This window comes from Pseudomonas sp. TE12508 (assembly GCF_056279485.1).
In genome coordinates, this window is record NZ_JBWCCN010000007.1 from 1 (window position 1) to 57,671 (window position 57,671).

Sequence of the window (57,671 nt, forward strand, 5' to 3'; positions counted from 1 at the left end):
CGAGCGTCCGCACCTGTCTTTGAAATACAAAACGCCCGATGCGGTGCATCGGGCGTTAGGGTGAAACAGGTGTAAACCTATTTCAGGACTAGACACGCATTTACCGCATCAAGCCACATCCACCAACACAATCTCACTGTCCTCAATCGCCGTTACGCGCAGCACCTGCTCATTGGCAATTGCAACACCGTCTCGAGCTTGTGCACGCAAACCATTGACTTCAATGACCCCAGTGGCTGGAACCAGATAAGCCCGACGGCCGCTGTCCAGGTGATACTCCGCAGACTCCCCGGCCTTCAGATTCGCCGCCACCAGGCGCGCATCGGCGCGAATGTGCAGGCTTTGATCGTCGCCGGCCTTGCCGCTGGCCAGGGTCACGAAACCTTCGCGCTCGCCTTTGGGGAACGGCTTGGCACCCCACGACGGTGCCGAACCGGCTTCGTTGGGGATGATCCAGATCTGAAAGATCCGGGTTTCGGTCGCTTCCAGGTTGTACTCACTGTGAGCGATCCCGGTGCCGGCGCTCATGACCTGAACGTCGCCCGCTTCGGTGCGGCCCTTGTTACCGAGGTTGTCCTGGTGGGTAATAGCGCCTTCACGAACGTAGGTGATGATTTCCATATCCCGGTGCGGGTGTTGCGGGAACCCGGTGCCGGGGGCAATCACATCGTCGTTCCATACCCGCAGGTTGCCCCAGTTCATGCGTTTGGGGTCGTGGTACTCGGCGAACGAAAAGTGGTGATGGGCATCCAACCAGCCATGGTGCGCGCCGCCCAGCGAATTGAAGGGTCTGAGTTCAAGCATGATCGTCTCCTGAAAAGGTTCGTCATGGGGCAGAGCGCCTGAGCCACAGACGAGAACCGGTGGTTGATGGCGAGCATGATCTATCAGGCACCCATCGATAAAAAGCGTAAAAAATGCCTCAATACAATCGAATTAGTTGATATCAAATAACCTCGAAATATTCTCATCCAGCCTTCACTTCATCGCATAAGCCAATGACCTGTAAGCATTTCACTAGAACTCAGCGGCAAATGCAGACACCATAGCCCTCAACAGCCTCACACCCTGGAGTCCGTCCGCGTGCCGCAACACACCCCCGATCTTCCTCCCGAACTTCGCCCTTTGGCCGAGATGCCTTTGTTCAAGCGCCTGGCCGCCCGGTTCTTTGGCCACGGCCTTACCCGTCTGCGCGCGCAACACCGTGCATCCTGGCTGCACGGCCAAGCCGACGGTTTTCGCAGCGGCCACAGCGCCGGGGTGGATTACGGCTATAAGGAAGGCAAACTCGAGGGGCTGGAGGAAGGTCGGCAGGTTCTGTTGATTCGCGACTCACGCTCAACCGAACATCGACCGCCCAACGTCGATGACAATCTGTTTGACGATTGGCGGCTGCCATTGAGTGCAGAGCTGAAGAAGCGCATGAAGGCCGACGTGGCGCGGCTGTTGCCCGCGCATGCCCAGCCGAGCGCTGCCCAGTGGAAGATGATTTTCAGCGACACACCGTCGACCTCGGTGATCGCCGGGGCGGGCGCGGGCAAATCGACCACCCTGGTGCTGCGAATTCTGCTGCTCAGCCATTACCTGGGGTTTGAATTGAGCTCGATGACCGTGGTGACCTTCACCCGCGAATCGCGCAAGGACTTCATCAACAAACTGATCGAATTGTTTGCAGTCTGGGGCCGGGGAATTAGCCTTAAGGAAGCGCGCGATCTGGTGCGTACGTTCCACTCACGCATCCTGCCGATGGTCCGCAGCTTGCCAGGTTTCGAGCGGCTGCAAGCCTTCGAAAACCTCAGTCACCGCGTGCAAGGCGGCGATGAGGAGGTCGACAGCAACCCCTTCGACCTGCGCATCAACGATGCCCAGCGCCAGCAACTCAACGCCTGCTATCACAGCCTGCACACCCGCGATGAGCGTTTTCGCGAGTTGATCAAGCCTTTGTCTCGTCATGCCTTGCAGCTCAAGGAGCTGGAGCGTGATCACCCGGACGTGCAGAAACGCATGGCGGTGACTGAACTCGCCGCCAAGCGCGATGAAGAACTGTGCGACACAATCGAAGACCTATGGTTTCGCGCCGGCGCCTGGCCGATCAAGGGCATCGAACCGAATCGTCAGACCTTCGACATCAACGGCTCGACCTTTCATTGCCACGGCTATATTCCGACGCTGGATGCCTGGGTGGTGCTGGGGTTCGATCCTCGGGAAAACCCTCAGGTCAGCCGGCCGAATGCCAAACTTTCGGTGCGCGCAGAGTGGGCGGTAAAGCGCACCCTGTTTCAAGCTTTCTGTCGTAAGCCTTTGATATGGCTGGACAGTTATGAGTCTTCAAAGCGTGTTTTGGCATCCCTTGGCGCAGACGCCAGCGCCGGGCCGGGCTTCGATTACAAGGTCAAGGGCGAGCTCGGCTCCGCGCCGTTGCTGGACTGTTTTGTCGCGGCGGCCGGGTTTATTGAAAACCTCGGCCTGGATGTGCCGAATGCTGTGGGCCAGATGAGTTTCGCCAAGGATGACCCGGACCGATTCTTCTTCGAGGCCCTGAGCCTGTTCTGGCGGGCGCTGGAAGATCATCTGCTGGATCAATCGCCGCCGGTGATGACCTACAACCGGATGTTCGCCTTGTTCAGTGAACATTCACCGGAGAATCTCAAGCTGCTGAGCGATGAGCTGCTCAGGCCAATGTCGCATTTGATGATCGACGAATTTCAGGACGTGTCACCGCAGATCGTTTCGTGGATTCGCGCCAGCCTGGCGGAGATCCGCAGTCGCGGACCGGCCATGCATGTGAGGCGCGGCGCGCAACGTTCGTCATTGCTTTGTGTCGGTGATGACTGGCAGTCCATCTATGGCTGGCGCGGCAGTTCGCCGACTTACTTCATGGAGTTCAACAAGGAATTCCCGTCGCCGAGCACGACCAAAGTGATGCTCAGTGACAACTACCGTAGCCATCAGCACATCATCGACGCGGCGGAGCATATTGTCCGCGCGGCACCAGCGATTGCCGGCAAGAAGGCCAAGGCCAGCGGTGAGCCCAAGGCGCTGCTGCCGGTGAATGTTCTCGACCGGGATGACCAGGGCATGGCCCAGCGCCTGATCGAGCACTATAGAAAGGGTGATTCAATCTTGATGCTTTATCGAAAAAGCAGCGATAAGTCATTGATTGAAGAGCATATTCAGTCTGTAGTTAATGTAGATTCTAGCTTGCCATACGACGCTCGACGGCTCAAACAACTGACCTATCACAGCGCCAAGGGTCTGCAGGCTGATGCGGTATTTCTGCTGGGCGATTGTCAGCACCTGACCAGTTCACCCTACAAGAACCAGGTCTATCGCATGGCCGGACTCGGCAAGGCCGGCGACAGCGAAGCTTACGACAGTGCACAGAAAGACGAGATCCTGCGACTGGCCTACGTGGGCATCACCCGGGCCGTGAGCCATTGCTACTGGTATGTCGATGGCCAGGATACCTCGGCTGCGAATATGCCCAAGGCCTCCGACCGGATCGGCAAGGGCAAGGCGTTCTTTGTCGATCATCGTCAGGGGAAAGTGCCGGCCTGACTTTCAAGAGAGTCTTGAGCAGAAAACCTGTGGCGAGGGAGCTTGCTCCCGCTTGAGTGCGCAGCACTCATAAAAAATCGGCAATGGTTCTCAGATTTTTGGGGCCGCTACGCAGCCCAACGCGAGCAAGCTCGCTCGCCACAGGGATGCTACCGACTGGCTGCGAAAAGTTGCGGGGGGCGCAATCCCGGCCTATGGTCCAAAGCGAGGCTTTGCTTGCGACTGGCGCGCAATGATTCGCCGCAGGTCGCTGTCCATCCAGTGCGGATACATGCAGCGAGGTGACGACATGCCGAATGACTCCCGTCCCGCCGTGCTCGAACTGATCGGCAATACGCCGCTGGTGCGTATCAGCCGCTTCGATACCGGCCCATGCACACTGTTTCTCAAACTCGAATCACAGAACCCCGGCGGTTCGATCAAGGACCGCATCGGCCTGGCGATGATCGACACCGCCGAGCGCGATGGTCGCCTGCGCCCCGGAGGCACCATCGTCGAGGCCACCGCCGGCAACACCGGCCTGGGCCTGGCCCTGGTCGGCCGGGCCAAGGGCTATCGGGTGGTGTTGGTGGTGCCGGACAAGATGTCCACCGAGAAGGTTCTGCACCTCAAGGCCATGGGCGCCGAGGTGCACATCACCCGTTCCGATGTCGGCAAAGGTCATCCCGATTATTACCAGGACGTCGCTGCGCGGTTGGCGCGGGACATTCCCGACGCATTCTTCGCCGATCAGTTCAACAACCCGGCCAACCCGCTGGCCCACGAGTGCAGCACCGCGCCGGAGATCTGGGCGCAGACCCAGCATGATGTGGATGCCATCGTCGTCGGTGTCGGTTCGGCCGGCACGCTGACCGGACTGACCCGTTTCTTTCAGCGCGTACAACCGAACCTGGAAATGGTGCTGGCCGATCCGGTCGGCTCGGTGATGGCCGAATACAGTCGCAGCGGCACCCTTGGTACGCCCGGTTCCTGGGCGGTGGAGGGCATTGGCGAAGACTTCATTCCATCGATTGCCGACCTGTCCAGCGTGCGTAAGGCTTACTCGATCAGCGACGAAGAAAGCTTCGATCATGCCCGCCAACTGCTGCGCGCAGAAGGCATTCTCGGCGGCTCTTCGACCGGTACATTGCTCGCTGCGGCACTGCGTTACTGCCGCGAACAAACCGAGCCGAAGCGGGTGGTCAGTTTCGTCTGCGACACCGGCACCCGTTACCTGTCGAAGGTCTATAACGACCAGTGGATGAACGACCAAGGGCTGCTTGCGCGCAAACGCTATGGTGACTTGCGTGACCTGATCGCGCGGCGCTTCGAGGATGGCCGGGTGGTTAGCGTGGGGCCGGACGACACCTTGCTCACGGCGTTCCAGCGCATGCGCCTGGCGGATGTATCGCAACTGCCGGTGCTGGTGGATGGGCAGCGGCTGGTCGGGGTCATCGACGAGTCCGACATTCTGTTTGGCGTGCACGAAGACGCTACGCACTTTCGCATGACCGTGACCAGCGCGATGACCGACAAGCTCGAAACCCTGCCTCCCGGCGCCAGTCTTGCTGAGCTGGAGGCGGTGCTCGATCGTGGGTTGGTGGCGATCATCGCCGACACTTCGGGCTTCCACGGCCTGATTACTCGCGTCGACATGCTCAATCACTTGCGGAGATCCCTCGCATGAGTCAGCACGATGAAACCGCCGCGCCACGCGGATTTGCCACCCGTGTGATCCATGCCGGACAAACACCGGACCCTTCCACCGGGGCGCTGATGCCGCCGATCTACGCCAACTCCACCTATCTGCAACAGAGCCCCGGTGTGCATAAGGGTTTCGATTACGGGCGTTCGCACAACCCGACGCGCTTTGCGTTGGAGCGTTGCGTGGCGGACCTCGAGGGCGGTACTCGGGCCTTCGCCTTCGCTTCCGGGCTGGCGGCGATCGCCAACGTGCTCGAACTGCTCGACGTCGGCGCCCATATCGTCTCCGGCAATGACCTGTACGGCGGTACATTCCGGCTGTTCGACAAGGTGCGACGGCGCAGTGCCGGGCATCGTTTCAGTTTTGTTGATCTGACTGATCTGGCGGCCTTCGAAGCGGCGCTGCAGGACGACACGCGGATGGTCTGGGTCGAGACGCCGAGCAATCCTTTACTGAGCCTCACGGATCTCGACGCCGTCGCGCGTATCTGTCGTCAGCGAGGCATCATCTGTGTGGCCGACAATACCTTCGCCAGCCCGTGGATACAGCGGCCGTTGGAGTTGGGTTTCGACATCGTGCTGCACTCGACGACCAAGTACCTGAACGGTCACTCCGACGTGATCGGCGGCATCGCGGTAGTCGGGCAAAACGCAGAGCTGGCCGAGCGGCTGGGTTTTCTGCAGAACGCGGTGGGGGCTATCGCCGGGCCGTTCGACGCTTTTCTCACATTACGCGGTGTGAAGACCCTGGCGCTGCGCATGGAACGCCACTGCAGCAACGCGCTGGAGCTGGCGCAATGGCTGCAGCGTCAGCCGCAGGTGGCGCGCGTTTACTATCCAGGCCTACCATCACACCCGCAGCACGAACTGGCGCGACGGCAGATGCGTGGATTCGGCGGCATGATTTCCCTCGACCTGAACAGTGATCTGGCGGGTGCCAAGCGTTTCCTTGAGAGTGTGCGAATTTTCGCCCTGGCTGAGAGCCTGGGCGGGGTGGAAAGCCTGATCGAGCACCCGGCGATCATGACCCATGCCAGCATCCCCGTCGAAACCCGGGCACAACTCGGCATCGGCGATGCGCTGGTGCGTTTGTCAGTGGGGGTTGAGGATGTCGAAGACCTGCGTGCCGATCTGGCTCAGGCGCTGATGCGGATCGGTTAAACGCAATCCATGTGGGAGCGGGCTGGTGTGGCGAGGGGGCTTGCCCCCGTTGGGACGCGTAGCGGCCCCAAAAAAAACCACCACGTCTCTTCAGGTAAAACGCATCAACCGGTTTTGCGACTGCTTCGCAGCCGAACGGGGGCAAGCCCCCTCGCCACAGGCAAGCTCTCTAGCCACAGGCCGCTCCCACAGGTTTTGTGGAACGCCGACCATCAGGCATAACTCCTGAGGGCCTCCGGCGGAATGAACGCCTCCAGCTCATCTTCCACAGCTTCAATGATTCGTTCTACATCCGCCGCATTCATGACCGTTGCGCAAGGAATGCCGGCAATGGCGATCATGGTTTCGCCACTGGCGCGGTCGAACAGCCGCGCAACCATACTGCCCGGCGCATCCATGGTCGCTTCGAAACCCATGGGATGAAAATGCCAGCGCATCAGCTGGCAGGCATTTGGAAAAGTGACTTTGCTGAAGGAACCTTTATTCATGTGTTGCCCACCTTAATCATCGAGCGCTTCCTTTAGCTCATGTCAGGAGGGAAGAACCTTCAATGGCTCAACCGGTGACTGTCTTTAAAAGTAGCATCCGGATGTGAAAGTCATGTGGATTTTTTCAGTCCGTTTAGCGATTGGTTCATTTTTTTTTGACGCAGATCATGAGACACCGATTTTGTGGCGAAAGGCCAATATTACCGGGGCATTCCACGGGGCCATTGAAGCCTGGCGAGAACTTCGGCAAGCTCGGTTTTTTCTCATTGAGTCCTTTATGCACGCCGATGATGATGCTCCGTTGCAAACCCAGGCCACGGGCGAGACGGTCATGCGTTACCACCTGCGCTGGAAACACCGGGATCTGGACGGCGTCATGGCGCTTTATCACCCGGACGTTCAGTACAACGATTTTTTCCAGAATCGCATAATGGGGCTGGATGAATTGCGCGAGTATGTGCGCGACAGCATGCCCCGCGATCCGGATGAAGCCCTGGAGCATTCAGACCGTATTCGTCTGGACGACGACACGGCGTTCATTCAGTACCGCATCACCCTTCGCGGCGGCGAGGGGCTGGTGTCGTTTCGGACCAGCGAGGCGATTACCGTACGTGACGGGCTGATCTGGCGGGTCAATGAATACGCCACGCTCGTGCATGAGCAAGCGACCGACAAGGCCGCGCGCAACCTGCGCCCGGCGGTCAGTCGACTCGGGCTGTCACCGCGGCAGCTGAGTTTCATGGCCGAAGATTTGCAGCAGTACTTCCAGCGCCAGCAACCTTATCTGGATCCTGAACTCGACCTGCAACGGGTGGCGAAGGAGTGCGGGTACAGCCGCAATCAGATTTCTTACCTGCTGAATCAGGTGCTCGGCCAAAGCTTCTACCGTTACGTCAATCAGGCGCGGCTGCAGCATTTGCTTGCGGCACTGGACGCCGCCACACCGCCACTGCGTATCGACGAACTGGCCTTCGCGGCGGGCTTCAATTCGTTGTCGGCGTTTTACAGCTGTTTTCGCCGACACACCGGTATGTCGCCCAAGGCTTACGCCAAACAAATTTCTTTGCGTGCACGCGCGCAAGACAATCCCTGAGCCCGCGCACTAGGATCGACGCCATCGAAGTTTTCAGTGGCGGAGTTTTGCATGTCGGCGTGGCGCACGATCAGTTTATGGATGGATCAACTCGACGAGCCGTTGATGGCGCGCCCGGCGCTGGAACAAGATCTGGACGTCGACGTGGCCATCATTGGCGCCGGGTACACCGGGCTCTGGACGGCGTATTACCTCAAGCGCCTGGCACCGGAGCTGGACATTGCCATCGTCGAAGCCCAAACCGCCGGTTTTGGTGCTTCGGGCCGTAACGGCGGTTGGCTGATGGGCAACCTGCTGGGCGAAGATCGCTTACTCGCCGATTTACCGGCCGAACAGCGCCGCGCCTCTTTCGAACTGCTGCACGGTATCCCTGATGAAGTAGCGATCGTGCTCGAACGAGAAGGCATCGACTGCGATTATCGCAAAGGCGGGGTGCTTTACTGTGCTGCGCGTTATCCAGAGCAGGAAGCCAGCCTGCGCCATTATCTGGACACGCTCTACCACCAAGGACTGACCGAAAGCGACTACCGCTGGCTCAGTCCCGAGCAATTGGCGCAACAGATCAGAATTGCCAAGCCTTATGGCGGTATCTATGCACCGCACGTCGCAACCCTTCACCCGGCAAAGTTGGTCCGAGGTCTGGCACGGACGGTGGAGCGCATGGGGGTCAACATTTATGAGAACAGCCCGGTCATTCAATGGCAGTCGGGCAGTTTGCGCACGGCCAAGGCTCAGGTTCGCAGCCGCTGGATCGTGCCGGCGGTAGAAGGGTATGCGGCCACATTGCCACCGTTGGACCGTTATCAGTTGCCGGTCCAGAGTTTGCTGGTGGCGACCGAACCGCTGTCCGCCGCGACCTGGGACGAAATCGGCCTCAGCCACGGTCAGGCCTTTAGTGAAAGCAGCCGACAAGTCACCTATGGCCAGCGCACGGCGGATAACCGCTTGGTATTTGGCGCCCGAGGTGGCTATCAATTTGCAGGCAAGTTGCGCCATGACTTCGACCTGACCACCAGCGAAATAGAGTTGCGGCGCTACCTGTTCAGCGAACTTTTTCCGCAGCTCAAGAACGTCAGAATTACCCATGCCTGGGGCGGCAACCTGGGTATGGCCCGGCGCTTCAAGCCGCACATGCTCTGCGATCAGGCCAGCGGCATCGCCTTGTCCGGCGGTTATGGCGGGGAGGGCGTCGGTGCCAGCAACCTCGGCGGGCGGACGCTGGCCGACCTGATTCTTCAGCGCGACACCGATTTGGTCCGCCAGCCGTGGGTCATTCGTCAGGGTGGTCTCGACGCGCTCAAAGCCTGGGAGCCCGAGCCCTGCCGCTGGCTGGGCTACAACGCGATCATCCGCAGCTTCGTCCACGAAGACCAGACCCTGGCCAACCCGACTACCGCGCCCTGGCGTCGCAAACTGGCCAGTCGGGTCGCGGGGTTCATGGAAGGTTTCATGCACTGAACGGCATTTTTCTCAATCGACAGGTACTCCCCCCATGCCAATCACTCACTTCAAGAACACCGCAACCCTGACACTGGAAGAGTCGACTCCGGTAGCCGTGCCATTGGGCGCGCCAGTGGCGGTGGCCTCGACCACCAGCGTCGAACGCGACGATGGTGTCGAAACCGGCGTCTGGGAATGCACGCCCGGCCGCTGGCGCCGGCAGATCGTTGCCCAGGAATTCTGTCACTTCATTCAGGGCCGCTGCACCTTCACTCCGGACGACGGTGAAACCCTCTACATAGAAGCCGGCGATGCACTGATGTTGCCAGCCAACAGCCTCGGCATCTGGGACATCCAGGAAACCGTGCGCAAGACCTACGTTTTGATTTTTTGATCTTCTGATTGCCTGCCAACAACAACTCATACAGGAATCGCCCCATGATCCGAAAGACACTGACGCTTGCTCCACTGGCGCTCGTCGCGACCTTCAGCCAGGCCGCCGAGACCGTGAAAATCTACAACTGGTCGGACTACATCGCCCCGGACACCACCAAGAACTTCCAGAAAGAAACCGGCATCGCCTTCAGTTACGACGTCTTCGACAGCAACGAAACCCTTGATGGCAAGTTGATGACCGGCACATCCGGGTATGACGTGGTGTTCCCGTCCAACCACTTCATGGCCCGACAGATTGAGGGTGGGGCCCTGAAAAAACTCGACAAGAGTCAGTTGCCCAACTGGAAAAACCTCAACCCGGTGTTGCTCAAGACGTTGCAGGCCAATGACCCGGGCAACGAGCATGGCTTCCCGTATTTGTGGGGCAGCACCGGCATTGGCTACAACGTAGCCAAGGTCAAGGCAGTGTTGGGCGACAACGCACCGGTGGACTCCTGGGACCTGATCTTCAAACCCGAGAACATGGCAAAGCTGCAAAAGTGCGGCGTCGCCATTCTCGACAACGGCCCCGAACTGTTGCCGGCGGCGCTGAACTACCTGGGGCTGCCGCATCACAGCAAGAACCCCGAGGACTATAAAAAGGCAGAAGCGCTGCTGATGAAAGTCCGGCCCTATGTCAGCTATTTCCACTCATCCAAATACACCAGCGACCTGGCCAACGGTGACATCTGCGTGGCCGTCGGTTTCTCTGGCGACATTATCCAGGCGGAAAACCGCGCCAAGGAAGCCAGGAATGGTGTCGACATTGGCTATTCAATCCCCAAGGAAGGCGCCGCCATCTGGTTTGACATGGTCGCCATGCCCGCCGACGCCCCGGACGAGAAGGCCGGCTACGCCTTCATGAACTACCTGCTGCGTCCCGATGTCATGGCTGGCATCAGCAACTACGTGCACTACGCCAACGGCAACGAACAGGCCGACAGCCTGATCGACCCGGCCATCAAGAGCGACACCAAGGTTTATCCGAGCCCGGAAATGATGGGCAAATTGTTTGCGCTGGAGGCGATGCCGTTGAACATTGACCGGGTGCGGACGCGGGTGTGGAACAAGATTCGTACGGGTAGCTGAGTCGATTTCTCGCGTGGTCACGGAGCTCTGTCCCTGGCCACTGCTACAACTAACTGAGTGTTTAATTTGCTTGATAGCAATACACTGGCACTTATATTAATAAGTCCGAAAAAATGCGAACTCATCTACAGAAAAACAACTTACCCATATTTAATATTTAAATAGCAAATTGTCGGACAATCCGGCTAAAACCTTCAACTACAAACTATATTTCGACAGCGCACGCATTGTTTACTGGAGTTCGCCGGAATCACTCAATTTGACGTCAAAAAAAATGTAGACGTTTGATTTCGAATTGTGTCAGTTTTTATACGCCTTCATTGGGCGAGTGATAGGACGATCTCGCCAGAGATTGTCGTATCGGACAAAAACTGTTCCATTACTAAACAAGGAAGTGTGTTTATGTCGAAAGTAAAAGACAACGCTATTGATCTTGCCGAACAGGCCTTTGCGCCATTGCAAGCGCTGGCTGCACCCAGTTCCGCCTACAACCAGATCGATAGTTTCAGCCATCAGTATGATCGGGGTGGCAATCTCACGGTCAATGGCAAACCCTCCTTCTCCGTCGACGAGGCTGCTACCCAGCTGCTGCGTGACGGCGCTGCCTACCAGGACAAGGACGGCAGCGGCAAAATCGAACTCACCTACACGTTCCTGACCTCGGCCTCATCGAGCACCATGAACAAGCACGGCATCACCGGGTTCAGTCAGTTCAGCGCGCAACAGAAAGCACAGGCCGCACTCGCCATGCAATCCTGGGCCGACGTGGCCAATGTCACCTTCACCGAGAAGTCCTCCGGCGGTGACGGTCACATGACGTTCGGAAACTACAGTGGTGGTCAGGATGGCGCGGCAGCATTCGCCTACTTGCCAGGCACCGGTGCAGGTTATGACGGTACTTCGTGGTATCTGACGGGCAGTGGCTATAACGTCAACAAGACGCCAGATCTGAACAACTACGGCCGTCAGACCCTGACCCACGAAATCGGTCACTCTCTGGGCCTGGCTCACCCTGGCGACTACAACGCTGGTGAAGGCGCACCGACCTACAATGACGCGACCTACGGCGAAGACACCCGCGGTTACAGCGTCATGAGTTACTGGAGCGAGAGCAATACCGACCAGAACTTCAGCAAGGGCGGTGTGGAAGCCTATGCGTCCGGCCCGCTGATGGACGATATCGCCGCCATCCAGAAACTCTACGGTGCCAACACCACTACCCGTACCGGTGATACCACCTACGGCTTCAACTCCAACGCCGGTCGCGACTTCCTGAGCGCGTCTTCGTCGTCGGACAAAGTCGTGTTCTCGGTCTGGGATGCGGGCGGCAAGGACACCCTGGATTTCTCCGGTTTTACCCAAAACCAGAAGATCAACCTCAATGAAGCCTCGTTCTCCGATGTTGGCGGCATGGTGGGCAACGTGTCCATTGCCAAGGGTGTCACCGTCGAGAACGCGATTGGCGGTTCGGGTAGCGACCTGCTGATCGGTAACAGCGTGGCCAACGAGTTGAAGGGCGGTGCCGGCAACGACATCCTCTTCGGCGCGGGCGGTTCGGACAAACTGTGGGGTGGTTCGGGTTCGGACACCTTTGTGTTCGCGGCCAGCAGCGACTCCAAGCCAGGTGCCGTCGACCAGATCCTCGACTTTGTCAGTGGCCTGGACAAGATCGACCTGACCGGCATCACCAAAGGCGCGGGCCTGCATTTCGTGAACTCGTTCACCGGTGCGGCAGGCGATGCAGTGTTGACCACTTCGGGCGGTAACAGCCTGTTGTCGGTGGACTTCTCCGGGCACGGAGTGGCTGACTTCCTGGTCAGCACCGTTGGCCAGGCGGCGTTCTCGGACATCGTGGCCTGATTCAAGGCAAAAAGGAGGGCGGCGCTTGAGGCGCCGCTCTCTGTCCCTTGAACGGTAAGTGTTATGAGTAAGGCTACAACCCAGAGTAAAACGCCCTATGATCCAGAACGCTTTTACTTACAAAGCAACCGCGTGGCTGTTGGCGACGCTGATGATGTTTCTTGGAGAGGTAGCCATGGCAAGCAGTCTGAAATTAGCCGACCCGTCGGAACTCGCCGGGAAATGGCAGGCCACCTTGAATACCGCGCAAGACTCCCCCGAGTCCCAGGCACTGCAGGACAAACCGTCGAATGTTTGCACGATCGAGTTCAATTTGAACCAGACCCTGGGCGAGGGGGCCGACTGCCTCGGCGCCTGGCTGAACGATTCGGCGATTGGCTGGTTCCCGGAACCGGATGGCATTACCGTGACCGGTAAAGAAGGCTCAAGAATTGTGTTTTTCAGCCGACAGCGTGAGGGGCTTTATAAAAGCACCTTGAAGTCAGGTCTGATCATTACGCTCGAGCGCACTGCGCATTAAGTGAAAAATGTCGGACAGGCGCCAGGCGCTGAATATAAAGCTTGTTATTGCCGTTATAAGCAGCCGATCAATAACAGGAATTCTTTGAAGAACCCAAAGAGTTGTTATTAGTGTGTAAGCGATAACCGGCAAAAAGAATGTCTCGGCCATGTGCGGACAGTTAATTGGAACCTCGTCAAGTAAGGCGAGGATTAATACCTCAGGAAAAACCAATGAAGATGGCGAAGAGCCCGGCCACCGCACCGTTATTCAAGGCACTGGGCGACTATAAGAGCATCCTGATCAGCGTCGGGTGTTTTACCGCACTGATTAACGTGCTGATGTTGGTCCCATCGATTTATATGCTGCAGGTCTATGACCGGGTACTGTCTTCGCAAAACGAAACCACCTTGGCAATGTTGTCGTTGATGGTGGTCGGGTTCTTCGCTTTTATCGGTTTGCTGGAGATCGTGCGCAGCTTCATTGTTATCCGTATCGGCAGCCAACTGGAGCGCCGCTTCAACCTGCGGGTGTATCAAGCCGCTTTCGAGCGCAACCTGTTCAAGGGCGAGGGCAACGCGGGGCAATCCCTGGGCGACTTGACCCATATTCGCCAATTCGTCACCGGCCCGGCGCTGTTTGCCTTCTTCGACGCACCGTGGTTTCCGGTGTATCTGTTTGTGATCTTTCTGTTCAACGTCTGGCTCGGCGTATTGGCCACCGCGGGCGCGGTACTGCTGATCGGGCTGGCCTGCCTCAACGAGGCCATGACCAAAAAGCCTTTGGGCGAAGCCGCGGGGTTTTCCCAAAGATCCAGCCAACTGGCCACCAGTCACCTGCACAACGCCGAAACCATTCAGGCCATGGGCATGCTCGGTGTCTTGCGCAAGCGCTGGTTCCAGGTGCACTCGCGTTTTCTCGGCTTGCAGAATCAGGCCAGTGACACCGGCGCGGTTATTAGCTCCCTGAGCAAAACCCTGCGCCTGTGCCTGCAATCCCTGGTGCTGGGGCTGGGCGCCTTGCTGGTGATTCAGGGTGACATGACCGCCGGGATGATGATCGCCGGTTCCATCTTGATGGGCCGGGTACTGAGCCCCATCGATCAGTTGATCGCTGTATGGAAACAGTGGAGCGGCGCAAAACTCGCTTACCGCCGTCTCGACGCCTTGCTGCAAGCCTACCCGCCGACTGACGAGGCCATGGCGCTGCCGGCGCCGAAAGGCCAGATCACCTTCGAGCAAGTCAGCGCCGGCCCGCCAGGGCAACGGGCAGCGACCTTGCACATGGTCAATTTCAACCTGGGCGCCGGGGAAGTGCTGGGCGTGCTCGGGGCTTCCGGCTCGGGTAAATCGACCCTGGCCCGAGTGCTGGTCGGCGTCTGGCCGACGCTCGGCGGCACGGTGCGGCTCGATGGCGCGGACATTCATCGCTGGAACCGCGACGACCTCGGCCCTTACATCGGTTATCTGCCCCAGGACATCGAACTGTTCAGCGGCAGCATCGCCGAAAACATCGCCCGATTCCGTGAGGCGGATCCGCAAAAAGTCGTCGAAGCCGCGCAACAGGCTGGTGTTCATGAACTGATCCTGCGCATGCCGCAAGGCTACGACACCGTGCTTGGCGAGGACGGCAGCGGTTTGTCCGGCGGCCAGAAACAACGTGTGGCCCTGGCTCGAGCGCTGTATGGCCACCCGAGCCTGGTGGTGCTGGATGAACCGAACTCCAACCTCGACACCGTCGGCGAAGCGGCATTGGCCGGCGCTATCGCGCAAATGAAAGCCCGGGGCACCAGCGTGATTCTGGTTACCCATCGCTCTTCGGCCCTGGCCCAGGCCGACAAATTGCTGGTGCTCAACGAAGGTCGCTTGCAGGCCTTCGGCCCAAGCCAGGAAGTGCTCAAGGCGCTGTCCGGCGCTCAGGAGCAGCAACGTGAAAAACCTGCACAGGCACCGGGCGGGCTCAGCATGAGCCGGCAGTATCAGCCCACGACAAGGAATTCGGGTGTATGAGCAGCACACGCATGAACGACGACAGCGAAGCGACGATGGAACACGACTACATCGCCGAACGCCCTGAGCGCGACGCGCGTTTCTTCGCCCGCATGGGCTGGATTCTGGCGATTGTCGGTGCTGGCAGTTTCTTCACGTGGGCGAGCCTCGCGCCGCTCGATCAAGGCATTCCGGTGCAGGGGACCGTGGTGGTCTCGGGCAAGCGAAAAGCCGTGCAATCGATGAGCAGCGGCGTGGTCAGCCAGATTCTGGTGCGCGAAGGGCAGGTGGTGAAGCAGGGCCAGCCGCTGTTCCGCCTCGACCAGACTCAGGTCGCGGCCGACGTGCAATCGCTGCAAGCGCAGTACCGCATGGCGTGGGCCAGCCTGGCACGCTGGCAGAGTGAGCGGGACAACCTCAAACAGGTGAATTTCCCCGCCGAACTGAGCAACGATCCTGACCCGCGTCTGGCCCTGGTGCTCGAAGGCCAACGGCAATTGTTCAGCAGCCGTCGCGAAGCCTTTTCCCGCGAACAAGCGGCCCTGCGCGCGAACATCGAAGGCGCCAGCGCGCAACTGGCCGGCATGCGCCGCGCACGCACCGACCTGACGGCCCAGGCCAGTTCCCTGCAACAACAGTTGAGCAATCTTCAGCCCTTGGCGGACAACGGCTACATCCCGCGCAACCGCTTGATGGATTACCAGCGTCAGTTGTCGCAAGTGCAGCAACAGCTGGCAGAAAACACCGGTGAAAGCGGCCGGGTGGAGCAGGGCATCCTTGAATCCCGGCTGAAACTGCAACAGCACAGCGAGGAATACCAGAAGGAAGTCCGCAGCCAACTGGCCGACGCGCAACTCAAAAGCGTGACCCTGGAAGAGCAACTGACTTCCGCCGGCTTCGACCTGCAACACAGCGAAATCATCGCGACCGCCGACGGCATCGCCGTCAACCTTGGGGTTCACACCGAAGGCGCGGTGGTGCGTCAGGGCGACACGCTGCTGGAGATCGTCCCGCAAGGTACCCGCCTGGAAGTGGAAGGGCACCTGCCGATTAACCTGATCGACAAGGTCGGCACGCATTTGCCGGTGGACATTCTGTTCACCGCGTTCAACCAGAGCCGTACCCCGCGAGTTCCCGGCGAAGTCAGCCTGATCTCCGCCGACCAGATGGTCGATGAGAAAACCGGTGTGCCGTACTACGTGCTGCGCAGTAGCGTCAGTGATCAGGCCATGGAAAAACTCAACGGTCTGGTGATCAAGCCGGGCATGCCGGCAGAAATGTTCGTGCGTACCGGTGAACGTTCACTCCTCAACTATTTGTTCAAACCGCTGCTCGACCGGGCAGGCTCCGCGTTGACCGAGGAATAAGGATGTTCGGCTGTATGAATAAGTTTTCCCTGCTCGCAGCGACCCTGGCGTTGCTGACGTGCAACAGCGCGATGGCCCTGGGGCCGTTCGACATTTATGAGCAAGCGTTACGCAATGATCCGGTGTTTCTCGGCGCCATCAAGGAGCGCGATGCAGGCCTTGAAAACCGCGCCATCGGCCGCGCAGGCCTGCTGCCGAGGCTGGGTTACAACTACAACAAGGGGCGTAACACCTCCAAGGTCACTCAGATTAATGAGGGGAGACCAGACTTCACCGAGGACCGCAACTACAGCAGTTACGGCTCGACCTTGACCCTGCAACAGCCGCTGCTCGATTACGAGGCTTATGCGGCGTACCGCAAAGGCGTGGCGCAATCGCTGTTCGCTGACGAAAACTTCCGCGGCAAGAGCCAGGAACTGCTGGTTCGCGTGCTGGAGAATTACACCAAGGCGCTGTTCGCTCAGGACCAGATCGACATTGCGCGGGCCAAGAAAAAAGCCTTCGAGCAGCAGTTTCAGCAGAACGAGCAGATGTTCCGCCAAGGCGAGGGCACGCGCACCGATATCCTCGAAGCCGAGTCACGTTATGAACTGGCGACCGCCGAGGAAATCGAGGCGCGTGACGAACAGGATGCGGCCCTGCGCGAGCTGGGCGCACTGATTGGCGTGCCGGCCATCGACATTGCCGACCTGACGCCACTGGATCAGAACTTCCAGACCTTCACCCTGCAACCGGCCAACTACGACACCTGGCACGAGATGGCGGTGGCCAATAACCCAAACCTGGCCTCCCAGCGTCAGGCGGTGGAAGTGGCGCGCTACGAAGTGGAACGCAACCGCGCCGGCCACCTGCCAAAAGTCAGCGCCTACGCCTCGGTGCGCCAGAACGAATCGGAAAGCGGCAACACCTACAACCAGCGCTACGACACCAACACCATTGGCATTGAAGTCAATGTGCCGCTGTATGCCGGTGGCGGGGTTTCGGCCTCGACCCGGCAGGCCAGCCGCACCATGGAACAGGCCGAATACGAACTGGATGGCAAGACCCGGGAAACCTTGATCCAGCTGCGCCGCCAGTTCAGCGCCTGCCTGTCGGGGGTTAATAAATTGCGGGCTTATCAGAAGGCGTTGACGTCGGCGGAAGCGCTGGTGATCTCGACCAAACAAAGCATTTTGGGCGGCGAACGGGTCAACCTCGATGCGCTGAACGCCGAACAACAACTGTTTACCACTCGCCGGGATCTGGCCCAGGCACGCTACGACTATTTGATGGCCTGGACCAAATTGCATTACTACGCCGGAACCTTGAGCGAGCAGGACCTGGCCAAGGTGGATGAGGCCTTCGGCCAGGGCCGGCCAACGAAGACCCAATAACCCCTGTGGCGAGGGGGCTTGCCCCCGTTCGGCTGCGAAGCAGTCGCAAGTCCGGCAAATGCGACATGTCTGTTGAATCACCGATTCCGGTTTTGGGACGGCTTCGCCGTCCAACGGGGGCAAGCCCCCTCGCCACAGGGCACCGGGACACAGTATTTGAGTTAGCAATGAAACACCGCCCCTGAACCGGGGGACTACAACTCTAAAAACGCCAAGAAAGCGAGATGTCATGCACATGGACGTACAGATCAAGCCGATGTCGGTCGGCACGCTATTGCTCCTGATTTCATCAGTACCAGGCCCAGCCCAGGCGCTTTATCTGGAAACCGGCAAACCCGGCGACGCAGCCAGTTGGCGCTCGACAGAGTTCCAGCGCGATTGGGGCCTGGCGCGCATGCAGGCCGATCAAGCCTATGCCGCCGGCATCACCGGCAAGGGCGTGAAAATCGGCGCGCTGGATTCCGGTTTCGATTCCAGCCATCCCGAATTTGCCGCAGACCGTTATCACGCGGTGACGGCCAGCGGCAGCTATGTCGACGGCTCAGCGTTCAACGTCGACGGCACGCTCAACACCAACAACGACTCCCACGGCACCCACGTCACCGGCACCATGGGCGCTTCCCGGGATGGCACCGGCATGCACGGCGTGGCGTACAACGCGCAAATCTACGTTGGCAACACCAACAAGAACGACAGTTTCCTGTTCGGCCCCAACCCCGACCCGCGCTACTTCACTGCGGTCTATAACGCCTTGGCGGATGCTGGCGTACGCGCGATCAACAACAGCTGGGGCAGTCAGCCGCCGGACGTCAGCTACCGAACCCTCGACGACCTGCACGCTGCCTACGCCCAGCACTGGAACAAAGGCACCTGGCTCGACGCCGCCGCCGACGTTTCGCGGCGTGGCGTGATCAACGTGTTCAGCGCCGGCAACAGCGGCTACCCGAATGCCAGCGTGCGTTCGGCCTTGCCGTACTTTCAGCCGGACCTGGAAGGCCACTGGCTGGCGGTGTCGGGGCTGGATCAAAGCAATCGGCAGAAATACAACCAGTGCGGGATCGCCAAATATTGGTGTATCACAACGCCCGGCGCGAAGGTCGACAGCACCATTCCCGGTGGCGGTTACGCGATCAAATCCGGCACCTCCATGGCCGCGCCGCATGCCACCGGCGCATTGGCGCTGGTGATGGAACGCTATCCGTACATGAACAACCAGCAGGCGCTGGAGGTGCTGCTGACCACCGCGACCCAGCTCGACGGCTCAATCACCGACGCACCGGGCACGCGCATCGGTTGGGGCGTGGCCAACCTCGAACGGGCGATGCGCGGGCCGGGGCAATTGCTCGGGTCGTTCGACGCCAATCTGGGGGCCGGGCAAAGCGATGTCTGGAGTCATGACATCACGGACAAGGCGCTGATTCAGCGCCAGGCCGAAGACGCCGCCGAACGCAGCGCCTGGCAACAGGAATTGCTGGACAAAGGCTGGCAGAGCGGTGTGCCGGTCGGTGCCAGTCAGCAGGATCAGACCGACTACGCGGTGGGCATGGCTCGTGATTCCGCCGCCGCCAACCGAGTCTACGAAGGCAGCCTGATCAAGTCCGGTGCCGGGCGGTTGATGCTGACCGGTGACAACACTTATCGCGGCCCGACCACGGTCAACGGCGGTTTGCTGGCGGTGAACGGCTCGCTGACGTCGGCGGTGACCGTCAATGACAGCGGCACTCTCGGCGGTAACGGACGGATCGCTGCCTTGACCGCCAATGCCGGTGGCACCGTGGCACCCGGTAACTCCATCGGTACGTTGCAAGTCAGCGGCGATGTGATGTTTGCACCGGGTTCGACTTATGCCGTCGAACTGTCACCCACCAGCAGCGACCAGATTATTGCCGGCGGTACGGCCACGATCAGTGGCGCCACCGTGAACCTGTCCCTGGAAAACAGCCCGACCTTGCTCAGCACCCAACAAGTGCAAAGCCTGCTGGGCCATCAGTACAACATCTTGCAAGCGGCGGGCGGCATTCAAGGCCAGTTCGGCGCGGTGCTGCCCAACTACCTGTTCATCGGCGGCAGCCTCGATTACGCCGCGACTGGCATTCAGTTGAGCGTTGAGCGTAACGCCACACCCTTCGCCAGCGTCGGGCAAACGCCGAATCAGCGTAATGTCGCGGCCGCTGTGGAAGGGCTTGGCGCGGGTAACGCCGTCTACGAAAGCCTATTGCTGTCGCCGACCGCCAGTTCAGCGCAACAGGCCTTCCAGCAGTTGTCGGGGGAAATCTACCCGGCGCTGGGCTCGGTGTTGATCAATGACAGCCGTTATCTGCGTGATGCGGTCGGTGAGCGTCTCAACGAAGCCAACGGTTCCCGAAGCAACGGCTGGATCAAAGCACTGGGCGCCTGGGGCAAGACCGATGGCAGCCACGACACCGCCGGCTACACCACGTCGATTGGCGGTTTGCTGGCCGGTGTCGATGGCGCAGTGGATGACGAAACCCGTGTCGGCCTGGTCGCCGGTTACAGCGATAGCTCGGTCAGCATGGGCTCCGGAACTCATTCATCAGCGCAGGTCGACAGTTATCACCTGGGCGCCTATGCCGGCCACGAACTGGGCGCCTGGCGTCTGAGTGCCGGGGGGGCCTACAGCTGGCATCGGGCCGACATCAAACGTGACCTGCAATACGGCGACGTCAGTGCCAAACAGAAAACCAAGGTCGACGCCGGGACCACCCAGCTATTCGGCGAAGCGGCCTATCGCTTGAACCTGCAAGCACTGGCCTTGGAGCCATTCGCCAATCTGGCTTACGTGCACCTCGACACCGAGGGCTTCACCGAAAAAGGTGACGCCGCCGCGCTCAAAAGCAGTGGCGACCGGCGTGACGCGGTACTCAGCACCTTGGGCGTACGCGCACTGAAAACAGTAACGCTGTCCGGTCAGCAACAACTGGACCTGAGCGGCAGCCTCGGTTGGCAGCACAACCTGAGCAACACCGACTCCGAGGAACACCTGGCGTTCGCCAGCGGTGGCACTCCGTTCGTGGTGCAAAGCTCGCCACTGGTTCGCGATGCGGCGCTGGTGGGCGCCCATGCCAGCCTGGCCTTGAGCCGGGATGTTCGGTTGAACCTTGATTACACCGGCCAACTGGCCAGCCGCGAGAAGAGCCACGGCGTCGGGCTGAGTCTCAATTGGCAGTTTTAACGGCAGCGAAGGGATTGCCCTCATGCCTAGTCAAGGTGCGCAAACCTGTGGGAGCGAGCCTGCTCGCGATGACGGCGGAACATTCAGCATCAATATTGACTGACCCGACGCTATCGCGAGCAGGCTCGCTCCCACAGGTTCCGTGCCTTGACTGACAGGAATTGGGTGGGCCTTGAGGCACAAGGATTTTGGCAACATAACTAAGGATGGTCGCTGGATGAGAGCTGAAAACAACAATTCGCCCGCTCGGTCGGGCAGCACGTTTACTACTTTAAAAACCCTCAATCGCGCCTTGCTCTGCGCATTGGCCACCCTGGGCACCGCACACGCGGTGCCCTACGTGGAAAACGGCAGGACAGGCGATCCCGATAGCTGGCGCAGCACAGAGTTCAACGCCGATTGGGGGCTGGGGGCGATCAACGCTCAGGAGGCCTACGCCGCCGGTTACACCGGCAAAGGCGTGAAGCTGGGGATTTTCGATCAACCGGTTTACGCCTTGCACCCGGAGTTTTCCGGGGCCAATAAGGTGATAACCCTGGTCACCAGCGGCATCCGCGAATACACCGACCCATATATTCCGGTCAAAGCCGGGGATGCCTTTCTGTATGACGGTTCGCCCTCGTTGGGCTCCAACGGCAAACTCGGTGCCCACGGCACTCACGTTGGCGGGATCGCCGCGGGCAGTCGCGATGGCGGCCCGATGCACGGCGTTGCCTTTGGTGCGCAAATCATCAGTGCCGACAACGGTGACCCGGGCCCGGAAGACGGGATCATTCGCGGCAACGACGGCGCGGTGTACAAGGCCGGTTGGGATGCCCTGATCGCCAGCGGCGCGCGGATCATCAACAACAGCTGGGGCATCGGCATCACTGATCGCTTCGACCTGGGTGGTCGGGATCCGGCGTACCCGCACTTCACCGTGCAAGACGCACAACTGCAATTCAACGAGATCCAGACCTTGCTGGGGACCAAACCCGGCGGTGCCTACGACGGCGCCATCGCGGCGGCCCGCAGTGGCATCGTGACGATCTTCGCCGCCGGCAACGACTACAACCTCAACAACCCGGATGCCATCGCCGGTCTCGGTTATTTCGTCCCGGAGATCGCGCCGAACTGGATGACCGTCGCCGCGTTGCAGAGAAATCCGGACACCAGCAGTCCCGACCCTTACAACATCAGTACGTTTTCGTCACGCTGCGGCTATACCGCGAGCTTCTGCGTGTCGGCACCGGGCAGCCGCATCTACAGCTCGATCATCAGCGGCACCAATGCCGATGACCTGAGCACCGGCTACGCCAATTACAACGGCACCTCCATGGCGGCGCCGCACGTTGCAGGCGCGGTGGCGGTATTGATGGAACGCTTCCCGTACATGACCGGCGCGCAAGTCGCCAGCGTACTGCGCACCACTGCCACCGATCTCGGCGCACCCGGCGTCGACTCGCTGTACGGCTGGGGCATGATCAACCTGCGCAAAGGCATCGATGGCCCGGCGATGTTCGTGACCGAGCAGGACATTCCCGAGGAATTCCGCATCGACGGCGCCTACGGATCCAGCCAGTTTGTCGCGGACTTGCCGGGTATCGGCGCGATCATCGACGCCGGCAAACCCACCGAGCGTGTGTGCAATGACGTGCATTGCGGGCTCGACGTGTGGCGCAATGACATTTCCGGCCATGGCGGCCTGACCAAGCAGGGCATCGGCACACTGGTGCTGACCGGCGCCAATACCTACGCCGGCCCGACCCTGGTCAATCAGGGCCGATTGGCCATCAACGGTTCGCTGCTGTCGGCCGTCACCGTCAATGACAGCGGGATCCTCGGCGGTAACGGCAGCATCGCGGCGCTGACCGCGAAAAGCGGCGGTACCGTGGCGCCCGGCAACTCCATCGGTACCTTGCAGGTGGCGGGCGACGTGACTTTCGAGCCTGGCTCGACCTACGCCGTAGAGCTGTCGCCCACCAGCAGCGACCAGATCATTGCCGGCGGCAAGGCTGTGATCGAAGGCGCAACGGTTAGCCTGTCTCTGGAAAACAGCCCGACATTGCTGACCACCAGCGAAGCGAAATCCCTGCTCGGCAATCAGTACAACATTCTGCAAGCGGCCGGTGGGATCGAAGGGCGCTTCGGTGCAGTGGTGCCGGACTACCTGTTCCTCGGCGGCACCCTCGACTACTCGGCTGGCGGCATTCAACTGGCGGTGGTGCGCAACGCGACCTCCTTCACCAGCGTTGGCCAAACCCCGAACCAACGCGCCGTGGCCGCTGCCGCCGAGCAGTTGGGCGCAGGCAATCCGCTCTACGAAACCCTGCTGTTGTCGCCGACCGCCGCTGTCGCGCAACAAGCGTTCCAGCAACTCTCCGGGGAAATTCATCCGGCAATCGGCACGCTGCTGATTAATGACAGCCGCTACTTGCGCGATGCAGTCGGCGAGCGTCTGCGTGAGCACGATTTGTTCGACGCCGGGGCTCCCACCGATGACCGCAGCAACGCCTGGCTCAAAGTGCTCGGCGCCTGGGGCAAGAGCGATGGCGGGCATGACAACGCCAGTTCCAACAGCTCCATTGGCGGGCTGCTGGCCGGTGTCGATGGCTTGATCACTGAAGATACCCGACTGGGTTTCGTCACCGGTTATAGCGACAGCTCGTTGAGCATGGGCGATGGCACGCACTCGTCGGCCTCGGTCGACAGCTACCACTTGGGTGCGTACCTGGGCCATGAAATCGACGCGTTGCGCCTGAGCGTCGGTGGTGCTTACAGCTGGCATCGCATCGACGTCAAACGTGACCTGCAATTTAACGGTGTCAGCGGCAAGCAGAAATCCAAACGCGATGCGACCTCCGCGCAACTGTTCACCGAAGCGGCGTATCGCCTGGACCTGCAACCGATCGCTCTGGAGCCGTTCGTCAATCTGGCTTATGTGCATTTGAACACTGAAAGCTTTAGCGAAAAAGGTGACGCCGCCGCACTCAAGGGCGGTGAAAACAACCGCGACGTGGTGCTCTCGACCCTTGGCCTGCGGGCGAGCAAAGCCATTGCGTTGTCCGACCAGCAACAGCTGGAACTGTCCGGCACGCTCGGCTGGCAGCACAACCTGAGCAACACCCGTTCCGAAGACCACTTGGCCTTCGTCAATGGCAACACCGCGTTCAGCGTGCAAAGCGTGTCCATGGACCGCGATGCCGCGGTAGTCGGTGCCCGTGCCGGATTGGCGCTGGGCCGCGATACCCGTTTGAACCTGGATTACAACGGGCTGCTCGGCTCCCGGGAAAAAGACCACGGTGTGGGCCTGACCCTGGACTGGCAGTTCTGATTTGACGCTAAGGAAGCAAGAACATGGGACTGTTTGATTACAAAAATGCCGGCAGTGAGGCCGGCAAGGCGCTGTACTCCGACGCGATCACGCTGACGCTCTACGCGTACACGCCAACCGGACAGCCACTGCCGGCGACCGCTTGGGCGCCGATTGGCGCCACAGCGTTGGGCTATCAGGGCAACGTCGGGGCTCAAGGCACCTTCTATGGCGAGAAGGACGGCTTCACCAGCGCCGAAGCCGAAGTGCTCGGTAAATACGACGAGGCAGGCAAGCTGATCGGCATCGGTATCGCCTTCCGTGGCACCGGTGGCCTGGGGTACAGCGACACCTTCGGCGACATGAAAAACAATCTGCTGGCCGCGGTCGGCCCGGTGGATTACGCGACGAACTACGCGAAAAACGCCTTCGACACTTTGCTCAAAGACGTCGCCGCGTTTGCCATCGCCCACGGCCTGAGTGCCAAGGATGTCTTGGTCAGCGGGCATAGCCTTGGCGGGTTAGGGGTCAACAGCCTGGCGGAGTTGAGCGGAAACAATTGGGGCGGTTTCTTCAAGGACGCCAACTACATCGCCTTCGCCTCGCCGACCCAAAGTGCCACCGGCAACAACGTGCTGAATATCGGCTACGAAAACGACCCGGTGTTTCGAGTGCTCGACGGCACCACGTTCAGCAGTGGCTCGCTGGGCAAGCACGATGGTCATCAGGATTCGGCAACCAACAACATCGTCAACTTCAATGACCAATACGCCTCCACCGCGCAGAACCTGGTGCCGTTCAGCATTCTCAATCCGCTGAACTGGTCAGCCCACGGTTCGTTGGGCTATGCCGACGGCTTGAACCGGGTGATCGACTCGCGCTTCTACGACCTCACCGACAAGGACTCGACGCTGATCGTGTCGAACCTGTCGGAATCGTCCCGAGGCAGTACCTGGGTCGAAGACCTGGGCCGTAGCGGCGAGCCGCACACCGGCAGCACCTTCATCATTGGCACCGACAGCAATGACTGGCTCAAGGGCGGCGCGGGCAATGACTTCATCGAAGGTCGCGACGGTAACGATCGGTTCCGCGATGACGGTGGCTACAACCTGCTGCTGGGCGGCAAGGGCAGCAACACCTTCGAGCTGCAGAAGCCGTTGCAGAACTTCAGCTTTGCCAATGACGGCGACGGCACGCTGTACGTGCGCGATGCCTACGGCGGCATCAGCATGACCCGCGACATCGGCGCGCTGGTGAGCAAGGAGTCGGGTTCGTGGTGGGGTAGCAAGGAGGTGACCTACAGCGTCACCGCCAATGGCTTGCTCAATGGCACGGAACTGACCCATTACAACCACTCGCTCAACGGCGATGCCTATGGCAATACGCTGGTGGCCAGCGTCGACGGTGACTGGCTGTTCGGCAATGCTGGTGACGACCTGCTGCGCAGCGACAAGAGCCACGTGACCTTCGTCGGTGGCGCGGGCAATGACGTGATGCAGGCCTCGGGGGGCGGCAACAACACCTTCCTGTTCAGCGGGGCCTTCGGCTTCGACGCGATCAATGGGTATCAGGGCAGCGACAAACTGGTGTTCATGGGCGTCCAGGGCGCGGGGCAGGGCTATGACTACACCCAGCACGCGACCCAGGCCGGCAACGACACTGTGCTCAAGATTGGCGATTACGCCGTAACGCTGGTGGGCGTAGGTCTGGATAATCTCTCGGCTTCGGGAATTACGTTTGCGTAAAAGCTGCATGCACTAAAGGCTCCGGGGCGCCTCGTGATTGAGGCGTCCTGGCTGTGAGCTATCTCTGACAATTCCAACAAAGAGAGAGGCAATACCAATGGGTGTGTATGACTACAAGAACTTCGGCACAGCAGACTCCAAGGCGTTGTTCAGCGACGCCATGGCGATCACGCTGTATTCCTATCACAACCTCGACAACGGTTTCGCCACCGGTTACCAGCAAAACGGCTTCGGCCTGGGCTTGCCGGCAACCCTGGTCACCGCGCTGATCGGCGGCACCGATTCCCAGGGCGTCATTCCCGGCATTCCCTGGAACCCCGATTCGGAAAAGGCTGCTCTCGAAGCCGTGCAAAAAGCCGGCTGGACGCCGATCACCGCCGCGCAATTGGGCTATGACGGCAAGACCGACGCTCGCGGAACCTTCTTCGGCGAGAAGGACGGTTACACCAGCGCCCAAGTGGAGATCCTCGGCAAGTACGACGCCCAGGGTCATCTCACCGAAATCGGCATCGCTTTTCGCGGCACCAGTGGCCCGCGGGAAATCCAGATCGGCGACTCCATCGGTGATGTGATCAACGACCTGATGGCAGCGCTAGGGCCAAAGGATTATGCGAAAAACTACGTAGGTGAAGCCTTCGGCAATCTGCTCAGTGACGTTGCAGCGTTTGCCCAGGCCAATGGGCTTTCGGGCAAGGACGTACTGGTCAGCGGCCACAGCCTCGGCGGGTTGGCGGTCAATAGCCTGGCGGACTTGAGCAGCGATAAGTGGTCCGGTTTTTACCAGGATTCCAACTACATCGCCTATGCCTCGCCGACCCAAAGCAGCAGCGACAAAGTGCTGAACATCGGTTATGAAAACGACCCGGTGTTCCGCGCCCTCGATGGCTCGTCGTTCAACCTGGCCTCGGTAGGCGTGCACGATGCCGCCAAGGATTCGACGACCGATAACATCGTCAGCTTCAACGACCACTACGCCTCGACGGCGTGGAACGTGCTGCCGTATTCCATCCTCAACATCCCCACCTGGATCTCGCACTTGCCCACCGGTTACGGCGACGGCATGACCCGGGTGCTGGAGTCGCAGTTCTACGACCTGACCAGCAAGGATTCGACCATCATCGTCGCCAACCTCTCGGACCCGGCGCGCAGCAACACCTGGGTCCAGGATTTGAACCGCAACGCCGAAACCCATAAAGGCAGCACCTTCATCATCGGCAGCGACGGCAATGACCTGATCCAGGGCGGCAAGGGCAGCGACTACCTGGAAGGCCGCGACGGTAACGACACCTTCCGCGATAGCGGCGGCTACAACATCCTGTTGGGCGGCAAGGGCAGCAACGTGCTGGACCTGCAGGAGTCGGTGAAGAACTTTGTCTTCGCCAATGACGGTGCCGGCAACCTGTACGTGCGCGACGCCAATGGCGGCATCAGCATCACTCGCGACATCGGCAGCATCGTCACCAAAGAGCCGGGTTTTCTCTGGGGGGTGTTCAAGGATGACGTGACCCACAGCGTCACCGGCAATGGCCTTGTGACCGGCAGCAACCTGACCCAGTACGCCTCAAGCGTGAAGGGCACGACCGGCGCCGACACCCTCAATGCGCACGCAACCGGCGACTGGATGTTTGGCTTCGATGGCAACGACCATTTGATCGGCAGCACCGGCAACGACGTGTTTGTCGGCGGGGCGGGTAATGACCTGCTGGTATCAGGCGGCGGGGTCGACACGTTCCTGTTCAGCGGGGCGTTTGGCCAGGATCGGGTGGTGGGCTATCAAGCCAATGACAAACTGGTATTCCTAGGGGTTCAGGGCGTTGCGCCGAACGATGACTACCGGGCCCATGCCACGGCGGTAGGGCAGGATACGTTGCTGACGTTTGGCAGTGATTCGGTGACCCTGGTGGGTGTCGGGCTGGACAGTTTGTCCGGTGGGGGGATTGTAATCGCCTGAGGGTAGCGGGGCGCCTGTCAGGGCCCTATCGCGAGCAGGCTCGCTCCCACAGGGATTTTGTGAACAATGAAAATCCAATGTGGGAGCGAGCCTGCTCGCGATGAACGATAACGCGGTAGATCGGTGACTCACTGGTCACTCCCGGACTCCAATACCTGCACCAACAGGAATCTGGCACTAAACCATCAGCCCACATACTCGTTATACTATAACGCAGGTGCTGCATGCCGCCATTCGAGTACAGGAGATTTAGCAACGTGAGTAACAGCAAGAGGTACACCTTCGGGCTGGCGCTGGCCTTTATATCGGCAACAGCCGCCGCAGAACTGCCTCAAAGCTCGATTCTGACCCGTTACGGGGTCACCTCCGATCAACTGCCAGAACCGGCCGCGATCGAAACCGCCAAACCTGCCAAACCCATCGAAGAAAAAACTCGCTTTCAAATCCAGCCGGAACAGCCCTGGGTGACAGTGCGCCTGGGCGACGGTAAACAACCGCAGGAAACCGGCAATATCAGTATCGATCGTTCGATGCAGCAAGAACGGGAGCGTTGTCAGCGGATGCAGGAACAACTGATCCGGCAAGGAGGGCAGTCCCTCTCCTGCGATAACAGCATTCCAGGGATTCACTGAGCAATGACCGCAACGGGCGTTGCCGGGCTGAAGCAACAGGGCCGAGCCCACTGACCACGACATGAGTGACTGATATGACCCTATCCACAAGCCTGGCAGGGCAGGCGGGAAGTGTTTCTTCTGCGCTTGCCTGCAGCGCTGCAAAAACCAATACCCGGATGCTCGCCATCGATGCCCTGCGCGGCTTTGTCATGCTCTGCATGCTGGTCGACCATGTGCGGGAAACCTTTTTGCTGCACCGCCAGGTGACCGACCCGATCGACGCCTTGAGCGTGACCCCGGACCTGTTCTTCACCCGACTGCTGAGCACCCTCTGCGCCCCGGTGTTCATCTTCCTCACCGGTTTGTCGGCCTGGCTCTACAGCCAGAAACACACGGCCAACGAGACGTCGGTGTTCCTGCTCAAGCGCGGGCTGTTCCTGGTGTTTCTGGAGCTTACGTTCGTGTGCTTCGCCTGGAACGCCGAGTTCCCGCCCAAGACATTGTGGTTGCAAGTGATCTGGTGCATCGGCATTTGCATGATCGTGCTCGCCGGGTTGCTGCACTTCAAACGCGGTTGGCTGATCGTGCTCGGGGTGGCGATTGTCGCCGGGCACAACCTGCTCGATGGCGTGACCGTGGGGCCGGAGTCGCCGTTCTTTGTGCCGTGGTCAATCCTGCATCAGCGGGTGTTCATCGACATCACCGAGTTCACCCGGGCTCGCACCACCTATCCGGTGTTGCCGTGGATCGGGGTGATTCTGCTGGGCTGGGCCATCGGGCCATGGTTCGGCAAGGACATGGAACCGGCGGAGCGGATTTCACGGTTGCTGAAAGTCGGCTGCGGCCTGCTGGTGGCCTTCGTGTTCATCCGCTACTTGAATGTTTATGGCGAGAAGCCTTGGGTGCAAACCGGTGAGTCGCTGCGCACTTTCATGAGTTTCCTGAGCGCGAAGAAGTACCCGCCATCGCTGATGTTCCTGATGCCGACGCTTGGTCTGGGGTTGATTCTTTTGGCGTTGTTCGAGAAAGCTCAGGATCGCTGGTCCACCGCGACCTTGGCGATCTACGGCGGTGCGCCGATGTTTTTCTATTTGCTGCACCTGTACGTGCTCAAGGCGATGTACTTGATGGCCGTCGCGATTTGGGGCACCAATCAGGGCACTTATTACGGCTTCGACAACCTGCCTATGGTCTGGCTATGGAGCGTGATCCTCGGGGTGTTGCTGTTCTTCCCGACGCGCTGGTTCGCCAACCTCAAACAGCGCCGTCGCGATATCGCGATTCTCAAATATCTCTGATCAAAGACTGCGTCCGCCGGGAAATTTGAGCGACGAAGAACCTGTGGGAGCGTGGCTTGCCCGCGAAGAACGATGACGCGTGATACCTGACAAACCGCGGTGAATTTTTCGCGGGCAAGTCACGCTCCCACAGGATATTCGTCGTTTAGCCCGTCAGGGGCTCAGTCTTCCTTGCGAACCGTGGCCACGTCATCGGCCCGGACTTTCACCTTTGCCCCGGAAATATCTTCAAACTCAAAGAAGCCGTCCTCGGTCTTGGTATTCGGCATGTCCTTGGTCAAATACTGAGTGCCGTTCTGCAGGGTAACAACCGTTGGCGTCGAGCAACCGGCCAGGGCCAGAAAGGCCGCTACTGCCAAGGGCAAACCCAGAGTCTTGATATTCATACACACCTCTCATCACTGAATAAAAACAGCTCGACAGCCCCGCTTGAGGTCAATCGTCGCTGTACCTCTAACGCGGTTGGTGCGATGGAATGGCAGAAAGTTCGATGGTCACCCGAAAATTGCCGAATAGCGTCGCCACTGATCCTTTTCCGTTTGCACCGGGTGGGGCATAGCTGGTATCTGTACGCATAACCAGTACTCGTTTGCCATGGCCCTTTTTGCCCGTGATTGTAAATCCTCTCGACGACCCGTTCTATTACTTGAACAACTTCATGCAAGTGCTTGATTGGCTTGAACATCGCTATGCCGATGTATTGAGCGTCGAGGAGCAGGATTTCATCCGCGACTTCAATCGACTGCCCCGCGAGTCCCAGGCCCTGCTGGTCAGGCTGGTGATGCGCAAGGGCGTGCATTTCAGGGCCGGCAAATTGAGTTACGCCGAGATCGGCGACATCGACAGCGCTGCGGCGCCGCTACTGGCATCGGGCTGGATCGATGAGCAGTCGCCGTTGCACATCGAGGACTTGTTCGAAGTGTTGCTCAAGGCCGAGATTCTCCAATGCTTCGGCAGCGTCATCGATCAGCCCAAAGGCAAAAAGACTGATTGGCTGCCGGCCCTGAGCGAGCAGTTTCCCGAAGCACACAGTTTTGCCCAATGGTGTCCGGCACTGAATGATCGATTGTTCAGCCTGACGGTCATGGGCCTGTGCGACCGATTGCGGCTGATGTTCTTCGGCAATCTTTACCAGGACTGGTCGGAATTCGTGCTGGCCGATCTGGGCATCTTTACCTACGAAAAAGTCGAGTTCTGTGCCGAGTCCCGTGGCTTGCGCAGTCGCGAGGACGTCGATGCCTGCCTGTTTCTGCACTTCTGCCAGCAGCGTTTCGAGGCCGGTGAAGAGGTGGCGGACATTGTCGAGCAGATCAACGGGCTGGAACTCGACAATCCCTGGCTGCAAAAACGTCGGGGCAAACTGCTGTTCCAGATCGGCCAGCATTGCGAGCGCGTCGCGGATTTTTCCACTGCCCTGAACCTCTACCGCGAATGCGCCTACCCCGGCGCGCGTCTGCGGTTGATTCGCGTGCTGGAGCGCTGTGCTGAATATCAACTGGCCATGGACCTGGCCACCCACGCCGAGCAAGCCCCTGAAAGCGCCGCCGAGCATCAGTATCTATTGCGTGTGCTGCCCAGACTGCGGCGCAAGTTGGGTGGGCCGCCGATCAAGCGGCCAGCCCCTCGGGCCATGCAGCGTCTGGACCTGCAACTGCCCCGGCACGATCCGGCGTTGTCGGTGGAGTCTTACGTTCAGGCCCACCTGGCGGACGATTCAGCGCCGGTGCATTACGTCGAGAACAGCCTGATCAATTCACTGTTCGGGTTGCTGTGCTGGCCGGCGATCTTCGCGCCGTTGCCGGGGGCGTTTTTTCACCCGTTCCAGCGCGGTCCGGTGGACCTGCTCAACGAAGACTTTCATGCGCGGCGCGCGGATCTGTTTCAGGCCTGCCTCGCCGAACTCGATGACGGGCGTTATGTGCAAACTGTCCGCGAGCGTTACAGCGCCAAGTGGGGCGTGCAGTCGCCGTTCGTATTCTGGGGCGCGCTGAGTGAGGAACTGCTGGAGCAGGCACTTGCCTGTCTGCCCGCCGAACACCTCAAGCACTGGTTCAATCGCCTGCTGCTCGACATCAAGGCCAACCGCGCCGGCATGCCGGACCTGATTCAGTTTTGGCCGCAAGACAAAACCTACCGGATGATCGAAGTCAAAGGCCCCGGCGATCGGCTACAAGACAATCAATTGCGCTGGCTGGAGTTCTGTCACGAACACCAGATGCCGATTGCCGTGTGCTACGTGCAATGGGCGGAGCAGGGCGCGTGAGCTACAGCATTGCGGTGCGGGCGCTGTGTGAATTCACCGCCAAGGTTGGCGACCTCGACCTGCGTTTCACTCCGTCGCCGACCGCGCTGGAAGGCATCGTCGGGCATCGCACCGTGGCGTCACGGCGCAGCGAGGGTTACCAGAATGAAGTCGCGCTTGAGGGCCAGTATCGAACCTTGACCGTGAAAGGTCGGGCAGACGGCTACGATCCGGCGCAAAACTGCCTCGAAGAAATCAAGACCTACCGTGGTGACCTGAGCAAGCAACCGGCCAATCACCGGCAGTTGCACTGGGCGCAGGCGAAGATCTACGGCGCGTTGATGTGCCAGAAACTGCAGTTGGAGCAGATTAATCTGGCGCTGGTGTACTTCGACATCGTCAGCGAAAAGGAAACCTGTCTGGCCGAGGCCTTCAGCGCCGCCGAACTACAGCTGTTCTTCGAACACCATTGCGGGTTGTTCCTGCATTGGGCCGAACAGGAAATGGCCCATCGCGAAGGGCGCAATCTGGCGGCGCAACAGCTGGCATTTCCCCATGCCGATTTTCGTCCCGGGCAACGGCATCTGGCCGAATCGGTGTTCAAGGCGGTCAGCACCGGTCGTTGCCTGATGGCCCAGGCACCGACCGGTATCGGCAAGACCGTTGGCACGCTGTTCCCGATGCTCAAGGCCCTGGCGCCGCAACAACTGGACAAGGTGTTTTTCCTCACGGCGAAAACTCCGGGGCGCAAATTGGCGCTGGACGCCGCTCAGGTCATCCTCGACAGCGCCGATGCTCCACCCTTGCGAGTTCTCGAAATGATCGCCCGGGACAAGGCTTGTGAGCACCCGGACAAGGCCTGCCATGGCGAGTCCTGCCCGTTGGCCCAGGGTTTTTATGATCGTCTGCCGGCCGCACGTCAGGCCGCCAGCCAATTGAGCCTGCTGAACCAGAGCGCCTTGCGCGAGGTTGCCCGGCAGCATGACGTTTGTCCCTACTACCTCAGCCAGGAAATGGCCCGCTGGGCGGACGTGGTGGTCGCCGACTACAACTATTATTTCGACTTCAGTGCGTTGCTGTTCGGGCTGGCCCAGGCCAATAACTGGAAAGTCGCGGTGCTGGTGGATGAAGCCCACAATCTGGTGGAGCGTGGCCGGCAGATGTACAGCGCCAGTCTCGACCAGGCGACGTTGAACAGCGTGCGAAAAACCGCGCCTGATGCACTGAAGAGATCCTTGCAGCGGGTCAATCGCGAATGGAATGCGCTGCATGATCAGCAACTCAGCCCCTATCAGGCCTACGACAAAGCCCCGGAAAAACTGCTTCAGGCGCTGTCCTTATGCTGCGCGAGCATCGGCGACTACCTGAACGATCATCCCCAAGGCCTGGACAGCGGATTACAGAATTTTTACTTCGACATGCTGCAATTCGGCCGCGTGGCTGAACTGTTCGATGAGCATTTCCTGTTCGACATCAGCAAACGCGACCTCGAGCGCAAGCGCAACCTGTCGCAACTGTGCCTGCGCAATGTGGTGCCGGCCGCTTTCATTCGCCCGCGCCTGACTGCTGCGCGTAGCGCTGTGCTGTTTTCCGCCACCCTGAGCCCTCGGCATTACTACGCGGATTTGCTGGGAACACCGGCGAACACGGTGTGGATCGATGTGGAGTCGCCATTTCACGCCGATCAGCTGCAAGTGCACATCGTCAGCCAGATTTCGACCCGCTTTGTCCACCGTCAGGCGTCCCTTGAGCCCATCGTCGAGCTGATTGCCAAACAGTTCACCCAACGCCCCGGTAACTACCTGGCGTTCTTCAGCAGCTTCGATTATTTGCAGCAAGTGGCGCAGTTGCTGGCCGAGCGGCATCCGTACATCACGCTGTGGTTGCAGTCCCGGGGAATGGGGGAAGGGCCGCGTCAGGCGTTTCTCGATCAATTCACCCTCCATGGTCAGGGCGTCGGGTTTGCGGTGCTGGGTGGCGCATTCGGCGAAGGCATCGATTTACCCGGCGCGCGGTTGATTGGTGCATTCATTGCCACACTGGGGCTGGCGCAACTCAATCCGGTCAACGAACAGATGAAACAGCGCATGGCGGCGATTTTCGGTGCCGGGTATGACTACACCTACCTGTTTCCTGGCGTGCAGAAAGTCGTGCAAGCAGCGGGGCGGGTGATCCGCACTCAGCAGGATCAAGGGGTAGTGATGCTGATTGATGACCGATTTGGCGAGAGCAAGGTCAAGCAATTGCTGCCGCGCTGGTGGTCGATGAAATCGGCGCCTTTTTAGTCTGTTGAGTAGTGTCCTCACCACGTATTGGTTTTTTGGAATTTCCAAACGAGCGGTTTGTCGCATACTCCAGAAGAACAACAATAAGGACAGGGCTCCATGAGCGATGACCGGACCAAGATCAATGCCATCGAGGAGATGCGCTTTCGTCTGCTGATCGATGCCGTGGTGGACTACGCGATCTACATGATTGACCCCGATGGCATCATCACCAGTTGGAACGCTGGCGCCAAGCGTTTCAAAGGGTATGAGGAGGCGGAGATTCTTGGTCAGCATTTCTCGCGTTTTTATACCGAAGAGGACCGCAAGGCCGGTTTGCCTCAGCGCGCCCTTGATACCGCCATTCACGAAGGGCGTTTCGAGGGCGAAGGTTGGCGGGTTCGCAAGGACGGCACGCATTTCTGGTCCCACGTCATCATCGATCCCATTCGCGATCCGTCGGGCAAATTGCTGGGTTTTGCCAAGATCACCCGGGATTTGACCGACCGCAAAATGGCCGAAGAAACCCTCAAGCAAAGCGAGCAGCAGTTCCGGCTGCTGGTGCAAAGCGTCACCGACTACGCCATCTACATGCTCGCCCCGGATGGACGCGTGACCAACTGGAATCTGGGGGCTCAGCGAATCAAGGGCTACCGGCCCGAAGAAGTTATCGGCCAGCATTTCTCGATGTTTTACACCCCTGAGGACCGCGAAGCCGGTGAACCCCAGCGTGCGCTGGAGATCGCTACACGCGAGGGGCGATTCGAAAACAAGGCCTGGCGCGTGCGCAAGGACGGCACGCGGTTTTTCGCGCATGTCGTGGTCGACCCGATTTGGGGCGAAACCGGCACGTTGCTGGGATTTGCCAAAATCACTCGGGACATCACCGAGGTGACCCAAGCCCAGCAAGCCCTTGAGAAAACCCGCGAAGCGTTGTTTCAGGCGCAAAAGATGCAGGCCATCGGGCAGCTCAGCGGGGGGATCGCCCACGACTTCAATAATCTGCTGACTGTTATTCTCGGCAATCTGGAAATCGTTCGTAAACGTGCGGCAGACGACCCGAGAATTACCCGTTTACTCGACAACGCCACTCAAGGCGCCTTGCGTGGCGTTTCCTTGACCCAGCGCATGCTGGCGTTTGCCAGGCGTCAGGAACTCAAGACCGAATCCGTTGAGATACCAGCACTGATACAGGGGATTACCGGGCTGATGCGCAGCTCCCTGGGGCCTGCGGTGAGCATAGAAACCCGCTTTGCTCCCGAACTCGAACCGGTGATGGCCGACGTCAACCAGCTGGAGCTGGCGGTGCTGAATCTGGCGACCAACGCCCGTGATGCCATGCCCGATGGTGGGAAACTCATCATCAGCGCCCAGACACATGAGGTCCACGATCAGAAGTTATCCCTGACGGCAGGTCGTTATGTCTGCCTGAGTGTCACGGATACGGGGGAGGGCATGGATGACGCTACCCTGGCGTCGGCCATGGACCCCTTCTTCACCACCAAAGGCGTCGGTAAAGGCACTGGCCTGGGGTTGTCGATGGTTCATGGGTTTATAGAGCAATTGGGAGGACGCTTCATTCTGAAAAGCCGGAAGGACGTCGGCACCACGGCTGAACTCTGGTTACCCGTTGCACTCGCCAACTCGACCACCACACCCGCTATCGAGGAAACAGCCATGTCGCGGGTGCCTCGTCTGTGTGTGTTGGTCGTGGACGACGACAGCCTGGTGTTGACCAGTACCAGCCTGTTGCTCGAGGACCTCGGCCATCGGGTGATCAGTGCCTCGTCCGGCGCGCAGGCGCTGGAGCTATTCGACAGTGAGCCCGCGATTGACCTGGTCATTACGGACATGGCGATGCCCAAAATGAACGGCGAGCAATTGGCGAAGATTATCCGCAACATCAGGCCACAGCTGCCGATCATCCTCGCCACCGGTTACGCCGAGCGTCTGGAAGGCTTGGCGGCCAGACTCCCACGCCTGTCCAAACCCTTTACCCAACTCAATCTGGTGGAAATCATTGCCCTGGTGATGAAGTGACCGTTGCCCTCATGTAAACCTTTGTGGCGAGCGAGCTTGCTCGCGTTGGGCTGTGTAGCGGCCCCAAAAATCTGACAATCATTGCCGATTTTTGTGAGCGCTACGCACTCAAGCGCGAGCATGCCTCCCTCGCCACAGGTTTCTCACTGATTCAAGACTCTCGTAAGTGATTCGCCGGGCTTTGCTATTCCCCCCATCAAGCCGCGAGGCTGGACGCGCCCAGCTCTTTTTTGTACCGGGCTTTCAGGCTTTCCATCTCAACACCCAATTCGTCGAGCGTCGCTTTGCCCAGCAGCTTTTTGGCCTGAGGAAACATTTCCTTTTCCTCTTCTTCGATGTGATGTTCGAGCAACTCCTTGATCACTTTCACTCGACCGGCGAATTCGATGCTCGCGGGATCGGTGGTTTTCAGGTCGGGAAGCACCAGCGAATCGACGGTGCGATGTTCTTCCTTGGCTTCGTAATACATCACATCCTGTTCCTTGCCCCCGGCCTTTTTATACGCCGGGTACAAGACTTCTTCTTCCAAGCGGGTATGGATCGAAATCTCCATTTCCAGCTTGGCCAGCAACTCGGTGCGTTTTTTAACCCCACGCTCGGTGGATTCGCTCAGCCGGGTCAGGATGTCTTTTACGCGTTCATGGTCGGCTTTCAACAGGTCAATGGCGTTCATGATCGAACCTCTTGTTTAGTCACGGGTCAAGCGCAAACGGTCTTCCTGCCGTTGTCGCTCACACTGCTGGAGCATTTCCCGTGCCTGTTTTAAAGGTTAAGAAAACCCAAATAAAAACAATCAGTTGCTATGAATTTTAACTGGCCATTATCGTGCAGCCTGCATGAATCCAGTTTGCTGTTCAGTGCAGGTTGACCGACGTTCGTCAGACGTCCTGCTGATTGCGCCGCTCATAACGGGCCAGCATCGGTTGAGTGCTGATGCCATGCACCAGAATGCTGAGCGCCACCACCGACAACGTCAGGTCGGTGCACAGCGTCGCCGCCGCCGGACCGAGGTCATGGTTCAAGGCGTAGAACAGGTAATAAAAGCTCCCGATGCCGCGAATCCCGAACCAGCCGATCAACAGCCGCTGGCGACCGTCCAGCAATCGCCCCCACGGCATGATCCATACACACAAGGGGCGAATGGCACAGAACAACACCAGTGCAACCACCAACGCTCGCCAATCCCAGTGGCCCACCAGCACCACGCCCAGCAGGGTGACCAGAAACACTTCCATGGCCCGTTCCACCAGGCTACCGAATGCCAGCATGTCGCCCATCATGATGCCCGCCGCGACTTGGGTTTCTGGCAGATTCGCCACGTCGCCGTGGACGGCAGCCTCAGGTTCGACGTTCTGGTGGCCGACCACCGGTTGCACCAGATGCTCGGCGGGAATCAAAGTGTCACCGGTGGATTTGACTTCGGCCTGGCGCAACCCGAGGCCGGCGGCGAACACCGACAGAAAGCCATAGCCATTGATCTCCTCGGCCGCCACGTAAGCGAGGGCGATCAGGGCCAGGGTCAGGTAATCGTTGGGAGAAATGGTGCTGTCGGCATTGCGGATGCGCATCGACAAGGTCAAGCGACCGATGCCGTGGCCCATCCAGTAACCGGTCAACAAACCGACCGGCACGGCCCACAGCACACTTTTCAATGCCCAGTCACTGAGCCAGGCCTCGCTATTGCCGCTCTGTTGCACAAACAGCAAGCCGAGGATCACGAAAGGGAAGGCGATGCCGTCGTTGAGGCCCGCTTCACCGGAGAGCCCGAAACGCACCTTGTCGTAATCCCTGGCGTCGTTGACTTGCACCAGCGAGGCCAGTACCGGATCGGTGGGGGCCAGAATCGCCCCGATCAGCAACGACGGCCCCCACGCCAGGGCAAAACCGTAATGCAGTAGCAGGCAGACGCCAATGATGGTCAAGATCATCACCGGTCCCGCCAGGCCGAACGCCACCCGCCATCGAAGATCCTTCAGCGGCAGGCGCAATTTGAGTCCGCAGACAAACAGCGAAAAGAGCACCGCGACTTCCGTCAGGTGCTCCATCCAGATCGCCGCATCCTTGATATCCAGCTTCAGCAGGCCCAGGCCACCCGGACCGATCGCCACGCCCAGCGCCAGGCACACCGCCGACGTGGTCACCGGCATCCAGCGCAAATAGGAAGAGGTCAGTGCCAGGGTCAGCAGCACCGCACCCAACACCGCCACCCATACAATGAAGCTCATGCCCGGTTCTCGGAGGTGTACCGCCGACCGCCGTTGAATGGCGGACTCAGGAAAATCAAACGCCAGTCACGCGCAAGTACTCAGGCCCCAGGTAGTTGAACCAGAGCAGAATCATCTCCACCAAAATAGTCACCAGCACCAATAGCCCGACGCCCCATACGCTCGCCGCATTCAGCAGACCTTGCTCCTTGCGCTCATGCATGAAGATCGGCAAGCCGACGAACAGCAGAAACGTTGAATAGAGGGAGGCGGCCCCCAGCACGGTGATCGCCAGCCAGCGGCTCGGATAGAGCCCGGCGATGCCTGCGAGGAAAAACGGGGTGACGGTGTAGGCGGCAAAACCGATGCACTGATTGACGGTGGGGCGTGAATCGAAGGTGCGCGACATCCAGCGGATGAACAGCCCCATCAGCACCACGCCAACAATGATGCTCAGGTACAGCAGCCCGCAGAGTTGCAGGGCGCTGGTGGTACTGAGCTTGACCGTTTCGTTCTCGGCCAGGCTCCAGCCGACGTAGGTAGTCCCGATAAACAGGCACACGGCGGGGATCAAGGCGAGCACCAGCAAATGAGCGAGGTAATGGCGCGGATGCGCTTCCTCATCCTTACGAATATCTGTCCAGACGAAATTGGGCTGAGTGAACAGCCTGACGAAATGTGCGGACATGACGACCTCCAGATACAAGCGGCCCGGCATAGGGGCCCCTAGAAGTATTGAGGTGCATCCGTCGCCAGGGGTTCATTTTTTATCGGGTGACGCCAAGGGCGGTCGGCTGGAGAGAATGTTTACAAGCGTTGAAGGTTGTTCCAGGCGCGCTCGTTGAGTTCGCTTGGACTTCCGACGGGTTTAGCTCAGAGGAAAGTTCGCTGTTCCTGCATACACTCAACTCATGAGTTAGGCTCAATGCGATGCAAGAAAACTCGGTGAGGAGTTGCTCATGAACACTCAATCGCTAATTGCACTGGCACTATCGTTGGCATGTCTCGCTGGCTGCGAAAACAAATACGATGTGAACGAGAAAAATTGCGAGCCGAAAAACTTCATGAAGCTGCCGGACGATCAGAAGCGGGAGGCCTTCATCAAGGCTTGCTTGGAGCGCATAACGCCTTGAACAGGATTCGATGCTGCGCATATCGCCCATAAAAAACCCGATGCACAGGCATCGGGTTTTCGGCATCAACCCGGGCTGTCAGGCCTGGCGGTTACGCAAACTACGCTCCATCCGCGCGATCCCTTCTTCCAGCAGCGCCCTTGGGCAGCCGAAGTTCAGGCGCACGAATTGCTGGGCGTGATCGCCGAAGTCCAGCCCTGCGCTCAGCCCGACTTTCGCTTGCTCAAGGAAGAATTGCTGCGGGTTATCCAGCGCCAGCGCCGTGCAGTCGAGCCATGCCAGGTAAGTGCCCTGAGGGATGTTCATGGTTACACCCGGCAACCGCGTACGAACCGCTTCCACCAGATAATCCCGATTGCTTTGCAGGTAGGCCATGAGCTCGGTCAACCACGGGCCGCCTTCGCTGTAGGCGACGCGGGTGGCTTCCAGGCCCAGCGGGTTGACGCTGTCGACCATGCCGCAGCGAGCGCTGTTGACCCGATGACGCAGTGCCGCGTCCTGAATGATCATGAACGCAGTCTTCAAACCGGCGATGTTGTAAGCCTTGCTCGCCGACATCAGGGTGATGGTGCGCTTGGCGATCTGCGGGCTGAGCGAGGCGGTCGGGATGTGTACGCGCCCGTCGAAGCACAGCTCGGAGTGGATCTCGTCGGAGATGATCCAGGCATCCTGCTCCAGGCAAATGTCGGCGACCGCTTGCAGCTCTTCGCGCGGGAAGACCTTGCCCAGCGGGTTATGCGGGTTGCTCAGCAGCAGCGCGCCGCCCCCTTGCAGTGCATGACGCAAGGTATCGAGTGGCGTGGCATACGTGCCATCGGCCAACGCATCGAAATCCAGTTCGACCTTGTTCAGCTGCCAGTGGCCCGGCGCATGGCGCAGCGGCGGGTAGTTTGGTGTCTGCACGACCACGTTTTGCTGCGGCTGAACCAACGCGTTCAGGGCCATGTTGAACCCCGACTCGATACCCGGCAGGAATATCAGCTCCTGAGGTTGCACGCGCCAGGCGTACTTGCTCCACAGGTCGGCGACGATGGCGTCACGCAAGTCATCCTGAGCCACGCTGTAACCGAGCATCGGGTGTTCCAGGCGTTTTTGCAGCGCCTGAATGATCGCTGGCGGCGCGGCGAAGTCCATGTCGGCGACCCACATCGGCAACACGTCGGCCGGGTAGCGGCTCCATTTGGTACTGCCGGTGCCATGGCGGTCGAACACCTGATCAAAATCGAAAGTCATGCTCAGTCTCATAAAAGGCAGGGGGTTAATCCGGTGGCCATGATAGCGCCAAACTCCGTGGGAGCGACCTGTGGCGAGGGGGCTTGCCCCCGTTGGGGTGCGAAGCGCCCCCGGCATTCCAAAGTTAAACTGCATGTACAAGGTTTACGACTGCTTCGCAGCCGAACGGGGGCAAGCCCCCTCGCCACAGGTCGCTCCCATTAATTGTGTTTCCGACAGGCTTGCGCAATTACCCGGCTGTCGGTTTTCACACAGCACAAAACAGCATTGTCTACAGTTTAAAGTGGCGGTAGTTCCGTTGCCGTCACCGTGATCGTCCAGAAAAACCCGGCCAACGCACCGGGTTTCCACCTGATCAGGAGTGCACGATGGACCTCAACCGTCGTCAGTTCTTCAAGGTCGCTGGTCTCGGCCTTGCGGGCTCAAGCCTCGGCGCGCTGGGCATGGCCCCGGCGCCAGCTTTCGCCGAACAAGTGCGTCATTTCAAGCTCGCCCATACCCATGAAACCCGCAACACCTGCCCGTACTGCTCGGTCGGTTGCGGCTTGATCATGTACAGCCAGGGTGACAACGCGAAGAATGTCGCCCAGAGCATCATCCACATCGAAGGCGATGCCGACCACCCCGTCAATCGCGGCACCCTCTGCCCCAAAGGCGCAGGCCTGCTCGATTTCATTCACAGCCCCAGCCGTCTCCAGTACCCGCAGGTGCGCAAGCCCGGCACCACGGAGTGGACGCGAATCTCCTGGGATGAAGCGCTGGATCGCATCGCCGACCTGATGAAGGCCGACCGCGACGCCCACTTCATCGAGAAGAACGCCCAGGGGCAAACGGTGAACCGCTGGCTGACCACCGGATTCCTCGCGGCGTCGGCGTCGTCCAACGAAGCGGGTTACATCACCCACAAGGTGATTCGCAGTCTCGGCATGCTGGGGTTCGATAACCAGGCACGTGTCTGACATGGCCCGACGGTGGCAAGTCTTGCCCCGACGTATGGCCGTGGTGCCATGACCAACCACTGGACCGATATCGCCAACGCGAATCTGGTTCTGGTGATGGGTGGCAACGCCGCCGAAGCGCACCCTTGCGGTTTCAAATGGGTGACCGAAGCCAAAGCCCATAACAAGGCGCGGCTGATTGTGGTCGACCCACGTTTCACCCGTACCGCCTCGGTGGCCGACTATTACGCGCCGATCCGCACCGGCACCGACATCGCCTTCATGGGCGGGCTGATCAATTACCTGCTGACCGAAGACAAGATCCAGCACGAATACGTGCGCGCCTATACGGACGTGTCGTTCATCGTCAAGGCCAACTACGGTTTCGAGGATGGGTTGTTCAGCGGTTACGACGCGAGCAAGCGCACTTACACCGACAAGTCCGGCTGGGGCTATGAAATCGGCGAGGACGGTTTCGCCAAAGTCGACCCGACCTTGCAGGACCCACGTTGCGTCTACCAATTAATGAAGCAGCATTACAGCCGTTACACCCTGGAGTTGGCCAGTCAGGTCTGCGGCATGCCCGTGGATGCGATGCAAAAAATCTGGGAAGAGATCGCCACGTGCTCGCAACCGGGCAAAACCATGACGATTCTCTACGCGCTGGGCTGGACCCAGCATTCGATCGGCTCGCAGATGATCCGCAGCGCGGCCATGGTGCAACTGCTGCTAGGCAACGTCGGCATGCCGGGCGGGGGCGTCAACGCCCTGCGCGGGCACTCCAACATCCAGGGCCTGACCGACCTGGGCTTGCTGTCCAACCTGCTGCCCGGTTACCTGACTCTGCCGGCCGAGGCCGAACAGGATTACAACGCCTATATCGCCAAACGTGCACTCAAGCCGCTGCGTCCCGGGCAGATGTCTTACTGGCAGAACTACGGCAAGTTCCACGTCAGCCTGATGAAAGCCTGGTACGGCGCGAATGCCACCGCCGAGAATAACTGGGGCTACGACTGGCTGCCGAAACTGGATATTCCCGGCTACGACATCCTGAAAATGTTCGACATGATGGGCAAGGGCGAGGTCAATGGCTACATGTGCCAAGGCTTCAACCCGATCGCCGCCTTGCCGGACAAGAACCGTGTAATGAAGGCGCTGGCCAAGCTCAAATGGCTGGTGGTGATGGACCCCCTGGCCACCGAAACCTCGGAGTTCTGGCGCAACGTCGGGCCTTACAACGATGTGCAAACGGCCGAGATCCAGACCGAAGTCATCCGTCTGCCCACCACCTGTTTCGCCGAAGAAAACGGTTCGCTGGTCAACAGCGGTCGCTGGCTGCAATGGCACTGGAAGGGTGCCGATGGCCCGGGGCTGGCGCGCACGGACGTGAAGATCATGGCCGAGCTGTTCTTGCGCCTGCGCAAGCGTTACCAGGCCGACGGCGGTGCCTGGGCCGAGCCGATCCTCAAGCTCGACTGGCCCTACAAGATCCCCGATGACCCCACGCCGGAAGAACTGGCCCGGGAATTCAACGGCTACGCCGTCGCCGATGTCACCGACGCCTCGGGCGCGGTGGTCAAGGCCGGTCAGCAGCTGTCCGGCTTCGGCCAGCTCAAGGACGATGGCAGCACCGCTTCCGGGTGCTGGATCTTCTGCGGCAGCTGGACCGAGCAGGGCAACAACATGGCCCGGCGTGACAACAGCGATCCTTTCGGCATGAAGCAGAACCTGGGCTGGGCCTGGGCCTGGCCGATGAACCGGCGGATTCTCTACAACCGTGCCTCTTGCGACCCTCAAGGCAAACCGTGGGACGCCAACAAGCGGCTGGTGTGGTGGAATGGCAAAGTCTGGACCGGCACCGACGTGCCTGACTACAAGGCCGATGTGCCGCCGGAAGCCGGGATGAACCCGTTCATCATGAACCCCGAAGGCGTGGCGCGTTTCTTCGCCCTCGACAAGATGAACGAAGGGCCGTTCCCGGAACACTATGAACCGTTCGAGACGCCCATCGGCATCAACCCGATGCACCCCAACAACAAGAAGGCGACCAGCAACCCGGCCGGTCGGATCTTCGATTCCGTCTGGGACACCCTCGGGCAGGCCAAGGACTTCCCTTATGCGGCGACCAGCTACCGGCTGACCGAACACTTCCACTTCTGGACCAAGCATTGTCCGATCAATGCCGTGACCCAGCCTGAGCAGTTTGTCGAAATCGGCGAGGTGCTGGCCAAGGAGAAAGGCATTGCTGCCGGTGACCGGGTAAGGGTCAGCTCCAAGCGCGGGCACATCGAAGCGGTGGCGGTAGTGACCAAGCGGATTCGTCCGCTGCAGGTCAACAATCAGGTGGTGCACCAGATCGGTATCCCGTTGCACTGGGGTTTCACCGGCGCCACCCGTCACGGTTACCTGACCAACACCCTGGTGCCGTTCCTCGGCGATGGCAACACACAGACCCCGGAATCCAAGTCATTCCTGGTCAACGTGGAGAAAGTCTAAATGGCCAGCCAAGACATCATCGCCCGTTCGGCCACCACCACCATGCCGCCCTCTGTGCGCACGCAAGAGGAAGTGGCCAAGCTGATCGATACCACCAAGTGCATTGGCTGCAAGGCCTGCCAGGTCGCCTGCTCGGAATGGAACGAGTTGCGCGACGATGTCGGTCACAACCTCGGCACCTACGACAACCCTCAAGACCTCAGCGCAGACACCTGGACCTTGATGCGCTTCACCGAGCATGAAACCGACGCCGGTAACCTGGAATGGCTGATTCGCAAGGACGGCTGCATGCACTGCGCCGAGCCCGGCTGCCTGGCGGCGTGCCCGAGCCCCGGCGCAATCATCAAGCACGCCAACGGCATCGTCGATTTCGATCAGGACCATTGCATCGGCTGCGGGTATTGCATCACCGGGTGCCCGTTCAACATTCCGCGCATCTCGCAAAAGGACCACAAGGCTTATAAGTGCACGCTGTGCTCGGACCGGGTGGCGGTGGGGCTGGAACCGGCTTGCGTAAAAACCTGCCCGACCGGCGCCATCGTTTTCGGCACCAAGGAAGACATGAAAGAACACGCTGCCGAACGTATCGTCGACCTCAAGAGCCGCGGTTTCGAAAACGCCGGTTTGTATGACCCCGAGGGCGTCGGCGGCACCCACGTCATGTATGTGCTGCACCATGCCGACACGCCCAGGTTGTATGCCGGGTTACCGGATCACCCGGCGATCAGTCCGCTGGTGGACCTGTGGAAAGGCCTGAGCAAACCCCTGGCGTTGCTCGCCATGGGCGCGGCGGTGCTGGCCGGGTTCTTCCATTACGTGCGTGTCGGGCCACAACTGGTCGAGGAGGACGAACATCCAGTCACCCTCGACCCGGCGGTCCATGAGTTCGATCCATCGGTGCATACGTTTGATCCGACGAAACCCGGCGGGGAGGACAGGCCATGAACGACAAACCGATCCTGCGCTACACCGCCAACCAGCGCACCAATCACTGGCTGGTGGCGATTCTGTTTCTGATGGCCGGGCTGTCGGGGCTGGCTTTGTTCCATCCGGGGTTGTTCTGGCTCAGCAACTTGTTTGGCGGTGGTTCGTGGACGCGCATTCTGCATCCGTACATGGGCGTGGCGATGTTTGTGCTGTTCCTCGGCCTGGTGTTCAGCTTCTGGCGGGCGAATTATTTCAGCGCCAACGACCGGTTGTGGCTCAGGCGCGTCGGGACTGTCTTGCGCAACGAAGAGGAGGGCGTGCCGCCGATCGGCAAATACAACCCGGGGCAGAAGCTACTATTTTGGGTATTGCTGATCTGCATGCTGGTGCTGTTGTTCAGCGGGTTGGTGATCTGGCGTGCCTGGTTCAGCGCGTACTTCGGCATCACCGGTATTCGCTGGGCGATGCTGCTGCATGCGCTGGCGGGTTTCATCCTGGTGCTGAGCATCATCGTCCACGTCTACGCCGGCATCTGGATTCGCGGCTCGGTCCACGCCATGGTGCGTGGCCGGGTCAGCCGCGCCTGGGCGAGAAAACACCACGAGCTCTGGTACCGGGAAGTGACCCAAGACGAAACGCCTGAGCGACCGATCACAAAAAAAGGATGACCCCTTGGCGACGATCCTCGAGCCTGGGCAGATAGAAGCGGCGGCGAGTTCACCGCCGTTTCTGTACCTGCCACCGAACAACCTGTTCACCTTGCGCGCGCTGCGTCTGGAACGCTTGGCCGACGGGCATCCCATGGCGGACTATCTGCGCTTGATCGCGGGGCTGTGCCACGTTCAGCAGAACCTGATGGACGATCCGCCCGTGACGACCATGCCCGATCCCGAACGCCTGCGGGTGTGCATGGAACATGGCTTGCCACCGTTCGCCGCCGACAGTCTGGTGCGTGAAAACGTTTGGCTGCCGTATCTCGAAGCCTTGTTGCAACGCTATCAGCCACCGCCACAATCGGCGGTAGAAAACGCCGTGGCGACGTTGCGCAGTGCCAACCCGGGGCTGCTCAAAGCGTGGGCGATTGCCTTGGTCAGCGGCCAGTATTCAATGCTGCCGGCAGAACTGGTTCCGTTCCTTGGCGCAGCGCTGCAAGCGGCCTGGAGCCATTGGCTGTTGAGCACACCCAACCTTGAACTCAAGCGCGGCGACAGCCTCAGCCAATGCCCGGCCTGCGGTTCGCCGGCGATGGCCGGGGTGATTCGTCATCGAGGCAAATACAACGGTTTGCGTTATCTGGTGTGCTCGTTGTGCGCCTGCGAATGGCATGCGGTGCGGGTCAAATGCGTGTACTGCGAACAGAGCAAGGGGCTTGAATACGTCAGCTTCGAGGATGACCGTCACGCTGCCAATCAGGCACCGTTGCGGGCGGAAGTCTGCCCCGGCTGCAACAGCTACCTGAAACTGATCTACCTGGAAAACGATGCCGAAGCCGAAGCGCTTTCGGCGGACCTGTCCAGCCTGATGCTGGACATGCGCCTGGAGCAGGAAGGCTACCAGCGCCTGTCGCCGAATCTGATGCTGGCACCGGGAGGCGACTGAGCGTAAAGCGATCGCAAAACCGGTGCCTGCGGTAGGTCAGCCTTACCGCGATTACCGGTTTTACGACGGCTGCGCAGCCGAACGGGGGCAAGCCCCTGGCGACAGGACGCCTGTGATTACTTAGGTGGTTCGTGTTTGTCCAGCGCTCGGTTCACCGCCAACTCGCCCTGCATGATGATTTGCGCGATGCCTAGAATGGTATTGCGGTGTGGCCCCTGTAGCAGCGCAGCAACATCGTTGAGCATGACGCTGGCCGAAGCCAGTGACTCGCAGGCGTGGGCCAGCAGAGATTCGGTGCCGATCTCTGGGTTGATGATGAACATTTTGCTGGGTTTATACGGCGTGGCCATGATACGGGCACTCGGATTGAGGTAGTAATCGAGGGCGCGTTCGGCCGCTTCGTGGAGTTTTTTTGAATCGAGTGATTCATACGGGGATGCCGAATCCGCGGTTGGCGGATTGGGTGTTATTTTGAACATAGATGAAACTCCTACTTAGAATATTTAGGAGCCATCACCCTCGCTACCAAACGAAGAGTGGCGGCCATACGCGGGTTGGTAGACCGGTCTAAGTAGGAAACCCGGCGCTCACAATGGAGCCCCACGCATGACCACCATATAAAGCCGAGCCCCAAAAAAGAGACTGCATAAGGTGTCGCCATACGACTACTTAGAGGCGGGCTACCAAACCCGATCACTGTTTTTCAGTGACAGGGAAACGATATAGCCCGCCCCACAGCCGCACAAGCCAGCGGATTCTGGCGCACGCGTAGGTAACGACGCAAGGTGTTGTAGCCTTTAGGACGTAACACTGAGTGTCATTAAACACGCCCTCTGCAATGGGTTGATGCGCTTCAAAAAATAGAGGAAACCTCTGACAGTTTTTTTGGTAGTAGTCGCTGGGAGCGCGGCGTTTAGCAGGGTGTTGCAGTGGGGGCACTCGCCATCAGCGAGATCATTGCTCGGTGATGGTGATAGTGGGCGGAGAGCATGCCCTTAAAGCTCAGCGGCTACACTCAGACGCGACGGTCACTCGTTTCCGGGAGCTCTGATGTCCGCACCTTCCGCCAGCCAAGCCTTGCGGCTGCCCTCCATCGACAGCTTGCTGCGCCATCCTGCTTGCCAGGCGTTGGTCGAGCGTTATGGGCGGGATGCGCTGCTGGCCGGTTTGCGGCAACTGCTCGATGATCTGCGCGAGCCGGTTCAAAAGGGTGAACTCAGCGCGGTTGAAATCGCCCCCGACGTATTGGCGGGCAGGGCAGGCGAACGTTTGGCGATCCAGCATCGCAGCCAGGTTCGTCGGGTGTTCAACCTCACCGGCACGGTGCTGCACACCAACCTCGGTCGCGCGTTGTTGCCGGAGTCTGCTATCGAAGCTGTTCAACTCGCCGCCCGCTACCCGCTCAATCTGGAATTCGACCTGCACAGCGGCAAGCGCGGCGACCGCGATGATTTGATCGAAGGCCTGATCCGCGAGCTGACCGGCGCCGAAGCGGTGACCGTGGTCAACAACAACGCCGCCGCCGTGTTGCTGACACTCAACAGCCTGGGCGCGCGCAAGGAAGGCATCATTTCCCGTGGTGAACTGATCGAGATCGGCGGCGCCTTTCGCATCCCCGACATCATGGCCCGCGCCGGAGTGCGGCTTCACGAAGTGGGCACCACCAACCGCACCCATGCCCGCGATTACGAGGCCGCGATCGGGCCGCGCAGTGGTTTGCTGATGCGTGTACACGCGAGCAATTATTCCATCGAAGGTTTCACCGCCCGGGTGCCGACGGCTGAATTGGCGGAGCTGGCTCACCGTCACGGGCTGCCGCTGCTGGAAGACCTCGGTAGCGGCAGCCTGCTGGACCTGACTCGCTGGGGCTTGCCCGCCGAACCGACGGTGCGTCAGGCGTTGCTCGATGGTGCGGACATCGTCACTTTCAGCGGCGACAAATTGCTCGGTGGTCCCCAGGCCGGGTTGATTGTCGGCCGCAAAGACCTGATCGCGAAGATCAAAAAGAATCCGCTCAAGCGCGCCCTGCGGGTCGACAAACTGACCCTGGCCGCCCTCGAAGCCGTATTGGCGCTGTACCGCGATCCTGATCGGCTGGCCGAACGCCTGCCGAGTCTGCGCTTGCTGACCCGCCCCCAAGCCGACATTCATGCCCAGGCCGAACGGCTGCAACCGTCACTGGCGCGGGTGTTGAGTGACGGCTGGAGCGTCAGCGCGGTGCCGGCGTTGGGCATGATCGGCAGCGGCAGCCAACCGGTGGCGCGCTTACCTAGCGCTGCGTTATGCCTGCGGCCCAACGTCTCCAAGCGTCTACGCGGGCGGCGATTGCTGGGACTGGAGGCCGCGTTTCGTCGGTTGCCGATTCCCGTGCTGGGGCGCATTGACGGTGATGCGCTTTGGCTGGACCTGCGCCAACTGGATGACGAAGCCGCATGGCTGGCTCAACTCGATCAATTGCAGGAGGAGGGCCGGGACGGGTGATTGTCGGCACGGCGGGGCACATCGATCACGGCAAGACCTCCTTGCTCCAGGCACTGACCGGCCAGGCAGGCGACCGTCGCCGGGAAGAACGCGAACGCGGCATGACCATCGACCTCGGCTATATCTATGCAGCACTGGAACCAGGCACAGCCCTGACCGGTTTTATCGACGTGCCCGGTCATGAGCGCTTCACCCACAACATGCTGGCCGGGGCGCAGGGTATTGATCTGGTGTTGCTGGTGGTGGCGGCCGATGACGGCGTCATGCCGCAGACCCGCGAACATTTGGCGATCGTCGAGTTGCTGGGCATCCCTCGGGCATTGGTCGCCATCAGCAAATGCGACCGGGTCGAGCCGACACGAGTGCAGGCAGTTCGTGAACAGATCGAAGCATTGCTCGCATCCGGCCCCTATGCCGACGCACCGCAAATCGCGCTGTCGAGTGTGACCGGCGAGGGTGTCGAGACGCTGCGTCAGGCCTTGCTGGATGCGCAACATGAGGTGCTTCAACGCAGCACCAGCGGCGGTTTTCGCCTGGCGATTGATCGGGCTTTCAGCGTGGCCGGCGCCGGTATCGTGGTGACCGGCACCGCGTTGTCCGGCCAGGTGGCCGTGGGCGATACGCTGATGTTGAGTCCGCTGGACAAACCGGTGCGGGTGCGAGGCCTGCATGCGCAGAACCAAGCGGCCGACAGTGCAACAGCCGGGCAGCGAGTCGCGCTGAACCTGAGTGCCGAGCGTCTGGCCCTGGAGCAGATTCACCGTGGCCACTGGCTGTTGGCCGAATGGCTGCATGCGCCGACCCAGCGTCTGGATATCGAGATGACCTTGTTGGCCAGCGAAGCGCGAAGCTTCGAGCACTTTCAGCCAGTGCACGTGCATCTCGGCACTCAGGATGTGACGGGGCGAGTGGCCTTGCTGGAGGACGCCAGCCTGGCACCGGGGCAGCGAATGTTCGCGCAACTGCTGGTGAACGCGCCGGTGCTGGCGGTGAAGGGCGACCGCTTGATCCTGCGCGATCAAAGCGCGCAACGCACCCTCGGCGGTGGCCGGGTGCTCGACCCGTTCGCCCCGGCCCGACACCGCCGCAGCCCCGAACGATTGGTGCAGCTACAAACGCTGGCCACCACCAACAGCCTGGAAGACGCACTGCCGACGCTGCTGGCCAACAGCGACACCGGGCTCGATCCCCGGCGTCTGGAGCGCCAGTTCAATCGTCCGCGCGACAGCTGGGAATTGCCCGATGATGTGCGCTTGATCGATACGCGGCAGGGGCCGTTGCTGTTCAGCGCTGCCCGTTGGGAAGCACTGAAAGCGCCGCTGCTGGAACACCTCACACGCTTTCATCAACTCGAACCGGATCAAATGGGACCGGACAGGGACCGCCTGCGGCGCTTTGCCGGCACCGCACTGGAGCGGCCGACCTTTATCAGCCTGCTCGACGAATTACTGGCCAGCGGCGCGATCGTCGCCAGCGGCCCATGGCTGCATTTGCCCGATCATCAAGTGCGCTTGAGCGAGGACGACGAGACCTTGTGGCAACAGCTACAGCCGCTGTTTGAACAAGCGGGTTTCGATCCGCCATGGGTGCGTGACTTGGCCAAAGACGCTGGCCGTGAAGAGGCAACCGTGCGCCTGCTGCTGCGCAAGATGGCGCGACTGGGGTTGCTGCATCAAGTGGTTCGTGACCTGTTCTACACCGACACGCTGCTGCGCCGATTGGCGGCTATGCTGGTGCAACTGGCCGGCAATGACCCGGTGATTCAGGTCGCTGCATTTCGCGACGCTGTGGGCCTGGGGCGCAAGCGCAGCATTCAGATTCTTGAGTACTTCGACCGAATCGGCCTGACCCGACGCTTTGGCGACCGACGCCACATCCGGCTCGACAATGCACTGGCCCAGCAAACAGAAGACTGAGTTCAAGGAAGGCAATCGCGCCCGGTGGCGCGGCCGGGCTTCAAACCCGGTTGGGGACGGCATCCGTTCCCGGGCAGGTTCGACTCCGGCTGCCTTCCGCCATTTTTAGCCACTTCGATGACTTATACCCTAACGGTACCGCGATTTTCGTCCCCATCCTGACTGCCAAACCTGTTCTAAAACGTTTTTACACAGCCTCGGCCAAGAGCAGACAGTCAAAACCTGCCGCATCTGCCGATTATCCGTCAGGCGATAAAACACTTGAACATGGATGCAATCAGACCGGCGATCACTCGTTCAAGTTTTTGACCAGATAGCTATCTACGATTTGCGAAACGCCCGTCAATGCAGTACGCAGCAACTCCGGTTCAGTGCGATAGCGCAACGGCGTATAGCCATAGGTATTGGCGCCGTTGAATGCGGTGATCGGTTCATTGCGCTGCCAGATTAGTTCCTCGCCGCGTTTCATGACAGCGCTCACGGCAATCGTCGGGTAGACCACACTGCTGAAGCCTTGAGTCAGTGCGAAACCCCAGTTCAGGACGGTCAACTCGATCTGCGCATCGGCCGGTTCGTGTTCACCCACGATCTTGAAACGGCCGGTGGCGGTCAATTGCTCCTCGAAACTCTTTTTGACCAACTCGCCCAGATTGATATCCGCTGTTTCCATGTTGTACAGAATCGCATCAACCGTCGACATCGAAGCCAGGTCACCTGCCTTCAGACCTGCGGCAAATCCAGCCCCTCCCAAAGCAGCCTTGGTCAGGTTCGATGCACCAGCTGCCATCCCTGCGCCAGCGCCGACACCTGCGCCCAATGCAGCGCCCCATGCCTGTTCACGTCCCATGTAACTCATCTCCTTGGGCTTCCATGCAACCGGGAGAATCTTCACCGTGTGGATCTGGGTACGGTATTCGGGCTTGAATTTCTGGTTGGCACATCCTGCAAGGAAAAGAACGGCAAAAACCAGGACAGCAATCTTCTTCATGAACAACTCACGACACCAAAGGAATGTGCGAAGTTTGTCGTCACCTGCAGGAAATTCTGAAGGGTAAATGAGGAGTGCTGATCGCGAATGCTATTGCGGCAGCAGGTAGCTTTCGGCCGATTCTGTTGAAAAAGTCGGACTGCCCAAACTGCCTGATCATTGACTGGTGAAAACGCCTTTTTCGCACGCGGCTACGTGAAACCCGAGTCCGGAAGCCTTTGCCAAAAGTAAAGATTTCAATCTCGGACGCGTACTTTTCGGATGCGCAAACCATGGCCGACTTTTTCAACACAATCGGCCACAAGCAGACGTTCGATCCAAAGCTGCTTTCGAGCAGAAGAAAACGTCGCTAAGCAGCGGCCAGCGAGCCGCTGCTATGCTGAGTCGAATCCCGTCAGCACGGCTCAACGGGCATGGTTGTATGCTTTTTTGAAGGACGTGCTCACGTGTCTGCTGACGCAGCAGGCAAACGACATTGCCGAACTGCTGCCGCATAACATAAATGGACGCCTGATTAACATACGCAGGGACGGTAGGTAGACGTTTACAGACAGTACAACCCAAGGACTATCTCAGGACTACCTGGCATGGGCGATTCTTTCTGGAGCAGGTTCGGCCTCGAACTGATATTGATGACGTTCAGCGTACTTTTTTGCTATGCGATGTACCACACGCATGTGACCTATCAGCGCCGCAACAAAAAACAAATCGACGAAGCATTTCGCAAAGCCATGGCGCAGCACGGTATTGAAAATGTGGAAATCCGACAGGATCACACAATGTTAGGGGCCCGTGGCAAAGTCGGGAAAAGGCTGTTCGATGTCCACAGGATTCTTCACTGCCCGCCGGATCGCTGGTTTGTCTACATCCATGTCGAGGACACAAAACCTGTGCTTATGCCGATTTCAGAGCAGCGAGCAATGGCTTCCCTCAACAGCCAGGGGGGAATTGAATAGGCTGATGACGACGTTGGCTCCCTGTTCAGGAAGTACCGAAAGTACACCTAGGCGAGCGGCTGCGTTGGACTGCAGCCCTTTGTGACGGGCAGAAATCGGCCAGACGCGGACATGTAGGTTGCGCAATATTCGACCCTTAGCTGCCGCTCATGAAGTCGTGTCCCAATAGAAATGGATGTACTCGTCTTCATACTCCGCGAACAGCGAAACGATGAACTCCGTCTTCATCGAGTACATCAATAACGCTCCGACGAAACCGGTCGACTCATGCAGCGGTTGTTTGAGCGGAGCGATCAATTCAAACGCCTGATCCGCAACCATCTGATTGAAAACAGCTTCCGAGATTTCCTCAAACTGAGCGTCAGAAACGTAGCCTGGGAAATAACTTTCGCCACCAGGCCGCCAATCCATCCATTCCGCGTGAAGCCAGAAGTTTAATCCGTTTTCGCCTTGCCGTTTGGGGGCGCGGGTTATCCTGATGATCTGCTGAGAGGCAGAGCATCGAAAGGCGATTGCTGGATAAGTGACGTAATAGAGACCGGGACAATCGCTTTTGGTCGCTTTCTGCCTGTCGCGAAGGACTGAAAACGACCCAAAGCGAGGAATGCTAGTGCTTTGGAGGGCGGGCATACCAACCGTAGATTGCGATGCCGGCATAACAGGTTGCTGGCACGCTCAATGCCATCGCGAGCGTCGAGAGGTCGGCCGCATACCCTGTCAATGGCGGAATAAATGCCCCGCCAACAATGGCGCAACAGAACAGGCCCGAACCTTCTGCCGCGCGATGACCGAGCCCTGCGGTCGCAAGGGTAAAGATCGTCGGAAACATGATGGAGTTGAACAGCCCGACGGCCAGCAGCGACCATCCGGCAACAACGCCTTGTGTGGTGGCAGAGATCGTCAACAGCACAATGACTGCCGTGGCGGCAAAGGCCAGCAGTTTCCCGGGCGCGAAAGTGCGCATCAGCGCTGAGCCGATAAAGCGGCCAACCAGGGCACCACCCCAATAGAAGGCAACATGCTTGCCTGCGGCTTCGGCGGGAAGGGCCAGGGTTGTCGGCAGCATGAGGTAGTCGGTGATAAGGCTGCCAATCGTGACTTCGGCGCCGACATAGAGAAATATGCAAACGGTGCCGAGTGCAAAGCGCGGCTGCTTTAGAAGGTCGAGCGCAGCGAGTGGATTGAGACGTTCAGGTCTTGTTGACGGTTGCAGCTCATTTTTTTTCAGCCAGACGATCAAGGCGACGATGCAGATGAAGAGCGTAATGCTTGCATAGGTGTTGCTGATCACGCTGGCTTCCTGCGACAGGAAGGACGTCAGTTCTGCTGGCGACAATGCGGAGGTATCTACCGCATTGAGGGAGCCCAGGATCAGTATGGCACCCAGGTAGGGTGCGACCGTGGTTCCCAGCGAATTGAACGCATGGCCGAGGGTGAGGCGGGCAGGGGCCGTTGCGGCGGTTCCGAGCAGTGAAAGCAGCGGGTTCGCAACGACCTGAACGGTTGTCACGCCAATCGCAAGCACAAAGAGGGCGCCGAGGAAGGCTGGAAACAATGCGGACTGGGTGGCAGGAATGAAGAGCAGGCATCCACCAGCCATCAGCAGCAACCCGAGGACGGCCGTTTTCATGTAGCCGATTCGCGAAATGAGCAGGCCTGCGGGTATGGCGAAAATGAAATAGGCAAAAAAGAATGACGACTGCACAAGCATGGCCTCTGTATAGCTGAGGCTGAAAAGGTGCTTGAGTTTTGGCACCAGGACATCGTTAAGGCTGGTGATGCTGCCGAGGATGAAAAACAGCGCGAACACGTAGGTGCTCATCCGTTGGGCGTGGGGTGTTGCCAAACTGTTGGTGACAGTCGCGCTAGCACTAGCATTCGTCATCACGGGCTTCCTTTCTTGTGATTGTTACTTTCAAGGAAAGCTCTATCGAGCCTCGGGAACCTTGATAGTGAGACAGCGCTATCTTTGTGCGGTGAAGTACTCGCCAAAGAAGGGTGCGCTGCCATCTGATTTTTTGTCTGTAGCCGCTACCGCTCACCCAAAGTCCGGGGCCAGTCGTTAGAGGGGCGCTACCTTAGTGCCTGACTTTTCGTTTGGCAAGCCGCTGGATCTCTTGGGGGTTATGCTGAGATAAGGGGTAAATTCGCTCATTTGGGCTGCAACTATTTGTCGGGATTGAAAATTCAGGAGACAACGCAATAGGCGTCCGCGGATTGGCAAGGTGGCCAGCCATTTAATAGAAATTGAGGCGGTTCCTTACAGTCCTCTTCAATCAGGTGAATGCGCAAGCTCTCAAACCGGGTAGAGCTGCCTGATCCGCCGCACCATGCGTTGCTAGATGCGCGAATGCTTGCAGATCTTTTCAAGATCTTGGCCTACCGGCTTGTTTTGTCACCATGAAGGCGCATCACAACGCTGATCGACCAGCTTTGGACGGTACTGCAGGTTATTCGAGCTTCACCATCGTCATAGGCGGTGGTGGGAAGGGGCAAAACTGGATTATCCAAAATTATGGCTCAGCCATAATTATTGCTGCGCCATAATTTCTCACTACAAAAAGCTTTGTTTAGGCATCGGAGCAACAGGCCGTAAAGGGTGAACGGCAGTGACGTTTTCATTTCATTAGAATCGCTGACCTGAATCCGATTGCAGGTTTGGTGTATTGTTAGCTGACTAACTACATAGAGACTCAACATGTCCAAACTTGCAGAATTCCGTCAGCTCGAAAAACACCTGGCAGAGCAGCTCGAAGCTCTCGAAACGCTGAAGGGCGATGCTGGCCTGAAGAAAGAAATTGAATTTGAAACAAAGCTGCGCGCTTTGCTCGCCGAGTACGGCTATAGCCTGCCGAACGTGATGAACTTGCTTGACCCAAAGGCTGGTCGTCGCGCATCAACTACCGAGGCAAAATCCGGTACGAGGAAGCCACGCCAGGTGAAGGTCTACAAAAATCCTCATACCGGCGAAGTGGTAGAAACCAAAGGCGGCAACCACCGAACGCTGAAGGAATGGAAAGCGAAATACGGCTCCGACACCGTGGAGTCTTGGCAGGCCAAGTGAGTTTTGTTTGAGTACAAGAGGGCCCTTCGGGGCACTTTTTTGGAATTCAAACACTGTTTTCAACCAGTGATCACTACGGTAGTAATCATCACTTTTATGAGCGGAAGTAAGAACTTATTATGGCCCTGCTTTTCGCTCTCCGCCCGCTCACTGAAAAATTGCTGAATATCATCAGGACACCAATGTTTGTTATTTGGAGGCACTCGTTTTAGTAGGTGTAAATTCTCGGTTGTTGGTATCTAAGTTTATCTGAGGTGTGTGAACCTATCAAAATCGCTCGTGGTGATTGTTAAAGTTAAATTCGCAGCGAGTTGGAGAATTGCATAATTAGTTGTATGCAGATGCTTTAAGTGATCTGTTGCGCATGTCCCGCTGGTGCTTTGCCTGATGAAGCAAAAGTACTAGGCTCTATGGGGTCTACAGCATCGTTACCTTGTGTGAGCTTTCATGACACCTTCGCGAGTTTTTATCGATTGCGTAGTACCCTCTGCAGCTCTAGCCTTGAAGGATCCGATAAGCCTTTGGCGATCATAACAAGAGAGGGTTTCGATGAAGTATGCAGATAAAAAAATAGCCGTAGTCACGGGCGGTGCGATGGGCATTGGGGCTGAAGCTGCCATTTCATTGGCAAAAGACGGTCACCACGTCGTAATTTGCGACATCAACGCGCAAGAAGCGGAGCGGTTCTCGCGTCACCTCCGGGAAGAGGGCTTTACAGCTGATGCCTGCCAGATGGACGTTGGAGCTCTGGACTCTGTCTCTGATGCGTTTTCCTGGATTGAGAGAGAGTTTGGCCGCTGTGATGTTTTGGTAAACTCGGCAGGTATCGCCAAGACTATGCCGTTTCTGGACTTCGACCTGGACGTCTTCAACAAAACGATGCTCATCAACGTCACTGGTACATTCATGTGCTGCCAGCTAGCCGCACGTATCATGCGTAAAAATGGTTTCGGCAGGATCATCAATATTGCTTCCGTTGCAGGGATGCGGGCGGTGGGTAAAGGGCGAACTGCCTATGGCACCTCCAAAGGTGCGGTGATCGCACTTACCCGGCAGATGGCGG

Annotated in this window: 42 protein-coding genes, 1 tRNA gene and 1 pseudogene (1 of these 44 running past the window's edge); 33 read left to right on the forward strand and 11 right to left on the reverse strand. The window is 59.2% G+C overall.

All coding sequences use genetic code 11. The features are described from left to right. Nucleotides 1-108: 108 nt before the first annotated feature. Complete coding sequence (locus ACZ9IM_RS10995) at nucleotides 109-804, reverse strand: pirin family protein (protein WP_476223889.1); 696 nt, start codon at nucleotides 802-804, stop codon at nucleotides 109-111. 279 nt (nucleotides 805-1,083) lie between these two features. On the opposite strand from ACZ9IM_RS10995, the gene ACZ9IM_RS11000 reads away from it, so the two are divergent. The 3 genes from ACZ9IM_RS11000 to ACZ9IM_RS11010 all read left to right on the forward strand — a co-directional run bounded on the left by ACZ9IM_RS11000 (nucleotide 1,084) and on the right by ACZ9IM_RS11010 (nucleotide 6,402). Next, nucleotides 1,084-3,558, forward strand: coding sequence for a UvrD-helicase domain-containing protein (locus ACZ9IM_RS11000; RefSeq protein ID WP_476223890.1), 2,475 nt, complete (start codon nucleotides 1,084-1,086; stop codon nucleotides 3,556-3,558). Nucleotides 3,559-3,847: 289 nt separating this feature from the next. Continuing rightward, nucleotides 3,848-5,224, forward strand: a complete 1,377-nt coding sequence (locus ACZ9IM_RS11005; RefSeq protein ID WP_008069858.1) for a pyridoxal-phosphate dependent enzyme — start codon at nucleotides 3,848-3,850, stop codon at nucleotides 5,222-5,224. Further along, nucleotides 5,221-6,402 carry a cystathionine gamma-synthase gene (locus ACZ9IM_RS11010; protein ID WP_427623847.1) on the forward strand — a complete coding sequence of 394 codons (1,182 nt, stop codon included), beginning with the start codon at nucleotides 5,221-5,223 and terminating at the stop codon, nucleotides 6,400-6,402. The genes ACZ9IM_RS11005 and ACZ9IM_RS11010 overlap by 4 nt, the downstream gene beginning before the upstream one ends. Nucleotides 6,403-6,614: 212 nt before the next feature. Here the strand turns inward: ACZ9IM_RS11010 and ACZ9IM_RS11015 are convergent, their stop codons facing one another. After that, nucleotides 6,615-6,890 (reverse strand): DUF1652 domain-containing protein, encoded by a 276-nt coding sequence (locus ACZ9IM_RS11015; RefSeq protein WP_007896200.1) that lies wholly within the window; start codon nucleotides 6,888-6,890, stop codon nucleotides 6,615-6,617. Nucleotides 6,891-7,167: 277 nt separating this feature from the next. Between ACZ9IM_RS11015 and ACZ9IM_RS11020 the strand changes: the two genes are divergently transcribed. The 15 genes from ACZ9IM_RS11020 to ACZ9IM_RS11090 all read left to right on the forward strand — a co-directional run bounded on the left by ACZ9IM_RS11020 (nucleotide 7,168) and on the right by ACZ9IM_RS11090 (nucleotide 30,127). Then, nucleotides 7,168-7,983, forward strand: coding sequence for a helix-turn-helix transcriptional regulator (locus ACZ9IM_RS11020; protein WP_476223891.1), 816 nt, complete (start codon nucleotides 7,168-7,170; stop codon nucleotides 7,981-7,983). Between the two features lie 51 nt (nucleotides 7,984-8,034). Then, nucleotides 8,035-9,441, forward strand: a complete 1,407-nt coding sequence (locus tag ACZ9IM_RS11025) for an NAD(P)/FAD-dependent oxidoreductase (protein WP_476223892.1) — start codon at nucleotides 8,035-8,037, stop codon at nucleotides 9,439-9,441. A gap of 34 nt (nucleotides 9,442-9,475) precedes the next feature. Continuing rightward, nucleotides 9,476-9,817 (forward strand): cupin domain-containing protein, encoded by a 342-nt coding sequence (locus ACZ9IM_RS11030; RefSeq protein ID WP_427623850.1) that lies wholly within the window; start codon nucleotides 9,476-9,478, stop codon nucleotides 9,815-9,817. Nucleotides 9,818-9,861: 44 nt separating this feature from the next. Beyond that, nucleotides 9,862-10,947: a polyamine ABC transporter substrate-binding protein gene (locus ACZ9IM_RS11035; protein WP_427623851.1), complete on the forward strand. Its 1,086-nt coding sequence runs from the start codon at nucleotides 9,862-9,864 to the stop codon at nucleotides 10,945-10,947. A gap of 402 nt (nucleotides 10,948-11,349) precedes the next feature. Then, on the forward strand, nucleotides 11,350-12,807 hold the full coding sequence (locus ACZ9IM_RS11040) for a serralysin family metalloprotease (protein WP_427623852.1): 1,458 nt from the start codon (nucleotides 11,350-11,352) through the stop codon (nucleotides 12,805-12,807). Nucleotides 12,808-12,904: 97 nt separating this feature from the next. Continuing rightward, nucleotides 12,905-13,327 (forward strand): AprI/Inh family metalloprotease inhibitor, encoded by a 423-nt coding sequence (locus tag ACZ9IM_RS11045; protein ID WP_476223893.1) that lies wholly within the window; start codon nucleotides 12,905-12,907, stop codon nucleotides 13,325-13,327. A gap of 212 nt (nucleotides 13,328-13,539) precedes the next feature. Continuing rightward, nucleotides 13,540-15,315, forward strand: a complete 1,776-nt coding sequence (locus ACZ9IM_RS11050; protein ID WP_476223894.1) for a type I secretion system permease/ATPase — start codon at nucleotides 13,540-13,542, stop codon at nucleotides 15,313-15,315. Beyond that, nucleotides 15,312-16,661, forward strand: a complete 1,350-nt coding sequence (locus tag ACZ9IM_RS11055) for an HlyD family type I secretion periplasmic adaptor subunit (RefSeq protein WP_007902362.1) — start codon at nucleotides 15,312-15,314, stop codon at nucleotides 16,659-16,661. The genes ACZ9IM_RS11050 and ACZ9IM_RS11055 overlap by 4 nt, the downstream gene beginning before the upstream one ends. 2 nt (nucleotides 16,662-16,663) lie before the next feature. Continuing rightward, nucleotides 16,664-18,034: a TolC family outer membrane protein gene (locus ACZ9IM_RS11060; protein WP_476223895.1), complete on the forward strand. Its 1,371-nt coding sequence runs from the start codon at nucleotides 16,664-16,666 to the stop codon at nucleotides 18,032-18,034. A 235-nt stretch (nucleotides 18,035-18,269) separates the two neighbouring features. After that, nucleotides 18,270-21,227 (forward strand): autotransporter serine peptidase EprS, encoded by a 2,958-nt coding sequence (eprS, locus tag ACZ9IM_RS11065; RefSeq protein WP_476224054.1) that lies wholly within the window; start codon nucleotides 18,270-18,272, stop codon nucleotides 21,225-21,227. A gap of 217 nt (nucleotides 21,228-21,444) precedes the next feature. Further along, nucleotides 21,445-24,540, forward strand: coding sequence for an autotransporter domain-containing protein (locus ACZ9IM_RS11070; protein WP_476223896.1), 3,096 nt, complete (start codon nucleotides 21,445-21,447; stop codon nucleotides 24,538-24,540). 23 nt (nucleotides 24,541-24,563) lie between these two features. After that, nucleotides 24,564-26,264: a polyurethane esterase gene (locus tag ACZ9IM_RS11075; protein WP_476223897.1), complete on the forward strand. Its 1,701-nt coding sequence runs from the start codon at nucleotides 24,564-24,566 to the stop codon at nucleotides 26,262-26,264. Nucleotides 26,265-26,361: 97 nt separating this feature from the next. Further along, nucleotides 26,362-28,215 (forward strand): polyurethane esterase, encoded by a 1,854-nt coding sequence (locus tag ACZ9IM_RS11080; protein WP_476223898.1) that lies wholly within the window; start codon nucleotides 26,362-26,364, stop codon nucleotides 28,213-28,215. Nucleotides 28,216-28,472: 257 nt separating this feature from the next. Further along, nucleotides 28,473-28,847, forward strand: coding sequence for a hypothetical protein (locus tag ACZ9IM_RS11085; RefSeq protein WP_476224055.1), 375 nt, complete (start codon nucleotides 28,473-28,475; stop codon nucleotides 28,845-28,847). Nucleotides 28,848-28,921: 74 nt separating this feature from the next. Then, nucleotides 28,922-30,127, forward strand: coding sequence for an acetyltransferase domain-containing protein (locus ACZ9IM_RS11090; RefSeq protein WP_476223899.1), 1,206 nt, complete (start codon nucleotides 28,922-28,924; stop codon nucleotides 30,125-30,127). 161 nt (nucleotides 30,128-30,288) lie between these two features. Here ACZ9IM_RS11090 and ACZ9IM_RS11095 read toward each other — a convergent pair whose 3' ends face one another. After that, a complete protein-coding gene (locus ACZ9IM_RS11095) occupies nucleotides 30,289-30,513 on the reverse strand; it encodes a YgdI/YgdR family lipoprotein (RefSeq protein WP_007902349.1) in 225 nt (74 codons plus the stop codon). A gap of 224 nt (nucleotides 30,514-30,737) precedes the next feature. Between ACZ9IM_RS11095 and ACZ9IM_RS11100 the strand changes: the two genes are divergently transcribed. From ACZ9IM_RS11100 to ACZ9IM_RS11110, 3 genes are all read left to right on the forward strand, one after another. Beyond that, nucleotides 30,738-32,390 carry a VRR-NUC domain-containing protein gene (locus tag ACZ9IM_RS11100; protein WP_476223900.1) on the forward strand — a complete coding sequence of 551 codons (1,653 nt, stop codon included), beginning with the start codon at nucleotides 30,738-30,740 and terminating at the stop codon, nucleotides 32,388-32,390. Further along, a complete protein-coding gene (locus ACZ9IM_RS11105) occupies nucleotides 32,387-34,654 on the forward strand; it encodes an ATP-dependent DNA helicase (protein WP_476223901.1) in 2,268 nt (755 codons plus the stop codon). The genes ACZ9IM_RS11100 and ACZ9IM_RS11105 overlap by 4 nt, the downstream gene beginning before the upstream one ends. A 99-nt stretch (nucleotides 34,655-34,753) precedes the next feature. Continuing rightward, a complete protein-coding gene (locus ACZ9IM_RS11110; protein WP_476223902.1) occupies nucleotides 34,754-36,673 on the forward strand; it encodes a hybrid sensor histidine kinase/response regulator in 1,920 nt (639 codons plus the stop codon). Between the two features lie 196 nt (nucleotides 36,674-36,869). Here ACZ9IM_RS11110 and ACZ9IM_RS11115 read toward each other — a convergent pair whose 3' ends face one another. The 3 genes from ACZ9IM_RS11115 to ACZ9IM_RS11125 all read right to left on the reverse strand — a co-directional run bounded on the left by ACZ9IM_RS11115 (nucleotide 36,870) and on the right by ACZ9IM_RS11125 (nucleotide 39,565). Beyond that, nucleotides 36,870-37,346 (reverse strand): hemerythrin domain-containing protein, encoded by a 477-nt coding sequence (locus tag ACZ9IM_RS11115; protein ID WP_476223903.1) that lies wholly within the window; start codon nucleotides 37,344-37,346, stop codon nucleotides 36,870-36,872. Nucleotides 37,347-37,551: 205 nt separating this feature from the next. After that, nucleotides 37,552-38,898: a cation:proton antiporter gene (locus ACZ9IM_RS11120; protein ID WP_427623866.1), complete on the reverse strand. Its 1,347-nt coding sequence runs from the start codon at nucleotides 38,896-38,898 to the stop codon at nucleotides 37,552-37,554. Between the two features lie 55 nt (nucleotides 38,899-38,953). Continuing rightward, complete coding sequence (locus ACZ9IM_RS11125; protein ID WP_427623868.1) at nucleotides 38,954-39,565, reverse strand: Yip1 family protein; 612 nt, start codon at nucleotides 39,563-39,565, stop codon at nucleotides 38,954-38,956. Between the two features lie 271 nt (nucleotides 39,566-39,836). Here ACZ9IM_RS11125 and trbK point away from each other — a divergent pair, with 271 nt between their 5' ends. Next, a complete protein-coding gene (gene trbK / locus ACZ9IM_RS11130) occupies nucleotides 39,837-40,010 on the forward strand; it encodes an entry exclusion lipoprotein TrbK (RefSeq protein ID WP_063343699.1) in 174 nt (57 codons plus the stop codon). Between the two features lie 78 nt (nucleotides 40,011-40,088). Here trbK and ACZ9IM_RS11135 read toward each other — a convergent pair whose 3' ends face one another. Beyond that, nucleotides 40,089-41,243: a MalY/PatB family protein gene (locus tag ACZ9IM_RS11135; protein WP_476223904.1), complete on the reverse strand. Its 1,155-nt coding sequence runs from the start codon at nucleotides 41,241-41,243 to the stop codon at nucleotides 40,089-40,091. Nucleotides 41,244-41,611: 368 nt separating this feature from the next. On the opposite strand from ACZ9IM_RS11135, the gene fdnG reads away from it, so the two are divergent. The 4 genes from fdnG to fdhE are packed head-to-tail and all read left to right on the forward strand — an operon-like array spanning nucleotide 41,612 to nucleotide 47,203. Then, the gene (fdnG, locus tag ACZ9IM_RS11140; protein WP_476223905.1) at nucleotides 41,612-44,677 is read left to right on the forward strand and encodes a formate dehydrogenase-N subunit alpha; all 3,066 of its coding nucleotides are present in this window, start codon (nucleotides 41,612-41,614) and stop codon (nucleotides 44,675-44,677) included. Further along, entirely contained in the window at nucleotides 44,678-45,622 is a 945-nt protein-coding gene (gene fdxH / locus ACZ9IM_RS11145; protein WP_476223906.1) for a formate dehydrogenase subunit beta, read from the forward strand. Next, nucleotides 45,619-46,272, forward strand: coding sequence for a formate dehydrogenase subunit gamma (locus ACZ9IM_RS11150; protein WP_476223907.1), 654 nt, complete (start codon nucleotides 45,619-45,621; stop codon nucleotides 46,270-46,272). The genes fdxH and ACZ9IM_RS11150 overlap by 4 nt, the downstream gene beginning before the upstream one ends. 4 nt (nucleotides 46,273-46,276) lie before the next feature. Next, entirely contained in the window at nucleotides 46,277-47,203 is a 927-nt protein-coding gene (fdhE, locus tag ACZ9IM_RS11155) for a formate dehydrogenase accessory protein FdhE (RefSeq protein ID WP_476223908.1), read from the forward strand. Between the two features lie 116 nt (nucleotides 47,204-47,319). Here the strand turns inward: fdhE and ACZ9IM_RS11160 are convergent, their stop codons facing one another. Then, a complete protein-coding gene (locus tag ACZ9IM_RS11160; RefSeq protein WP_476223909.1) occupies nucleotides 47,320-47,682 on the reverse strand; it encodes a DUF6124 family protein in 363 nt (120 codons plus the stop codon). A gap of 571 nt (nucleotides 47,683-48,253) precedes the next feature. Here ACZ9IM_RS11160 and selA point away from each other — a divergent pair. The 3 genes from selA (at nucleotide 48,254) to ACZ9IM_RS11175 (ending at nucleotide 51,702) form a co-directional block, all read left to right on the forward strand. Further along, nucleotides 48,254-49,684, forward strand: coding sequence for an L-seryl-tRNA(Sec) selenium transferase (gene selA, locus ACZ9IM_RS11165; protein ID WP_476223910.1), 1,431 nt, complete (start codon nucleotides 48,254-48,256; stop codon nucleotides 49,682-49,684). After that, a complete protein-coding gene (gene selB, locus ACZ9IM_RS11170; RefSeq protein WP_476224057.1) occupies nucleotides 49,681-51,600 on the forward strand; it encodes a selenocysteine-specific translation elongation factor in 1,920 nt (639 codons plus the stop codon). The genes selA and selB overlap by 4 nt, the downstream gene beginning before the upstream one ends. A 6-nt stretch (nucleotides 51,601-51,606) precedes the next feature. Beyond that, a tRNA-Sec gene (locus ACZ9IM_RS11175) sits at nucleotides 51,607-51,702 on the forward strand. Nucleotides 51,703-51,889: 187 nt separating this feature from the next. On the opposite strand, the gene ACZ9IM_RS11180 is transcribed toward ACZ9IM_RS11175, so the two are convergent. After that, the gene (locus ACZ9IM_RS11180) at nucleotides 51,890-52,588 is read right to left on the reverse strand and encodes a hypothetical protein (RefSeq protein ID WP_476223911.1); all 699 of its coding nucleotides are present in this window, start codon (nucleotides 52,586-52,588) and stop codon (nucleotides 51,890-51,892) included. Between the two features lie 346 nt (nucleotides 52,589-52,934). Between ACZ9IM_RS11180 and ACZ9IM_RS11185 the strand changes: the two are divergent. Both ACZ9IM_RS11185 and ACZ9IM_RS11190 read left to right on the forward strand, forming a co-directional pair. Continuing rightward, nucleotides 52,935-53,128: pseudogene (locus tag ACZ9IM_RS11185) on the forward strand (transposase domain-containing protein); the annotation flags it as partial. A gap of 47 nt (nucleotides 53,129-53,175) precedes the next feature. After that, nucleotides 53,176-53,544 (forward strand): hypothetical protein, encoded by a 369-nt coding sequence (locus ACZ9IM_RS11190; protein WP_427623876.1) that lies wholly within the window; start codon nucleotides 53,176-53,178, stop codon nucleotides 53,542-53,544. A 147-nt stretch (nucleotides 53,545-53,691) separates the two neighbouring features. Here ACZ9IM_RS11190 and ACZ9IM_RS11195 read toward each other — a convergent pair whose 3' ends face one another. Together ACZ9IM_RS11195 and ACZ9IM_RS11200 are read right to left on the reverse strand one after the other, a co-directional pair. Further along, nucleotides 53,692-54,201 carry a hypothetical protein gene (locus ACZ9IM_RS11195; protein ID WP_476223912.1) on the reverse strand — a complete coding sequence of 170 codons (510 nt, stop codon included), beginning with the start codon at nucleotides 54,199-54,201 and terminating at the stop codon, nucleotides 53,692-53,694. Continuing rightward, complete coding sequence (locus ACZ9IM_RS11200; protein ID WP_476223913.1) at nucleotides 54,152-55,429, reverse strand: sugar MFS transporter; 1,278 nt, start codon at nucleotides 55,427-55,429, stop codon at nucleotides 54,152-54,154. Before ACZ9IM_RS11200 ends, ACZ9IM_RS11195 begins: the two co-directional genes overlap by 50 nt. 813 nt (nucleotides 55,430-56,242) lie before the next feature. Here ACZ9IM_RS11200 and ACZ9IM_RS11205 point away from each other — a divergent pair. Next, nucleotides 56,243-56,608: a histone-like nucleoid-structuring protein, MvaT/MvaU family gene (locus ACZ9IM_RS11205; protein ID WP_427623880.1), complete on the forward strand. Its 366-nt coding sequence runs from the start codon at nucleotides 56,243-56,245 to the stop codon at nucleotides 56,606-56,608. Between the two features lie 549 nt (nucleotides 56,609-57,157). Beyond that, nucleotides 57,158-57,671 carry the 5' portion of an SDR family NAD(P)-dependent oxidoreductase gene (locus ACZ9IM_RS11210; protein WP_427623882.1) on the forward strand. 254 nt of this gene lie beyond the right edge of the window, so the window shows 514 of its 768 coding nt (coding positions 1-514); its start codon is at nucleotides 57,158-57,160; the stop codon falls past the right edge of the window.

Excerpts from the sequence above, each read along its gene's own strand:
- ACZ9IM_RS10995 (WP_476223889.1), bottom strand. The coding sequence starts at position 804 with ATGCTTGAACTCAGACCCTTCAATTCGCTGGGCGGCGCGCACCATGGC.
- ACZ9IM_RS11005 (WP_008069858.1), top strand. The coding sequence starts at position 3,848 with ATGCCGAATGACTCCCGTCCCGCCGTGCTCGAACTGATCGGCAATACG.
- ACZ9IM_RS11010 (WP_427623847.1), top strand. The coding sequence starts at position 5,221 with ATGAGTCAGCACGATGAAACCGCCGCGCCACGCGGATTTGCCACCCGT.
- ACZ9IM_RS11015 (WP_007896200.1), bottom strand. The coding sequence starts at position 6,890 with ATGAATAAAGGTTCCTTCAGCAAAGTCACTTTTCCAAATGCCTGCCAG.
- ACZ9IM_RS11020 (WP_476223891.1), top strand. The coding sequence starts at position 7,168 with ATGCACGCCGATGATGATGCTCCGTTGCAAACCCAGGCCACGGGCGAG.
- ACZ9IM_RS11025 (WP_476223892.1), top strand. The coding sequence starts at position 8,035 with ATGTCGGCGTGGCGCACGATCAGTTTATGGATGGATCAACTCGACGAG.
- ACZ9IM_RS11030 (WP_427623850.1), top strand. The coding sequence starts at position 9,476 with ATGCCAATCACTCACTTCAAGAACACCGCAACCCTGACACTGGAAGAG.
- ACZ9IM_RS11035 (WP_427623851.1), top strand. The coding sequence starts at position 9,862 with ATGATCCGAAAGACACTGACGCTTGCTCCACTGGCGCTCGTCGCGACC.
- ACZ9IM_RS11040 (WP_427623852.1), top strand. The coding sequence starts at position 11,350 with ATGTCGAAAGTAAAAGACAACGCTATTGATCTTGCCGAACAGGCCTTT.
- ACZ9IM_RS11045 (WP_476223893.1), top strand. The coding sequence starts at position 12,905 with ATGATCCAGAACGCTTTTACTTACAAAGCAACCGCGTGGCTGTTGGCG.
- ACZ9IM_RS11050 (WP_476223894.1), top strand. The coding sequence starts at position 13,540 with ATGAAGATGGCGAAGAGCCCGGCCACCGCACCGTTATTCAAGGCACTG.
- ACZ9IM_RS11055 (WP_007902362.1), top strand. The coding sequence starts at position 15,312 with ATGAGCAGCACACGCATGAACGACGACAGCGAAGCGACGATGGAACAC.
- ACZ9IM_RS11060 (WP_476223895.1), top strand. The coding sequence starts at position 16,664 with ATGTTCGGCTGTATGAATAAGTTTTCCCTGCTCGCAGCGACCCTGGCG.
- eprS (WP_476224054.1), top strand. The coding sequence starts at position 18,270 with ATGGACGTACAGATCAAGCCGATGTCGGTCGGCACGCTATTGCTCCTG.
- ACZ9IM_RS11070 (WP_476223896.1), top strand. The coding sequence starts at position 21,445 with ATGAGAGCTGAAAACAACAATTCGCCCGCTCGGTCGGGCAGCACGTTT.
- ACZ9IM_RS11075 (WP_476223897.1), top strand. The coding sequence starts at position 24,564 with ATGGGACTGTTTGATTACAAAAATGCCGGCAGTGAGGCCGGCAAGGCG.
- ACZ9IM_RS11080 (WP_476223898.1), top strand. The coding sequence starts at position 26,362 with ATGGGTGTGTATGACTACAAGAACTTCGGCACAGCAGACTCCAAGGCG.
- ACZ9IM_RS11090 (WP_476223899.1), top strand. The coding sequence starts at position 28,922 with ATGACCCTATCCACAAGCCTGGCAGGGCAGGCGGGAAGTGTTTCTTCT.
- ACZ9IM_RS11095 (WP_007902349.1), bottom strand. The coding sequence starts at position 30,513 with ATGAATATCAAGACTCTGGGTTTGCCCTTGGCAGTAGCGGCCTTTCTG.
- ACZ9IM_RS11110 (WP_476223902.1), top strand. The coding sequence starts at position 34,754 with ATGAGCGATGACCGGACCAAGATCAATGCCATCGAGGAGATGCGCTTT.
- ACZ9IM_RS11115 (WP_476223903.1), bottom strand. The coding sequence starts at position 37,346 with ATGAACGCCATTGACCTGTTGAAAGCCGACCATGAACGCGTAAAAGAC.
- ACZ9IM_RS11120 (WP_427623866.1), bottom strand. The coding sequence starts at position 38,898 with ATGAGCTTCATTGTATGGGTGGCGGTGTTGGGTGCGGTGCTGCTGACC.
- ACZ9IM_RS11125 (WP_427623868.1), bottom strand. The coding sequence starts at position 39,565 with ATGTCCGCACATTTCGTCAGGCTGTTCACTCAGCCCAATTTCGTCTGG.
- trbK (WP_063343699.1), top strand. The coding sequence starts at position 39,837 with ATGAACACTCAATCGCTAATTGCACTGGCACTATCGTTGGCATGTCTC.
- ACZ9IM_RS11135 (WP_476223904.1), bottom strand. The coding sequence starts at position 41,243 with ATGACTTTCGATTTTGATCAGGTGTTCGACCGCCATGGCACCGGCAGT.
- fdxH (WP_476223906.1), top strand. The coding sequence starts at position 44,678 with ATGGCCAGCCAAGACATCATCGCCCGTTCGGCCACCACCACCATGCCG.
- ACZ9IM_RS11150 (WP_476223907.1), top strand. The coding sequence starts at position 45,619 with ATGAACGACAAACCGATCCTGCGCTACACCGCCAACCAGCGCACCAAT.
- ACZ9IM_RS11160 (WP_476223909.1), bottom strand. The coding sequence starts at position 47,682 with ATGTTCAAAATAACACCCAATCCGCCAACCGCGGATTCGGCATCCCCG.
- selA (WP_476223910.1), top strand. The coding sequence starts at position 48,254 with ATGTCCGCACCTTCCGCCAGCCAAGCCTTGCGGCTGCCCTCCATCGAC.
- ACZ9IM_RS11180 (WP_476223911.1), bottom strand. The coding sequence starts at position 52,588 with ATGAAGAAGATTGCTGTCCTGGTTTTTGCCGTTCTTTTCCTTGCAGGA.
- ACZ9IM_RS11190 (WP_427623876.1), top strand. The coding sequence starts at position 53,176 with ATGGGCGATTCTTTCTGGAGCAGGTTCGGCCTCGAACTGATATTGATG.
- ACZ9IM_RS11195 (WP_476223912.1), bottom strand. The coding sequence starts at position 54,201 with ATGCCGGCATCGCAATCTACGGTTGGTATGCCCGCCCTCCAAAGCACT.
- ACZ9IM_RS11200 (WP_476223913.1), bottom strand. The coding sequence starts at position 55,429 with ATGACGAATGCTAGTGCTAGCGCGACTGTCACCAACAGTTTGGCAACA.
- ACZ9IM_RS11205 (WP_427623880.1), top strand. The coding sequence starts at position 56,243 with ATGTCCAAACTTGCAGAATTCCGTCAGCTCGAAAAACACCTGGCAGAG.